This window comes from Nocardia pseudovaccinii NBRC 100343 (assembly GCF_001613225.1).
Classification (GTDB): domain Bacteria; phylum Actinomycetota; class Actinomycetes; order Mycobacteriales; family Mycobacteriaceae; genus Nocardia; species Nocardia pseudovaccinii.
In genome coordinates, this window is the sequence record NZ_BDBY01000053.1 from 1 (window position 1) to 57671 (window position 57671).

Annotated in this window: 55 protein-coding genes (1 of these 55 running past the window's edge); 32 read left to right on the forward strand and 23 right to left on the reverse strand. The window is 66.5% G+C overall.

Annotated elements, in window-relative coordinates; genetic code table 11:
* Window positions 1-498 (reverse strand): SDR family NAD(P)-dependent oxidoreductase (locus tag NP3_RS06535; RefSeq protein WP_157124159.1); only part of this gene is annotated, 498 nt, incomplete at its 3' end.
* Complete coding sequence (locus NP3_RS06540) at window positions 495-1442, reverse strand: patatin-like phospholipase family protein (RefSeq protein ID WP_063038867.1); 948 nt, start codon at window positions 1440-1442, stop codon at window positions 495-497. The genes NP3_RS06540 and NP3_RS06535, both read right to left, overlap by 4 nt.
* A 69-nt stretch (window positions 1443-1511) precedes the next feature.
* On the opposite strand from NP3_RS06540, the gene NP3_RS06545 reads away from it, so the two are divergent.
* Entirely contained in the window at window positions 1512-2141 is a 630-nt protein-coding gene (locus NP3_RS06545; protein WP_063038782.1) for a TetR/AcrR family transcriptional regulator, read from the forward strand.
* Here NP3_RS06545 and NP3_RS06550 read toward each other — a convergent pair.
* Window positions 2131-2676: a histidine phosphatase family protein gene (locus NP3_RS06550; RefSeq protein ID WP_063038784.1), complete on the reverse strand. Its 546-nt coding sequence runs from the start codon at window positions 2674-2676 to the stop codon at window positions 2131-2133. The genes NP3_RS06545 and NP3_RS06550 overlap by 11 nt on opposite strands.
* 137 nt (window positions 2677-2813) lie before the next feature.
* Between NP3_RS06550 and NP3_RS06555 the strand changes: the two genes are divergently transcribed.
* From NP3_RS06555 to NP3_RS06595, 9 genes are all read left to right on the forward strand, one after another.
* On the forward strand, window positions 2814-7637 hold the full coding sequence (locus NP3_RS06555; RefSeq protein ID WP_063038870.1) for an ATP-dependent helicase: 4824 nt from the start codon (window positions 2814-2816) through the stop codon (window positions 7635-7637).
* A 404-nt stretch (window positions 7638-8041) separates the two neighbouring features.
* Window positions 8042-8848 (forward strand): DNA-formamidopyrimidine glycosylase family protein, encoded by an 807-nt coding sequence (locus tag NP3_RS06560; protein ID WP_063038786.1) that lies wholly within the window; start codon window positions 8042-8044, stop codon window positions 8846-8848.
* A gap of 328 nt (window positions 8849-9176) precedes the next feature.
* Window positions 9177-9743 carry a TetR/AcrR family transcriptional regulator gene (locus NP3_RS06565; protein WP_063038788.1) on the forward strand — a complete coding sequence of 189 codons (567 nt, stop codon included), beginning with the start codon at window positions 9177-9179 and terminating at the stop codon, window positions 9741-9743.
* A complete protein-coding gene (locus NP3_RS06570; RefSeq protein ID WP_063038790.1) occupies window positions 9743-10576 on the forward strand; it encodes an MBL fold metallo-hydrolase in 834 nt (277 codons plus the stop codon). Before NP3_RS06565 ends, NP3_RS06570 begins: the two co-directional genes overlap by 1 nt.
* A gap of 66 nt (window positions 10577-10642) precedes the next feature.
* Complete coding sequence (locus NP3_RS06575; protein ID WP_157124160.1) at window positions 10643-12007, forward strand: hydroxysqualene dehydroxylase; 1365 nt, start codon at window positions 10643-10645, stop codon at window positions 12005-12007.
* Between the two features lie 62 nt (window positions 12008-12069).
* The gene (locus NP3_RS06580; protein WP_157124163.1) at window positions 12070-12651 is read left to right on the forward strand and encodes a TetR/AcrR family transcriptional regulator; all 582 of its coding nucleotides are present in this window, start codon (window positions 12070-12072) and stop codon (window positions 12649-12651) included.
* A 92-nt stretch (window positions 12652-12743) separates the two neighbouring features.
* Window positions 12744-12962 (forward strand): hypothetical protein, encoded by a 219-nt coding sequence (locus tag NP3_RS06585; protein ID WP_063038794.1) that lies wholly within the window; start codon window positions 12744-12746, stop codon window positions 12960-12962.
* A gap of 54 nt (window positions 12963-13016) precedes the next feature.
* Window positions 13017-13691 carry a response regulator transcription factor gene (locus NP3_RS06590; RefSeq protein ID WP_063038797.1) on the forward strand — a complete coding sequence of 225 codons (675 nt, stop codon included), beginning with the start codon at window positions 13017-13019 and terminating at the stop codon, window positions 13689-13691.
* Window positions 13688-14956, forward strand: a complete 1269-nt coding sequence (locus tag NP3_RS06595) for a sensor histidine kinase (RefSeq protein WP_063038799.1) — start codon at window positions 13688-13690, stop codon at window positions 14954-14956. Before NP3_RS06590 ends, NP3_RS06595 begins: the two co-directional genes overlap by 4 nt.
* A 3-nt stretch (window positions 14957-14959) precedes the next feature.
* Here NP3_RS06595 and NP3_RS06600 read toward each other — a convergent pair whose 3' ends face one another.
* The gene (locus NP3_RS06600; protein ID WP_063038802.1) at window positions 14960-16693 is read right to left on the reverse strand and encodes a glycerol-3-phosphate dehydrogenase/oxidase; all 1734 of its coding nucleotides are present in this window, start codon (window positions 16691-16693) and stop codon (window positions 14960-14962) included.
* A 289-nt stretch (window positions 16694-16982) separates the two neighbouring features.
* On the opposite strand from NP3_RS06600, the gene glpK reads away from it, so the two are divergent.
* Window positions 16983-18482, forward strand: coding sequence for a glycerol kinase GlpK (gene glpK, locus NP3_RS06605; protein WP_063038804.1), 1500 nt, complete (start codon window positions 16983-16985; stop codon window positions 18480-18482).
* Window positions 18483-18485: 3 nt separating this feature from the next.
* Here glpK and NP3_RS06610 read toward each other — a convergent pair whose 3' ends face one another.
* The 4 genes from NP3_RS06610 to NP3_RS06625 all read right to left on the reverse strand — a co-directional run bounded on the left by NP3_RS06610 (window position 18486) and on the right by NP3_RS06625 (window position 23574).
* Window positions 18486-19661, reverse strand: a complete 1176-nt coding sequence (locus tag NP3_RS06610; RefSeq protein ID WP_063038806.1) for an aminotransferase-like domain-containing protein — start codon at window positions 19659-19661, stop codon at window positions 18486-18488.
* 81 nt (window positions 19662-19742) lie between these two features.
* Complete coding sequence (locus NP3_RS06615) at window positions 19743-20807, reverse strand: DUF8176 domain-containing protein (protein WP_063038807.1); 1065 nt, start codon at window positions 20805-20807, stop codon at window positions 19743-19745.
* 73 nt (window positions 20808-20880) lie between these two features.
* Window positions 20881-21867 carry a hypothetical protein gene (locus NP3_RS06620; protein WP_245720841.1) on the reverse strand — a complete coding sequence of 329 codons (987 nt, stop codon included), beginning with the start codon at window positions 21865-21867 and terminating at the stop codon, window positions 20881-20883.
* Window positions 21868-22170: 303 nt separating this feature from the next.
* Complete coding sequence (locus tag NP3_RS06625) at window positions 22171-23574, reverse strand: NAD(P)H-quinone dehydrogenase (protein WP_063038809.1); 1404 nt, start codon at window positions 23572-23574, stop codon at window positions 22171-22173.
* A gap of 125 nt (window positions 23575-23699) precedes the next feature.
* Here NP3_RS06625 and NP3_RS06630 point away from each other — a divergent pair, with 125 nt between their 5' ends.
* The gene (locus NP3_RS06630) at window positions 23700-24179 is read left to right on the forward strand and encodes a gamma-glutamylcyclotransferase family protein (RefSeq protein WP_063038811.1); all 480 of its coding nucleotides are present in this window, start codon (window positions 23700-23702) and stop codon (window positions 24177-24179) included.
* 55 nt (window positions 24180-24234) lie between these two features.
* Here the strand turns inward: NP3_RS06630 and NP3_RS06635 are convergent, their stop codons facing one another.
* From NP3_RS06635 to NP3_RS06645, 3 genes are all read right to left on the reverse strand, one after another.
* Window positions 24235-25434 carry a M20 family metallopeptidase gene (locus NP3_RS06635; protein ID WP_063038876.1) on the reverse strand — a complete coding sequence of 400 codons (1200 nt, stop codon included), beginning with the start codon at window positions 25432-25434 and terminating at the stop codon, window positions 24235-24237.
* Between the two features lie 59 nt (window positions 25435-25493).
* Window positions 25494-26723 (reverse strand): M20 family metallopeptidase, encoded by a 1230-nt coding sequence (locus tag NP3_RS06640; RefSeq protein ID WP_063038813.1) that lies wholly within the window; start codon window positions 26721-26723, stop codon window positions 25494-25496.
* Window positions 26724-26816: 93 nt separating this feature from the next.
* Complete coding sequence (locus NP3_RS06645; RefSeq protein ID WP_063038816.1) at window positions 26817-27521, reverse strand: enoyl-CoA hydratase-related protein; 705 nt, start codon at window positions 27519-27521, stop codon at window positions 26817-26819.
* Window positions 27522-28024: 503 nt separating this feature from the next.
* On the opposite strand from NP3_RS06645, the gene NP3_RS06650 reads away from it, so the two are divergent.
* A complete protein-coding gene (locus NP3_RS06650; protein WP_063038818.1) occupies window positions 28025-28804 on the forward strand; it encodes a purine-nucleoside phosphorylase in 780 nt (259 codons plus the stop codon).
* Complete coding sequence (locus NP3_RS06655) at window positions 28805-30304, forward strand: phospho-sugar mutase (RefSeq protein WP_063038820.1); 1500 nt, start codon at window positions 28805-28807, stop codon at window positions 30302-30304.
* Window positions 30305-30633: 329 nt separating this feature from the next.
* On the opposite strand, the gene upp is transcribed toward NP3_RS06655, so the two are convergent.
* A complete protein-coding gene (gene upp, locus NP3_RS06660; RefSeq protein WP_063038822.1) occupies window positions 30634-31257 on the reverse strand; it encodes a uracil phosphoribosyltransferase in 624 nt (207 codons plus the stop codon).
* Between the two features lie 153 nt (window positions 31258-31410).
* On the opposite strand from upp, the gene NP3_RS06665 reads away from it, so the two are divergent.
* The 5 genes from NP3_RS06665 to NP3_RS06685 are packed head-to-tail and all read left to right on the forward strand — an operon-like array spanning window position 31411 to window position 34858.
* A complete protein-coding gene (locus NP3_RS06665) occupies window positions 31411-31719 on the forward strand; it encodes a hypothetical protein (protein ID WP_373864733.1) in 309 nt (102 codons plus the stop codon).
* Between the two features lie 4 nt (window positions 31720-31723).
* Window positions 31724-32848 carry a C40 family peptidase gene (locus tag NP3_RS06670; protein WP_063038878.1) on the forward strand — a complete coding sequence of 375 codons (1125 nt, stop codon included), beginning with the start codon at window positions 31724-31726 and terminating at the stop codon, window positions 32846-32848.
* A gap of 20 nt (window positions 32849-32868) precedes the next feature.
* Entirely contained in the window at window positions 32869-33219 is a 351-nt protein-coding gene (locus tag NP3_RS06675) for a hypothetical protein (protein WP_040686879.1), read from the forward strand.
* A complete protein-coding gene (locus NP3_RS06680) occupies window positions 33216-33563 on the forward strand; it encodes a YbaB/EbfC family nucleoid-associated protein (RefSeq protein ID WP_063038826.1) in 348 nt (115 codons plus the stop codon). Before NP3_RS06675 ends, NP3_RS06680 begins: the two co-directional genes overlap by 4 nt.
* Before the next feature lie 26 nt (window positions 33564-33589).
* Window positions 33590-34858 (forward strand): SatS C-terminal domain-containing protein, encoded by a 1269-nt coding sequence (locus NP3_RS06685; protein ID WP_063038828.1) that lies wholly within the window; start codon window positions 33590-33592, stop codon window positions 34856-34858.
* A gap of 2 nt (window positions 34859-34860) precedes the next feature.
* On the opposite strand, the gene NP3_RS06690 is transcribed toward NP3_RS06685, so the two are convergent.
* Window positions 34861-35958, reverse strand: coding sequence for an adenosine deaminase (locus NP3_RS06690; protein WP_063038880.1), 1098 nt, complete (start codon window positions 35956-35958; stop codon window positions 34861-34863).
* Between the two features lie 267 nt (window positions 35959-36225).
* The gene (locus tag NP3_RS06695; protein ID WP_063038882.1) at window positions 36226-37512 is read right to left on the reverse strand and encodes a thymidine phosphorylase; all 1287 of its coding nucleotides are present in this window, start codon (window positions 37510-37512) and stop codon (window positions 36226-36228) included.
* A 371-nt stretch (window positions 37513-37883) separates the two neighbouring features.
* On the opposite strand from NP3_RS06695, the gene NP3_RS06705 reads away from it, so the two are divergent.
* Window positions 37884-38126, forward strand: coding sequence for a hypothetical protein (locus NP3_RS06705; RefSeq protein ID WP_157124161.1), 243 nt, complete (start codon window positions 37884-37886; stop codon window positions 38124-38126).
* Window positions 38127-38403: 277 nt separating this feature from the next.
* Here the strand turns inward: NP3_RS06705 and NP3_RS06710 are convergent, their stop codons facing one another.
* Window positions 38404-38799: a cytidine deaminase gene (locus NP3_RS06710; RefSeq protein ID WP_169814453.1), complete on the reverse strand. Its 396-nt coding sequence runs from the start codon at window positions 38797-38799 to the stop codon at window positions 38404-38406.
* Window positions 38800-38992: 193 nt separating this feature from the next.
* On the opposite strand from NP3_RS06710, the gene NP3_RS06715 reads away from it, so the two are divergent.
* The 7 genes from NP3_RS06715 to NP3_RS06745 all read left to right on the forward strand — a co-directional run bounded on the left by NP3_RS06715 (window position 38993) and on the right by NP3_RS06745 (window position 45528).
* Complete coding sequence (locus NP3_RS06715; protein ID WP_174566176.1) at window positions 38993-39496, forward strand: RipA family octameric membrane protein; 504 nt, start codon at window positions 38993-38995, stop codon at window positions 39494-39496.
* A gap of 7 nt (window positions 39497-39503) precedes the next feature.
* Window positions 39504-40934: a hypothetical protein gene (locus tag NP3_RS06720; RefSeq protein ID WP_063038834.1), complete on the forward strand. Its 1431-nt coding sequence runs from the start codon at window positions 39504-39506 to the stop codon at window positions 40932-40934.
* A gap of 521 nt (window positions 40935-41455) precedes the next feature.
* Complete coding sequence (gene sdhC / locus NP3_RS06725; protein WP_084508279.1) at window positions 41456-41854, forward strand: succinate dehydrogenase, cytochrome b556 subunit; 399 nt, start codon at window positions 41456-41458, stop codon at window positions 41852-41854.
* A gap of 84 nt (window positions 41855-41938) precedes the next feature.
* Window positions 41939-42370: a succinate dehydrogenase hydrophobic membrane anchor subunit gene (locus tag NP3_RS06730; RefSeq protein ID WP_040686830.1), complete on the forward strand. Its 432-nt coding sequence runs from the start codon at window positions 41939-41941 to the stop codon at window positions 42368-42370.
* Window positions 42371-42478: 108 nt separating this feature from the next.
* Window positions 42479-44230 (forward strand): succinate dehydrogenase flavoprotein subunit, encoded by a 1752-nt coding sequence (sdhA, locus tag NP3_RS06735; RefSeq protein WP_063038888.1) that lies wholly within the window; start codon window positions 42479-42481, stop codon window positions 44228-44230.
* A complete protein-coding gene (locus NP3_RS06740) occupies window positions 44230-45000 on the forward strand; it encodes a succinate dehydrogenase iron-sulfur subunit (RefSeq protein ID WP_063038838.1) in 771 nt (256 codons plus the stop codon). The genes sdhA and NP3_RS06740 overlap by 1 nt, the downstream gene beginning before the upstream one ends.
* A 195-nt stretch (window positions 45001-45195) precedes the next feature.
* Window positions 45196-45528 carry a GNAT family N-acetyltransferase gene (locus NP3_RS06745; protein WP_063038840.1) on the forward strand — a complete coding sequence of 111 codons (333 nt, stop codon included), beginning with the start codon at window positions 45196-45198 and terminating at the stop codon, window positions 45526-45528.
* Between the two features lie 5 nt (window positions 45529-45533).
* Here the strand turns inward: NP3_RS06745 and NP3_RS06750 are convergent, their stop codons facing one another.
* Window positions 45534-46217 carry a JAB domain-containing protein gene (locus tag NP3_RS06750; protein WP_063824701.1) on the reverse strand — a complete coding sequence of 228 codons (684 nt, stop codon included), beginning with the start codon at window positions 46215-46217 and terminating at the stop codon, window positions 45534-45536.
* A 133-nt stretch (window positions 46218-46350) separates the two neighbouring features.
* On the opposite strand from NP3_RS06750, the gene NP3_RS06755 reads away from it, so the two are divergent.
* Complete coding sequence (locus NP3_RS06755; RefSeq protein ID WP_063038842.1) at window positions 46351-47868, forward strand: alpha/beta hydrolase; 1518 nt, start codon at window positions 46351-46353, stop codon at window positions 47866-47868.
* A 6-nt stretch (window positions 47869-47874) separates the two neighbouring features.
* Here the strand turns inward: NP3_RS06755 and NP3_RS06760 are convergent, their stop codons facing one another.
* Window positions 47875-48078 carry a type II toxin-antitoxin system VapB family antitoxin gene (locus NP3_RS06760; RefSeq protein WP_063038892.1) on the reverse strand — a complete coding sequence of 68 codons (204 nt, stop codon included), beginning with the start codon at window positions 48076-48078 and terminating at the stop codon, window positions 47875-47877.
* A gap of 118 nt (window positions 48079-48196) precedes the next feature.
* Between NP3_RS06760 and NP3_RS06765 the strand changes: the two genes are divergently transcribed.
* The 3 genes from NP3_RS06765 to NP3_RS06775 all read left to right on the forward strand — a co-directional run bounded on the left by NP3_RS06765 (window position 48197) and on the right by NP3_RS06775 (window position 50581).
* Entirely contained in the window at window positions 48197-48757 is a 561-nt protein-coding gene (locus NP3_RS06765; RefSeq protein ID WP_063038844.1) for a DUF4396 domain-containing protein, read from the forward strand.
* A 127-nt stretch (window positions 48758-48884) separates the two neighbouring features.
* Window positions 48885-49778: a phenylalanine 4-monooxygenase gene (locus tag NP3_RS06770; RefSeq protein ID WP_063038846.1), complete on the forward strand. Its 894-nt coding sequence runs from the start codon at window positions 48885-48887 to the stop codon at window positions 49776-49778.
* 131 nt (window positions 49779-49909) lie between these two features.
* Window positions 49910-50581 (forward strand): ester cyclase, encoded by a 672-nt coding sequence (locus NP3_RS06775; RefSeq protein WP_063038848.1) that lies wholly within the window; start codon window positions 49910-49912, stop codon window positions 50579-50581.
* A gap of 22 nt (window positions 50582-50603) precedes the next feature.
* On the opposite strand, the gene NP3_RS06780 is transcribed toward NP3_RS06775, so the two are convergent.
* Window positions 50604-51209: an acyl-CoA-like ligand-binding transcription factor gene (locus NP3_RS06780; RefSeq protein ID WP_063038850.1), complete on the reverse strand. Its 606-nt coding sequence runs from the start codon at window positions 51207-51209 to the stop codon at window positions 50604-50606.
* Window positions 51199-52743 (reverse strand): MFS transporter, encoded by a 1545-nt coding sequence (locus NP3_RS06785; RefSeq protein ID WP_063038852.1) that lies wholly within the window; start codon window positions 52741-52743, stop codon window positions 51199-51201. The genes NP3_RS06780 and NP3_RS06785 overlap by 11 nt, the downstream gene beginning before the upstream one ends.
* A gap of 127 nt (window positions 52744-52870) precedes the next feature.
* Between NP3_RS06785 and NP3_RS06790 the strand changes: the two genes are divergently transcribed.
* The gene (locus NP3_RS06790) at window positions 52871-54160 is read left to right on the forward strand and encodes a D-alanyl-D-alanine carboxypeptidase family protein (protein WP_063038854.1); all 1290 of its coding nucleotides are present in this window, start codon (window positions 52871-52873) and stop codon (window positions 54158-54160) included.
* Between the two features lie 66 nt (window positions 54161-54226).
* Here the strand turns inward: NP3_RS06790 and NP3_RS06795 are convergent, their stop codons facing one another.
* The 4 genes from NP3_RS06795 to NP3_RS47680 all read right to left on the reverse strand — a co-directional run.
* Window positions 54227-55267 (reverse strand): SEC-C metal-binding domain-containing protein, encoded by a 1041-nt coding sequence (locus NP3_RS06795; RefSeq protein ID WP_063038856.1) that lies wholly within the window; start codon window positions 55265-55267, stop codon window positions 54227-54229.
* A gap of 61 nt (window positions 55268-55328) precedes the next feature.
* Window positions 55329-56765, reverse strand: a complete 1437-nt coding sequence (locus NP3_RS06800) for an ATP-binding protein (RefSeq protein ID WP_218024818.1) — start codon at window positions 56763-56765, stop codon at window positions 55329-55331.
* Window positions 56766-56941: 176 nt separating this feature from the next.
* A complete protein-coding gene (locus tag NP3_RS06805; protein WP_063038858.1) occupies window positions 56942-57652 on the reverse strand; it encodes an ESX secretion-associated protein EspG in 711 nt (236 codons plus the stop codon).
* Window positions 57649-57671, reverse strand: the 3' portion of a protein-coding gene (locus NP3_RS47680; protein ID WP_063038860.1) for a hypothetical protein. The gene runs 1318 nt beyond the window's last position; the window shows 23 of its 1341 coding nt (coding positions 1319-1341); its start codon lies beyond the right edge, outside the window; its stop codon occupies window positions 57649-57651. The genes NP3_RS06805 and NP3_RS47680 overlap by 4 nt, the downstream gene beginning before the upstream one ends.

The following is a 57671-nucleotide window of genomic DNA, read 5'->3' on the forward strand; positions in this document are numbered from 1 at the left end:
GGACAGGCCCACGGCGGCGAATTTGCTCGCGTTGTAGACGGCGAGGCCCGCGACCGGGATCTTGCCCGCGAGCGAGGCGACATTGACGACGTGGCCGCGGCGGCGCTCGATCATGCCGGGCACGACGGCGCGCATACCGTGGATTAGGCCCCAGACGTTGATATCGAAGGTGGCGTGGCCGACCGCGTCGGGCTCGTCGAGGAACGCGCCCGCGGGCATGACGCCCGCATTGTTGACGAGAACATCCACCGCACCGAAGTCGGCGACGACCTTGTCCCACTGATCGCGAGCACGGACGTCGAGCTCATAGGCGCGCGCACCGATCGCCGCAGCGGCGGATTCGGCTGCGGCAGTATCGACATCGGCGATAGCGATTTCAGCGCCCTCGGCCGCGAACAGTTCCGCGGTCGACTGTCCGATGCCGCGGCCCGCACCGGTGATCAGCACCCGCGCGCCCTCGAGGTCGATATCCGGATAACCGTGACCGAGAATATTCATGCGAAGACTCCTTGTTCCAGCGCCCGGCGGGTGCTGCGCAGACTGTGTTCGAAGGTTTCGAGACGGCGGCGACCGTCCATGAAATTCGGGCCCATCACCGCGAGATCGGCTGCGGTGGCGCCGATCACGAGGACGCGTGTGCCTGCCGCACGCAACACCCCGACCTCGGCGGCGAGCTGGGCACTCATGCGATTGCGCAGCTGCCGCTCCAGGAAATGACCGGGACCGGTCGCGGGGACCTCTTCGACGGAGGCCATCGGCGCGAGCACCAGCACCTCGTCGAGTTTTTGTGCGGCAAGCAGATCCACCGATGCGGTCGAGCCCGCACCGCCATCGATGAAGCGGCGTCCGGCAATGGAAACGGGTGGGAACCAGCCGGGTACGGCCCACGACGCGCGCAGCGCCGCACCCAGGGTCGCCGACGGTGCGCCGGGCGCGCCGAACGGAACCCGTTCTCCCGTCGCATAGTCCATGCTGACCAGCCAGGTCGCGGGATGAGACACCCAGGACCGGCCGGGATTCAGCCGATCGGCCAGATGTTGCAGCCAGCTCGCATCACCACCGCCGATCGGCAGTAGACCGCTGCCCGCGGTGAGCAACCGCTGTCCGGTCGCGGGCGCACGCAGACTCAAAGCCAACTCACCCAGCCGCGGCCTGGGCAGCGGCGGGAACCGTCCGGGTTCGGAACGCATATGCGCCAGCAGAATCGGATTCGTCGAGGTGCCTCGCTGCACGGCGACGAGCTCGTCCACGCCGATACCGCTGCCGAGCAGGGTGACCGTCTCGGCACCGGCCGACGTGCCGAGCAGGACGTCAGCTTCGCGCGGATCCCAATCCAGCACCTCGCGGGTGGCGGCCAGCGCGGCGACGATCCAGGCGAACCCGAGCGTGCCGCCGCAGCCGATGGCCAGGCCGCGCCGTTGCGACCGGTTTTTGTTACCCATGGTTTCAAACACTAGCAGAATTCAAATACCATTGGTATTCGAAATCCAAGGGTACGTAGAATCCGCGGTATGGCACGTCTGACCCGGTCCGAAAGTCAGGCCCGTACCAGGGCCGACCTGATCGCGACCGCACGCGATCTCTTCCTGACCGAGGGCTATGCGAAAACCAGTCTGGAGCGGGTCGCCGAGGAGGCGGGCTACTCGAAGGGCGCGGTCTACTCGAACTTCCGCACCAAGAAGGAGCTCTGCTTGGAGGTGCTCGGGCTGATCCACGCGACGAAGTTCGGCGAGGTGGCCGATCTGATGGCGGCGGGCGAGACGCTCGACGATCAGCTGGCGCGCTTCCATGAATGGGCCGAGCACACCATCGGCGATGTCGGCTGGACCATGCTCGAATTCGAATTCGCCACGGTCGCCCGCGACGATCCGGAACTGCAGGCCGCGCTGGTCTCCAGCCTCGCCATGATGCGCGGCGCCGTCGCGGCGCAGGTGCAGACGCTTTCGGACACGATCGGAATCCCGCTACCGATGCCAGCGGAGAATGCCGCGACGGCAATCCTGAGCATGGGCATCGGACTCGGCATGCAGCGGGCCGTCGATCCGTCGATTCCGGTGCGGCTGATCACCGATGCGGTACGACTGCTCGTGACGATGGGCGATGGACCGCTGCGCGCGATGAGCCCGGATCTCACGCCGTGAAGTGCAACGTCCATTCGCCGCGGTAATGCAGCCGGGTGACGCTGCCCGGCGGAATGTCGATCCGCCAGAACGATTTCGGCGGCGCGTCCAGGGTCACCAGCAGCGCCGCGCGGATCACCGCCGGATGGGTAACAGCGATGGTGGACATGCCCTCGGAGGCGATTTCGGCCATCCAGTATCTGGTCCGCTCGACCACATCGGTCACGGATTCGCCTCCGTGACCGCGGAACTGCGGGTCGGTCAGCCAGGCATACAGCTCATCCTGCGGCACCGACATCAGTTCGCCGCCGCGCCACGCGCCGGCATCCAGATCGCGCAGCCGGGCGTCCTCCTCGCCCGGAAGTCCCATCAGCGCAGCCGTTTCCACGGTGCGGCGTTCGGGTCCGGTGAGCACGCGCGCCGCGGTCAGGCGGCCATACGCCGCGATTGCTCGGCGACCGGCCTCGGTCAGCGATTCGTCTACTGGAAAACGTGCCTTTCGCATCGCCTCGGTCATGCCATGGCTGACCAGGTCGAGTCTGAGCACCTTTTGCACGGATGGAAGCGTACGGTGCGGCGCTGGCGGCCGTACTTCGATTGCCACCCCTTCGCTCGGGCCGCGAGCCATTTGCCCGACTCGAGGTAATCCGGGCGCCGCTCCCGGTTGTCGGTGCCCGGGTGCACACTGATGCCATGGCCCAGTTCTCCACCGCGACCCAGGAGTGGTTCGACGGCGCATTTCCCGCGCCCACGGCCGCGCAACTGGGCGCCTGGCAGGCCATTGCCGCAGGTGAGCACACCTTGGTCGTCGCGCCGACCGGTTCGGGTAAGACGCTGTCGGCCTTTCTGTGGGCCATCGATCAACTCGCCACCCGGCCGAAGCCGGAGGGCAAGGTGGGCACCTCGGTGCTCTATGTGTCGCCGTTGAAGGCATTGGCGGTGGACGTCGAACGGAATTTGCGCGCGCCGCTGGTCGGGGTCACCCAGACCGCGAAGCGGCTCGGCCTGGACCCGCCCACGATCACCGTCGGCGTTCGGTCCGGAGATACCAGTCCGGCGGACCGGCGATCGATGCAGCGGACACCGCCCGACATTCTGATCACCACGCCCGAATCACTGTTCCTGATGCTCACCTCCGCGGCCAGGGAGACGCTGAGCGATGTCGGCACGGTGATCGTGGACGAGGTGCACGCCATCGCGGGCGGTAAGCGCGGCGCGCATCTGGCGCTGTCGCTGGCCCGGATGGATCAACTGATAACAGCGTCGCGTAGCGACTCGATGAGGGGTGGCGGTCGAGCGACGGGTGGGCCCGCGCGGCCCGCGCAGCGGATCGGGCTCTCGGCGACGGTGCGACCGCCCGAGGAGGTCGGGCGGTTCCTGGTCGGAAATGCGCCGATCACCATCGTTTCGCCGCCCGCTCCCAAGACCTTCGATCTGTCCGTGCGTGTGCCGATCGCGGACATGACCGAACCGGGCGATTCCGATCAGCCCGGGTCGATCTGGCCGCATGTGGACGAGGCGATCGTGGATCTGGTGCTGGACCACCGGTCTTCGATCGTCTTCGCGAATTCGCGGAGGTTGGCCGAGCGGCTGACCGCGCGGCTCAATGAGGCCTATGCCGCGCGGCTGGGCGAGGCCGTCGAGACCGAACACAAGCCGCCCGCCCAACTCGGCGCGTCCACCGAAGTGATCCACGGCGCGGATCCGCTGCTGGCCCGGGCACACCACGGTTCGGTGAGCAAGGAGCAGCGGGCGCTGATCGAGGACGATCTCAAGAGCGGACGGCTGCGCTGCGTTGTCGCCACCAGCAGTCTCGAACTCGGAATCGATATGGGCGCGGTCGATTTGGTGGTGCAGGTGGAGGCGCCGCCGTCGGTGGCGAGCGGGTTGCAGCGGGTCGGGCGGGCCGGGCACCAGGTCGGTGAGATCTCGCGCGGGGTGCTGTTCCCGAAGCATCGCACCGATGTCATCCACTGCGCGGTCGCCTCGCAGCGGATGACGGCGGGGCAGATCGAGGCACTGCAAGTTCCCGCTCATCCCTTGGACATCCTGGCCCAGCAGACCGTCGCGGCCTGTGCGCTCGAACCCATCGATGTCGACGCCTGGTTCGAAACCGTGCGCGGCACCGGCAATTACGCCTCGCTGCCCAGGTCGGCGTATGAATCGGTGCTCGATCTGCTCGCCGGTCGGTATCCATCGGACGAGTTCGCCGAATTGCGGCCCCGGCTCGTGTGGGACCGCGACGCGGGCACGCTCACCGGTCGGCCAGGTGCGCAGCGGCTGGCGGTGACCTCAGGTGGCGCGATCCCGGATCGCGGCCTGTTCGCGGTCTACATGGTCGGTGAAAAGGCCTCGCGGGTGGGCGAACTCGATGAGGAGATGGTGTACGAATCGCGCGTCGGCGATGTATTCGCCCTCGGCGCGACCAGCTGGCGCATCGAGGAGATCACCTTCGACCGGGTGCTGGTCACACCCGCGTTCGGGCAGCCGGGGCGGTTGCCGTTCTGGCATGGTGACGGACTCGGACGTCCCGCCGAACTCGGCGCGGCGCTCGGGGAATTCATTCGCAAGGCCGGTGTGCACGCACCGAAGGGTGCGGATCCCGGCTCCGATGGAAAGAAGAGCTCCTCAGCGGATCCAGCAGTCGACGCACTCCTGCGTGGCGCGGGCCTCGACGACAATGCCACCACGAATCTGGTGACGCTGCTCGATGAACAACGCACTGCCACCGGACAATTGCCCACCGACAAGACCCTGATCGTCGAGCGCTTCCGCGACGAGCTCGGCGATTGGCGGTTGGTGCTGCATTCGCCGTACGGCCTGCCGGTGCACGCACCGTGGGCATTGGCGATCGGTGCGCGGCTGCGGGAGCGGTTCGGGGTGGACGTCGCGCCGAATGCTTCCGACGACGGAATAGTCGTACGACTGCCCGATACCACCGACGATCCGCCCGGTGCAGAGCTTTTCGTATTCGAGCCCGACGAGATCGACGACATCGTCACCGAGCAGGTCGGCGGATCAGCGCTGTTCGCATCGCGATTCCGGGAGTGCGCGGCGCGGGCGCTGCTGCTGCCTCGACGCGATCCGGGTAAGCGTGCGCCGTTGTGGCAGCAGCGGCAGCGGTCGGCGCAGTTGCTCGATGTGGCGCGGAAGTTTCCGGACTTTCCGATCCTGTTGGAGACGGTGCGCGAATGCCTGCGTGACGTTTACGATCTGCCGTCGCTGCGCGATCTGCTCGGACGGGTGGCGCGTCGCCAGGTGCGACTGGTCGAGGTCGAGACCGCTACGCCGTCACCATTCGCCAACTCCCTGCTGTTCGATTACATCGGACAGTTCATGTACGACGGGGACAGTCCGCTGGCCGAACGCCGGGCCGCCGCACTGTCGCTCGATTCGAGTCTGCTCGCCGAACTGCTCGGGCGGGTGGAGCTGCGGGAGCTGTTGGACGCCACCGTTATCGAGCAGACCGAGCGAGAATTGCAGCGGCTCACACCCGAACGGTTGGCGCGGGACGCGGAGGGGCTGGCCGATCTGTTGCGGTTGCTCGGACCGCTTACTGCCGAGGAAGCCGCGCAACGCTGCGTCGGCGTTCAACTCGACGATGCGGAGCCCACCGGTGATCCGGCGGAATGGTTCGCAGGCTTGGTGCGGTCCAAGCGCGCACTCGAGGTCACGTTCGCCGGACGGACCTGGTGGGTCGCGGTGGAAGATGCCGCGCGCCTGCGCGACGCGCTCGGCGTACCGCTCCCGATCGGCACCCCCGCCGCATTCATCGAACCGGTCGCCGATCCGCTCGGAGACCTGGTCGGGCGCTATGCCCGCACACACGGACCGTTCAGCACCGAGGCCGTGGCCGCTCGTTTCGGACTCGGCACCGCGGTCGCCGCGACGGCACTGCATCGGCTGGTCGCGGAAAAGCGCGTGGTGGAGGGCGAATTCACACCCGCGGCCAGCGGCTCGGAGTGGTGCGACAGTCAGGTGCTGCGCCGATTGCGCCGCCGGTCGCTCGCGGCCGCCCGGCACGAGGTGGAACCGGTCGCGACCGCTGCCTTCGGCCGGTTCCTGCCGTCCTGGCAGCACATCGGCACCGGCGAATTGCGCGGGGTCGACGGGGTCGCGGCGGTGGTGGAACAGCTTGCGGGAGTGCCGATTCCCGCTTCCGCGTGGGAGTCGCTGGTTCTGCCCGCGCGGGTGCGCGACTACTCCCCCGCCATGTTGGACGAGTTGATGGCCACCGGTGAGGTCATCTGGTCCGGGCACGGCGCAATCACCGCGAAGGACGGCTGGATTGCCCTGCACCTGGCCGATCAGGCCTCGTTCACCCTGACGCCCGCCGACGAGATCGAACTGTCCGAGGTGCATCTGCGCCTGCTCAACGGGTTGGGGGCATCGATATCCCCGTGGACGCCCATCGATTCCGAGCCCGGCGCCGGATCAGGTCAGGTCGTATCGCTGGACGATGATGCAGCACAGGATGATTCAGCGCTGCCGGGCAATTCGGCGACACGAGGCACCTCGGTGACCGCCAACGGCTCAGCGGGCCGAGACGGGTCGCCGCTGCGACTCCCCCCGGTCCTGCACGGCGGCGGCGCGTACTTCTTCCGGCAACTCTCCGACGCCACGGGACTCCTCGACGACACCGAAGTCGCGAATGCATTGTGGGAGCTCGTGTGGGCAGGCGTGGTCTCGGGTGACACCTTCGCCCCCGTTCGCGCCCTGCTCTCGGGGACCGCACGGACGACCACCGCCCATCGCACACCACGGCGCGCACCGCGCGGACGCGCCTACCTCCCACGACCGAATATGCCCACCCGATCCGGACCGCCCGCCGTCGCGGGCCGCTGGTCGCTGCTGCCGCAGCGAGTAGCGGACAACACGGTGCGCGCCCACGCAACGGCGGACACCCTGCTGGAACGGTACGGCGTGCTGACCCGCGGTTCGGTCCAGAACGAGGGCGTACCGGGCGGATTCGCGCTCATGTACCGCGTGCTCACCGAATTCGAGGATCGCGGCCGTTGCCGCCGCGGCTATTTCATCGATTCGCTGGGCGGCGCGCAGTTCTCCACCACCGATGTGGTGGACCGGCTGCGCTCCTTCGACACTGAGCGCACCCGCCCCGGCACCGGTCGACAACGCCGGAGCACCGCATTCGCCTTGGCGGCAAGCGATCCCGCAAACCCCTACGGTGCGGCACTGCCCTGGCCGAAGGGACCGTCCGAGGGCGCGGGTCACCGTCCCGGCCGCAAGGCCGGCGCCATCGTCGTGCTCGTCGACGGCGAACTCGCGCTGTATCTGGAGCGCGGCGGCAAAACCCTGCTCACCTTCACCGAGGACCCGAACGTCCGCCAGGCCGCGGCCACCGCCCTGGCCGATCTGGTCCGCGACCGCCGCGTCGACTCACTCGTGATCGACCGAGTCGACGGAGAAACGGTGCACGGCAACACCTTCGCCGGTTTCCTCACCGAGGCCGGATTCTCCGCGACCCCAAGAGGCCTCCGACTGCGGAGCAAGCCGTGAACGGCGACACCATCCCGGCAGCCGCCGCAACGGCCACTCACACGCCGCAAAGCGAGGCCGGATTCCCGGTAACCCCACCGCGCCTGCGACTACGGAGCAAGCCGTGACCCGAGCCGCGCACGACGACACCATCCTGGCAGCCGCCGCAACGGCCACTCACACGCCGCAAAGCGAGGCCGGATTCCCGATAACCCCACCGCGCCTGCGACTACGGAGCAAGCCGGTCCCCGACGAACCAGCGCACGGCGACCCCACTCCGGCAGTCGCCTCGCCGGGCCTGCGCACACTGAAGAACGAGAACTGCACGGCAACCACTCGCACCCTGAAAAGCGGGAATTGCATGGGAAAGCGCGGATTCACCCTACGAAGAGTGAGTCCGGCCCGGATCAACCTATGGTCGAGCCATGCCTGAAGGCGACACCGTATTCCTGACCGCGGCCAGACTGCGGCTCGCGTTGGAAGGAAAGACGCTGATCCGCAGCGATTTCCGGGTGCCGCGCTATGCCACGGTCGATCTGGTCGGGCAGCGGGTCGAGGGGGTCGCCAGTTATGGCAAGCATCTGTTCGTCCGAACCGACGAGGTCAGCGTCCACACGCATTTGAAGATGGAGGGCGAATGGCGGACCTACTGCGCCGGTGAACGGTGGACGCGGCCGCCGGTGACCGCCCGGCTGGTGCTCGGCACCGATGACACCGAGGCAGTGGGCTTTTCGCTCGGCACCGTCGAGGTGCTGCGCCGCGCGGACGAGCACACCGCCACCGACCATCTCGGACCGGACCTGCTCGGCGCGAACTGGGACGTGACCGAGGCGGTGCGACGACTGGCACGGCATCCGGCGCAACCGATCGGCCTCGCCCTACTCGACCAGCGCAACCTGGCCGGTATCGGCAATATCTTCCGCAGCGAAGTCTGCTTCCTGCGCCGCGTCCACCCCGCAACACCGGTCGGCGACGTCCCCGACCTGCTCGCCCTCATACACGAGGCGCATCGCGTACTCACCAAGGCCGCCACCGAACCGCCGTGGCGGCCACTTGCCTACGGCCGCGCCCGCCGTCCGTGTCAGCGCTGCGGCACCCGCATGGTCGTCCATCTTCTCGGCGAGACCGAACCCCAACCCGGCCGAACGGCCCGAAACCCCCAGTCCGACCGCATCACCCAGCGCGAACGCGGCATCTACTTCTGCCCACGCTGCCAACCCGAACCCGCCTGACCGCACCGAAGGCAGTCATTTGCCATTCAGTTGCTAACACTTGCCCAGTTCTGCACGACTCACTTCTGGGAGCACGGACAAGCAACTAGAGAGCTGGCAAGAGTGATAGCACTGGACACAGGGACGCGACGGCTGATCGCGATTGCCAGTCGACTACTCGCCGCCCTCCTTGCCCTCACTGCCACCGCGGTCTTCAGTTATCTACTCCTGCAAGTCCTTTCCCCGATCGACGATTCGACCATCCCGAATCCACCGCCACCGACCTCGAGTATCCACCAGTTTCCCGAACTAACTAGACCGGTCGTCATAGTTCACGTACCGTGAAGACGTGGCACCTCGCACCGACTCCCGCCAACGCTTCATCGACGCCGCGGCGGACCTCTTCCACACCCAGGGCTATCACGCCACCGGCCTGAATCAACTCGTCAGCGCGGGCGGCGCGCCCAAGGGCTCGCTCTACTTCCACTTCCCCGGCGGCAAGGAGCAACTCGCCGCCGAGGCCCTCACCCAATCGAGCAGGCAACTGCGCGACCAGCTCGACGCAATCCTCGCCGACGGCGGCGATATCGCCACCGTCTTCGACGTCCTCACCGCACTGCTCGTCGACTCCGATTTCGAACGCGGCTGCCCGATCGCGACCATCGCACTCGACGCGGGGCGCGAAAGCGAAACGATCAGGCAGGCCTGCGTCACCGGTTTCGAATCCTGGCGCGAGTCGATCGAAAAGTACCTGAGGGACAAGGGAATCGACCAGGAGCGCGCCACCGAACTTTCGACTGTCGCCCTCGCCACGATCGAGGGGGCCCTGATGCTCGCCAAGACCAAACGTGATGTCGCGCCGCTGCGCGCGGTCGCCGCCCACCTGCGTACCACCTTCGAACGGGAACTCTCCTGATGCGCGTGCACCACCTCAATTGCGGCACCATGCGCCCACTCGGCGGCCGACTCCTGGACGGCACCGGCAGCATCTTCCGCCGCGCCGAAATGGTCTGCCACTGTTTACTCCTCGAACTCGACTCCGGACTCGTCCTGGTGGAGACCGGAGTCGGCGAACAGGCGGTGCACCGCCCCGAGGAATGGCTCGGCCGCCGCTTCCTCCGGCTCACCAATCCGGTACTCGATCTCGCACAGACCGCGGTGCGCCAGATCGAAGCGCTGGGTTACCGGCGCGAGGACGTCCGCGACATCGTGCTCACCCATCTCGATCTCGACCATGCGGGCGGCCTCGCCGACTTCCCGGACGCGCGCGTGCACGTATACGCGGAGGAACTGCGTGCCCTGCAAGGCGAGCACACACGCGAAGAACGCTTGCGCTACAAGGAACCTCAGTTCCGGCACGGTCCGCGCTGGGAGTCGTACGCGGATACCGGTGACAGCTGGTTCGGTTTCGACGCGGTGCGCGAATTGACCGGTCTGCCATCGGAAATCCTGATCATCCCGCTCGCCGGGCATACCCGCGGCCATGCGGGCGTCGCCGTCGACACCGGGAACGGCTGGCTGCTATCCGCGGGCGACGCCTACTTCCATCCCGGTGTTCTCGACCCGGTTCATCCGCGACAACCGCTTGGAACAGCCATGTTCGAGAAGAATGTGCAGACACTTCCCGCCGCCCGCATCGAGAATCAGCAGCGGTTGCGCGAACTGATGCGCGACCACGGCGACGAGGTCACGGTGTTCTCCGCGCACAGTTCGATCGAATTCCATGCCATGGAGCAGATCGGCGCATAGCCAAAACCCTTGACGGCCCGAGCAATTCCGATTAACTTGCAGAATGTAAGTTAATCCAGGGAGTGCATCGTGAACGATCCGCGGCGGTATGTGGTCATCGGGGGCGGACTGGCCGGGCTCGCGTCCGCGGTCTGGTTGGCCGAGGCAGGTAAGCAGGTGACCCTGCTGGAACGCCGCGGTCGACTCGGCGGCCGGACGCACGCGATGAAAGTCGAAGCGGCCGATGACCTTCCCGATAACGGCCAGCATGTGATCGCCAGCGGTTACGACCACCTGTTCCGCTATCTGACCAGCGTCGGCACCCGCCAGTACGTCGCCTTCCCACAGGGCGGCACACTGCGCTGGCCGGGTGGACGCAGCACCCCCGTAGTGACGAAGGGCTGGGGCGCCTGGCGCACCCTCTTCGGCGCACATCCCGACGCGAGCCTGCTCGATCGGCTGCGCGCGGCCCGCGCCACGGCGCGCCTGGGCTGGCAGAGCCTGCACCAGCCCGACTACCTTGCCGACCTCACCACCGAGCAGTGGTTCAACCGGGTCGGCATGCCAGCTCCGGCACGAGAAGCGTTGTGGGACTGGCTCGCTCTCGGTCTCGCGGCCGAACCGGTGCAGCAGGAATCGGCGAAGATCCTCGCCGATTTGCTTGCTACCGGCATCCGTCTCGGGATGAAACATCGTCGGGCGGTCACCATCGGCTACCCGACCACCGACCTCGATACGCTCTATATCACGGGGGCCCAAAGGGTTTTCGAGAAATACGGCGTCGAGGTCCGGCACCGCGCGGTGGCCCGTCGCATCAATATCGACAATGGCGCGGTGACCGGGGTAACGCTCGCCGACGGCTCGATCGTCCCGGCCGATGCCGTCGTCTGCGCGGTACCGAATTCGAATATCGGCGGGCTGCTCGACGATCTGCCCGAATATTCCGAAATCTATGCCGCCGCGGATAAATTGGGCGTTACACCGATCGTCAGCACCAACCTTTACCTGGACCGCCCGCTCGGCACCGAGGCCGAATTCGAGGCGCTGATCGGCGGCACCGGCGTCATCGACGAGGTCTTCGACCGGCAGCGGATGACCGGGCGCAGCACCGATCAGGCCTGGCTGTACTGCCTGACCACCAGCGGCGCGTACGAGCAGATCCACAAGACCAACGAGCAGATCATCGACGAACAGATGCGCCTGCTGCGCCGCTACTACCCGGCCGCCGAAAACGCCGAAGTCGTTCAGGGACACGTGGTTCGGATGCCGAAGGCGACCTTCTCCCAGGTGCTCGGCACGCACGGGCTGCGCCCGGATCAGCGCACCTCGGTGCCGACGCTGGTGCTGGCGGGCGACTGGACCGCGACCGACTGGTCGGCCACCATGGAGAGCGCGGTGCAGAGCGCTGCCAAGGCGGTGGACCTGCTACTTGCGCTACCGTCTTTGCCGTGACCACGGAGCGCTCGATGTCCGAGCACCCCACCGCGAAACCATGCCCCACGCCCAAGCGCCGCATGTCCGCGGCCGACCGGCGCGCACAGCTACTCGATGTTGCGCGCGATATCGTCGCCGTCGACGGCTTCGGCGCGGTGAGTATCGATCGAGTCGCGCGTGAGGGCGAGGTCGCACGGGCATTGGTGTATCAGCAGTTCACCGATCTGTCCGGATTGATGACCGCGCTGGTGGATCGCGAATCGGCCATCGCACTGGCCGGTATCGGCACTCTCGACTGGTCCGACACCGATGACGATGCGGATCGGATCGGCCGCGGCATTCTCGCCTATCTGCATGCCGCGCCGACCAGTTGGCGGATCATCCTCAGCCCACCCGACGGCGGACCGCCGGATCTGCGCGACCGGCTCGAACTCGGCCGGGCCTACGCGCGGGTGATCGGGGCGCGGCATCTGTCACGCCATGCCGGGGTCACCGTCGACCCGGATGGCGCGACCGAGCGAATCATGCTCGCGGCATTGGAGGAACTGGCCCGGCTGCATCTGGCCGATACGCAGCAGTACCCGGATGAGCTGGTACTGCGCTACATTCGGTCGATCCTGGCCTGGGCCACCTATGTCGAGACCCCGAAAAAGGAGCACTGAACAGCGGTTTCAGCGTCATCACGAAATTCTCACGGACACATTGGTTTTCTTGTCGCAACGCGGGAACAGCCCGCGCAGAAGAGAGGAAAACCATGAAGTTCCGCACCGCGATCGCCGCCGGAATGTTCGCCCTCGGTGCTGTCGCCGCGGCCGGTGCCGCGTCGGCCGCGCCCACCCCGATGCACACCCCGTTCATCGGCAACTACGCGACCTACGACGCCTGCGCCGCCGACGGCAACTCCCCGAAAACCGGCGGCACCCAGTGGGAGTGCCGCGAGGTCGCCGACGGCTGGGATCTGTACACCTACTGAGCACTCGGACACCAGTATGCGCACCAGGTGTGAAATACCTTATTCTCTGACCTCGTGCGAGTGCTGGTGATCGAGGACGACGAAGGTCTCGGCATGGAAGTCGCCGCGGGACTGCGCTCGGCCGGTTTCGCGGTGGACCTTGCCCCCAACCTCGCGGATGCCGATTTCAAGATCTCCGTCAACGGCTACGACGTGCTCGTCGTGGATCGGGGCCTGCCCGACGGCGACGGTCTGCAACTGGTCGCCGCGCACCGCGCGCGGGGTCAGCGGGTTCCGGTCCTGATGCTCACCGCCCGCGACGCATTGGCCGATCGCATAGCCGGATTCGAGCACGGTGCCGACGACTACCTGGTCAAACCGTTCGCGCTGCCGGAACTCGCCGCACGGGTGCGTGCGCTGTCGCGGCGGCGCGAACATCCGGCGCCGGCCCGGATCGTGCTCGGCGACATCGATATCGACCTGCCGCGTCGCCGGGTGCAGCGCGCGGGCATTCTGCGCTCGCTGACTCCGAAGGAATTCGCCGTACTCGAACTGCTCGCCACGCGCGCGGGCAGCGTCGTATCGCGTTCGGAACTCATCGAATGCTGCTGGGACGAAATGGCCGAGCCCGCATCGAATGTCGTCGACGCCGTCATAGCCCAGCTGCGGCGCAAACTCGGCGCACCGCCGGTGATCGAGACCGTGCGCGGCACCGGTTTCATGATCGGAGGTGACCCATTCGCACCTTGATCTCCACGGCGGATGCCCGCCCGGCCGTGGCCCGCCTGCGCCGCACCCGCTGGCTGCTCACCGCACTGATCACCGCCATCACCGCGACCTGTCTGATCATTCTCGGCATCGTCGCGGCGACCATCGATACCCGCTCGCGGGAGGCCGCGGTCGACGATTCCCTCGATCGGGTGGTGAGCGGACTGTTCCGCGCCGTCAACCTGCCCGAGGGCGAGCAAACCATCGATGTGAGCCAGCTCGAGAACGATGCCCTGGCCAACGGCGAAGTCGCGGTGGTGGTGCTCAGCGCGCCTGGGAATGGCAGGTGGCAGGAGAATTTCGCGCATCTGCGCTCCTGGCTGCCCAAGGACGACGGCGTCGCGGGACTCGCCGATGACGCCGACCTGGCCGGGGAGACCGTCTTCCGCGACGGATACGACGGTGCGGGCCGCCCGGTCCGTATCGCGGCGACACCCATCACCTGGGAGGAGTCCGAGACCAAGGCGGTGGTCATCGCGGGCACGAATCCCGGTGCGTTCGACCGTGATCGGGCGCTGCTGATCTGGGGGCTCGTCGTCGGCGGCCTCACGCTGGTCGCGTTGTCCGCGATGGCCGGACATCTGCTCTCGGGCCGGAGCATGCGGCAGGCCATTGTGCTGCTCGAAGAGCAGGAGCGGTTTCTGGGGGATGCCGCACACGAATTGCGTACGCCGCTCACGACTCTCGGTTTGGTCACCGCGCCGCGCCGCCGCAATCCGCACGAGGTCGAGCGGGCGTTGGTCGATGCCAGGGCATTGGGCAGCCGGATGGAGCGGATCGTCTCGGGACTATTGGCGCGTGCGCGAATGCAGGCGGGCGTTACCACCATGGAAAAAGTGCAGCTGCTGCTCGATCAGCTCACCGAATCGGTGGTCGAGGAGTTCCCGCAGGACAATATCGTGCTGCAGGCGAATCCCAGCGTGGTGACCGGTGATCCGCATCTGCTGGGCCTTGCGGTGCGCAATCTCATCGAGAATGCGATCACGCACGGGGCGGTCAATCGCGGTGCGCCCGTGGAGGTGCATGTGGCCGATGGCCGGGTCAGCGTGCGTGACCATGGGGCTGGTTTGACGCCGCAGTTGTCGAGCAGTCCGTTCGCGCGCGGAGTGAGCGGTGGGCGTGGCAGCGGAATCGGACTGGCGCTGGTGGCGTGGATCGCCGAATTGCACGGCGGCACAGCGACAATGGAACCGGCTGCGGGTGGCGGCACGATCGCCTCGATTGTGCTGCCGCCGCCTGGCGTCTAGTTCTCACCTGTCCAACGGGACCGGTTCCAGGATCTCCGCGCGCGGTTCGGGGGCGGCGATGCGCAGGGCATCGGCGGAAGGGTCGTCCGGCTGGGTCTGGGAGCGAATCTCCGCCTCCACGCGCGCTTGGTAAGTACTTATCTCCCAGTCGATTTCGTCATCGTCCCAGCCGAGTATCGGCGCGACCAGATGGGCCACCTGCTCGGCGCAGTTCGCGCCGCGGTGCGAGTATTCGATGGAGATCCTGGTCCGGCGGGCCAGAATGTCGTCCAGATGCAGCGCGCCCTCCGCCGCGGCCGCGTAGACGGCTTCCACCTGCAGATACGACGGTGCGTCCATAATCGGTTGCAGCAGTTCGGGTTTGCCGTCGGCCATGGCCATGACCTCGTCGATGAGCGAACCGTAGCGATCGAGCAGATGCTTGATCCGATACGGATGCACGCCATAGGCCTCGGCGAGTTGCACTGTCTGATTGATCAGCGCGAAATAGCCGTCGGCGCCGAGCAGCGGAACCTTCTCGGTGATGGACGGTGAGACGCGCGCCGGAATATCCTGTGCCGCTTCGTCGACCGCGTCATAGGCCATCACGCGGTAGGTGGTGTATTTGCCACCCGCGATGCCGACAAGCCCCGGTGCGACCCTGGCGACGGCGTGTTCCCGCGAAAGCTTGGAAGTCGAATCGCTTTCTCCCGCGAGCAAAGGCCGCAGACCCGCGTAGACACCGTCGATATCGGCGGGCGTGAGCGGGGTGACCAGCACCTGGTTGACCCGATCCAGCAGATAATCGATATCGGCCTTGGTCGCCGCCGGATGGGCGAGATCCAGATTCCAATCGGTATCGGTGGTGCCGATGATCCAGTGCGCGCCCCACGGGATGACGAACAGCACCGAGCTCGCGGTGCGCAGGATGATCGCGGCATCGCTGACTATGCGGTCGCGCGGCACCACGATGTGCACACCCTTGGACGCACGCACGTGGAAGCGGCCGCGATTGTGCGAAAGCGCCTGGACCTCGTCGGTCCACACACCGGTCGCATTGATCACCACGTGGGCGCGGATTTCGCCGGCGCGACCGTCCTCGCTGTCGCGCACCTTCACCCCGACGACCCGGTCCGCCTCGCGCAGAAAGCCGACGACCTGGGTGGAGGTGCGGATCACCGCGCCGTAGTGCGCGGCGGTACGGGCGACGGTCATGGTGTGGCGGGCATCGTCGACGACGGTGTCGTAGTAACTGACGCCGCCGATCAGTGCACCGGGGCGCAAACCCGGCGCCAGTCGCAGTGCGCCCGCCCGGGATAGATGATGTTGGCCGGGAACGGATTTCGCGCCGCCCATGGTGTCGTAGAGCACCAGTCCGGCGGCCACGTAGGGGCGTTCCCAGCCACGACGGGTCAGCGGGTAGAGGAAGCGCAGCGGCTTCACCAGATGCGGTGCGAGCCTGGCGAGTGCGAGTTCGCGTTCCCGCAGCGCCTCGCGCACCAGCCCGAATTCCAGTTGCTCCAGGTAGCGCAGTCCGCCGTGGAACATCTTCGAGGACCGGCTGGAGGTGCCGGAGGCGAGATCGCGCGCCTCGACCAGCGCGACCTTCAGACCGCGCGTGGCCGCGTCGAGCGCTATACCCGAGCCGACCACGCCGCCCCCGACGACGACCACGTCGAAGTGATCCTTACCGAAGCGCTCCCATGCCGTCGCGCGTTGCTCGGGTCCGAGGAACTGCGATTCCGGTTGCTTGGTCATGCGCGACTCCTCCAGCCGACCCCGGCGCCGGGGTTCAGACGACGTTGTGGTCCTTCGGGCACACGATCGAGCTGCTCAGTCGGGGGGGCGGTCTTCTGTTGTACAGGCTAAAGGAATCGGCGACGATCCCGTGTCGGGGCCGAAGCCGTGTCGCCCGCGGCCGATAGTCGGCACTACTCGCCGGTAGCCGACCCCAACACTAGTCCGAGAACCCGCTGGTCGCGATGTGATGCGCGGCGCGCTCCGTCGTTTTCGCCGCTCGCCACGTCCGTTTTAGTAGCCTGCACGAATGCGTCGCTATGTGGCCGCCATTGATCAGGGCACGACCTCGAGTCGGTGCATCATCTTCGACCGGCAGGGCCGTGTCGTCGGTGTCGCGCAGCGCGAGCACGAACAGATCTTCCCGCGGCCGGGCTGGGTCGAGCACGATCCGGAAACCATTTGGCGCAATACCGAATTCGTCCTCGGCGAGGTGCTGCGGAGCACCGGTATCGCCGCCGATGAGATCAATGCGGTCGGCGTCACCAATCAGCGCGAAACGACGGTGGTGTGGGATCGGGCCAGCGGCAAGCCGATTCACCACGCGATCGTCTGGCAGGACACCCGCACCGACCGTCTGGTCACCGAACTGGGCGGCGAATACGGCGCGACGCGCTACCAGGACCGCACCGGTCTGCCGCTGTCCACCTACTTCGCCGGTCCGAAACTGCGCTGGATTCTGGACAATGTCGAGGGTGCGCGAGCCAGGGCCGAGGCCGGGGAGCTGTGTTTCGGCACCATCGACAGCTGGGTGCTGTGGAAGCTCACCGGTTTGCACATCACCGATGTGACCAATGCGTCGCGCACCATGCTGATGGATCTACGTACGCTGCAATGGGATTCGCAGATCTGCGCGGAATTCGGGGTACCGCGGTCGATGCTGCCCGAGATCCGCAGCTCCTCGGAGATCTACGCGGAGATCGGCTCCGGTCCATTGGCGGGCATACCCGTCGCGGGCATCCTCGGCGACCAGCAGGCGGCGACCTTCGGCCAAGCCTGCCTGTCCCCTGGCGAAGCCAAGAACACATATGGCACAGGCAATTTCATGCTGCTCAATACCGGAACGACCCCGGTATTCAGCAAACACGGCCTGCTCACCACGGTCTGCTACCAGCTCGGCGGCGAGGCGCCGGTCTACGCATTGGAAGGATCCATCGCGGTGACCGGCTCACTGGTGCAATGGTTCCGGGACAATCTCGGCATCATTTCCGCCGCCGACGAGATCGAACCGCTGGCGCGCAGCGTCGAGGACAATGGCGGCGCGTACATCGTCCCCGCGTTCTCCGGCCTCTTCGCGCCGCGCTGGCGCCCGGATGCCCGCGGCGTCATCACCGGCCTGACCCGCTTCGTCAACAAGGCGCATCTGGCACGAGCGGTATTGGAGTCCACCGCATTCCAAACGCGCGAGGTCATGGACGCGATGCGCGCCGATGCCGAATCCCAGCAGTTGCGGTTGGAACTGACCACCCTCAAGGTCGACGGCGGCATGGTCGGCAACGACCTGCTCATGCAGTTCCAGTCCGACATCCTCGATGTGCCGGTGGTCCGCCCGGTCGTCAACGAAACCACCGCGCTGGGCGCGGCTTATGCGGCCGGGCTCGCCGTGGGCCTGTGGGAGAGCACCGACGATATCCGCGCCAACTGGGCCGCGGACAAGACCTGGCAACCCGCGATGTCGGCCACGGATCGCGAAACCCACCTCGCCGCCTGGAACAAGGCCGTGGAGCGGACCTACAACTGGGTGGATTGACGACTATTCGGCCGCGCGAGCCAGCCGGTCGATCGCCTCCGCCAACGTCGCCGCGTCCGAAGTGGTAAAGCACATGCGCATGGAGTGGCTGTAGTCGGTATCGACGGCGAACGCCGAACCGGGCACGAAGGCGACGCCGTGCTCTAGGCCTCGTGGCAGCAGCCGATCGGTATCGGTGCCGTCGGTGAAATCGGCCCACACGAACATGCCACCGGCGGCATCGGTGCAGGTGACGCGGTCGCCGAAGCGAGTGCGCACGGCGTGCACAAGCGCCTTGGCGCGGTCGCCGTATGCGCTGCGGACGGTGTCGACGTGGCCGGTCAGCCAGGTTTCGTCACTGAGCAGGTCGGCGGCCATCTGGTGTGTCAGCGCCGAACCGCATAGGTCCGCGCCCTGTTTCAGCAATTCGACCGCGCGACAGATCCGCTCCTGCGCCACCATCCAGCCGACCCGCAGCGCGGGCGCGAGGATCTTCGAGGCACTGGACAGCCGAATCACGTTGCGGGAGTAGGTTGCCACGGGATCGGGCGAGGGCCGGTCGAACCAGAGCTCACCGTACGGATCGTCCTCGATCACCCAGAAGCCGTAGGTATCGGCGAGTTCGGCCAATTCACGACGCCGCGGCGGACTCATCGTGACGCCACCCGGATTGTGGAAATTGCTCACCGTGTGCACGGCCGTCGGCCGCTCACCGCGTGCCAGCAGTTCGTTCAGAACATCCAGCCGCATGCCCTCGGAATCCAAGGGCACCGCCACGATTCGCGCACCGGCGGCCCGGAACACTTGCAGCGCACCGACATACGCCGGATCCTCGACGACCACGAGCGCGCCCGGATCCAGCAGCACCTCGGCCAGCAGCGAAAGCGCCTGCTGCGAACCATGAGTCACGAACACCTCGCCGAGCCCGACCGCGCGGCCGAGTTTCACCGACTCCCGCTGGCGCAGCACATCGCGCAGCGGAGGCCATCCGCGCGACCCGGTGTACTGCAACACCGCGGCACCGCTCAGCGCCGCATCGGCCGCTGCGACGAGCCGCTCCCGGGGCATCAACTCCGCATCCGGCAAACCGCCCGCGAGGCTGATCACCTCTGCGCGCGTGGTCAGCTCGAGCAGGTCACGAATCGCCGAACTCTTCAGTCCGCCCAGTTTGGTCGCGAGCGGTGGATTGATCGGCGACATGGAAACCTCCCAGGGGACGCGAAACCCCACTGTCCCACACCGCTACCAAATTGTGAAATATTCATCCCATGATCTGAGAGCTCAGGCGCGCTCCCGGATGGCGAAGATCACGGTCTTGCCGTCCCGGACCACCGTGATGATGGTCTGCCGGTAGACATTGGTCGTGCCGTCGGGGCGATGTTCGGTCAGGTCCACCTCGAACGTGTCCGCCGCCGACTCGGCAATCCGCAGGCAATGCGTGGTGCCGACCGGAATCTGGTCATTGATGGCCTGCTGGATGACCTCGGCCGTCGACACATTCTCGGCATCCGGCGCGACGAATCTGCGCGCCCGCTCACCATTGCGGCCGACGTAGAACTCGTACTGGAAGCCGAGGATCGCACCGGGGCCGGTCGAGGTGTCGCCCTGCCCGTTGCCGCGGGTCACCTTGCCGTCTTTACTCGCGGGGCAGCTCAGCGCGGCGGAAGTGCTCGGCGGTGCGGGCGGCGCCGCCTTCGGACTGCCGTTGCCGTCGCGGCTGACCGCGACGAAGGTCACCACCAGCGCCAAGACCACCACGATCGCGGCGAGCACACCGAGCGCTATCCATCGACCACGCGAACTGTGCCGGGTCGGGGTCGCGGTGATGGTGTCCGAGATCAGCTTCGGCGCAAGGCGTTTGGCGATCGGATCGTCGGCCCAGGACAGACCCGACGGCTCGGACGGCGGCTTCGGTACCCCGCCGGATTCGGTCGGGCTGTTCCACCAGGTATCGCGCTGGCCTGCCGCGGGGGTTGTATGCCGGACGGTGGCCTCGTTGGGATCCGGTTCCACCGGCGGCTCGGGACGGCGCGTCGGCGGCTCCGGTCGCCGGGTCGGCGGTGGCGGTGCATCGCCGAACACCGTGGTATCCGGCGCGCGGTACTGCGGGGGTGGCGGCGGCACCGTGGGCGGTTCGTCGGCGGGACGCCAGATCAGCTCGGGGTGATCGGTGCCGGGCTCGGGCACCGACCACTGCGGTCGAACCTGTTCACCCGTCGGTGGCCCGAATTCGCCGACCGGCGGCCCGAATTCGGAGACCGGCGGGCCGAAATCGTCCAACGGGGGTCCGAATTCCGACCCGGTCCGGTCGGATTCGCTGTCCCTGCCATCACCCTCGGAGCCCACACCAAATCCTTTCCCCAGGACACACGTGTGGGGCGGTCGAGAACGACCGCCCCACCCGTCGAATCAGCTCGTGTCAGTACTGGAGTGACCCACCCCACTGGGTGGTGACCCCGGCAACGTTGACCGTCTGCGGAGCCAGTTCGCCTGGCGGCACCGGCAGTTTAACTTGCGCGGCGGCCTCGAGGGCAGCCGCGCCGCCCGGCTGTTCCCGAATCCAGTGCTCGACAGCGGCCTTGGCCATATTGGCCTGGGTGGTGTCGAGGATGACCTCGGTCTTGTTGTCGGCCAGACCCTCACCACCGGTGTAGGAGGTGACCTTGACGGTGTTGGCGCCGATGTACTCGACCGACACACCAGCCTCGCCCTGACCGGTCGGGGTGCGGTACCCGATGGTGCCGACGTAGCCCGCGGCATTGTTGAAGTGGTGGGTGTTGGCCACGTACCCGGGCGCCAGCGAGCCACCGTCGATGTTGGCGCCGATCTCCTGGTGCGGCCCGTCCATCTCGACGACGGGCGCGGCAGGCGCCTGCTGGAAGCGCGGAGCCTCCCAGCGCGGCTGCTGCACCAGCGTGTCGGTATCCGGCTGCTGCGGAGTCCGGGCGCTCGGACCGCTCGGGGTGTTCACACCCGGCGCGGTGGTACCGGGCTGCGCGGGCTTCGGAGCCTCCGCACCGGGGGCCGTCTCCGGCACCACGGCGGGGATCGCGGGGCCGGTCTGCCCCGGAACCGGCAGCGGCGCGACGCGCGGGGTGGTGACACCCGGCTGGGTCGGCGTCGACAGCTTCGGATCCCTTGGCTGATTCGGCATGACCTGGTTCGGATCCGGCGTGGTGACACCCGGCTGGCTCGGCGTCGGCGACGGCTTGGTGTCCGGCTTACCCGGATCCGGCTTGGTGGTCTCCGGCTGGCCCTGATCCGTCGGAGCGGTGCTGCCCGGATCGGCGGGCGCGGGCGCCGGCGTGGTCGGTGTACTCGGCTGATCCGGAACTGCCCCCGCCGGCGCCGCGAAGAGCGTGGCCACGGCCGCCGCGGTGGCCAGTGGCAACGATGTGCTCGCCATCGCTCGCTGCGCCCGACTCGGCTTACGATGTTTCACTTTTCGCAATCCCTTTCCCGTGTGCGACCGAGTGGGTCGCACGCAGTTATCCCTGGTGAGACGCTTGGTCCACGAATGAGGACCGCCGAACGACCAAGCGGCCGTTCGCCGTTCCCGCTGGAAAGGATCGATCCCCCCACACAGAACCCTCGCGATCGCCCGCCGATCGCATCTCTGCGGGAAGTGAACCACATGCGCGCCTTACTGGCAACGCGATGAAAAACCCCACAAGACAGTAGGTCTCGGGGCGGCCGGGTTCAGTGGCGGTTAGTCGAGGTCGTCGTGACGCATCAGCAGCCGGGCCGCCTCGGTGACCGAGCCGGTGAGCGACGGGTACACCGAGAAGGTCTGGGCGAGATCGTTGACGGTCAGATTGTTCTGGACCGCCAGCGCGATCGGCAGGATGAGCTCCGAGGCGATCGGGGCGACGACCACACCGCCGATGACCACACCGGTCGCGGGCCGACAGAAGATCTTGACGAAACCCCTGCGCAGACCCGACATCTTGGCACGCGGGTTGGTATTCAGCGGCAGCATGACCGTGCGCGCGGGCACCTCGCCGTTATCGATGGCCGTCTGGCTCACGCCGACGGTCGCGATCTCCGGACGGGTGAATACGGCCGAGGCGACCGTCTTCAGCCGGATCGGGCTGACGCCCTCACCCAGCGCGTGATACATCGCGATGCGGCCCTGCATGGCGGCCACCGAGGCCAGCGGCAGCAGGCCGGTGCAGTCGCCCGCCGCATAGATACCGGGCACCGAAGTGCGCGACACCCGGTCCACCCGCAGGTAGCCACCGCGGTCGAGTTCGATGCCGACCCGTTCCAGGCCGAGGTCGTCGGTATTGGGGATCGAGCCGACGGTCATCAGCGCATGCGTGCCCGTGACGGTGCGGCCGTCCGAGAGCTTGACCACGATCCCCTCGGCGGTGCGCTCCACCGCATCGGCGCGCGCGTGCTTGACCAGTTCGACACCGCGTTCGGCGAGCGCGTCCTCGAGCACGAGCGCGGCATCCGCGTCCTCACCGGGCAGCACCCGGTCGCGGCTCGAGACCAATTTCACCCGCACACCCATTTCGGTATATGCGGAGACGAATTCGGCGCCGGTCACACCCGAGCCGACCACGACCAGGGTCTCCGGGAGTTCTTCCAGGTCGTAGAGCTGACGCCAGTTCAGGATGCGCTCGCCGTCGGGCTCGGCGCCGGGCAACACGCGCGGGCTCGCACCGGTGGCGATCAACACCACTTCGGCCTCGACGGCCTCCTCGGTGCCATCGGCCAGCAGCGCGCGCACCCGGTGCGCGGCCATGCCAGTGGCCGGATCGCTGAGCTGTCCGCGTCCGGCCAGCACCGTTACGCCCGCGGCCTGCACCTTGGATCGGATGTCGGAGGACTGGGCCAGCGCCAGCGCCTTCACACGCGCGTTCACTTCGCCCAATTCGATCTGGGCCTGGCTCGGATCGAGGGTAATGCCCAGGTCACGGGCGCGACGCAGATCGGTGCGCACGCCCGTCGAGGCAATGAAAGTCTTCGACGGCACGCAGTCCCAGAGGACGCACGCCCCGCCGATGCCGTCGCTATCGATCAGGGTGACCGTGGCCCCATGTTGGGCCGCCACCAATGCCGCTTCATAACCGGCCGGTCCGCCACCGATGATCGCTATGCGAGTCATGGATACCTCCGCTGGAGCTGTTCGACCGGGATCTCCGGTGCCGGTAAACAACGTTAGCTGGCGAACACACGGTCATCTCGCCGGGATAGAGACGATGCGCGCAGGTTATTGGATACCCTTGCGTCGTGCCGATCTACGCCGCCTACGGGTCCAACATGGACTCGTCCCAGATGCTCGAGCGCTGTCCGCACTCCCCCATGTACGGGACGGGCTGGTTGGAGGGCTGGCGCCTCACCTTCAGCGGTGACGACATCGGCTGGGAGGGCCCGCTGGCCACCGTCGTCGAGGAGCCCGACTCGCGGGTGTTCGTGGTGCTCTACGACGTCTCCCCCGAAGACGAAGAGCGCCTCGACCGCTGGGAGGGTTCCGATTTCGGTATCCACCGCAAGATCCGGCTGCGCGTGACGCCGAGTGCGGGCAGCGGTTCCGAACCCATCCTGGCCTGGCTGTACGTACTCGATGCGTACGAAGGCGGGCTACCTTCGGCGCGCTATATCGGCGTGATGGCCGATGCGGCCGAAAAGGCAGGCGCGCCAGCGGAATACGTGCACGCGCTGCGCACTCGCAACAGCAAGAACGTCGGTCCCGGATTCTTCGGTAGCTGAACAAACACGGAAGCGGCCGACCCCTTTTTCGAGGTCGGCCGCTTCCTTGGCCTCGTCAGCTCGCGTTCAACACGATATTGCTGAGTACCCGGACACCGACGGCCAGCGCGCGCTCGTCGAGATCGAAGGTCGGCTGGTGCAGATCCAGCTGCTCGCCGTGCCCGGACCAAACGCCGAGGCGGGCCATCGCGCCCGGCACCTCCTCCTGGTACCAGGAGAAATCCTCACCGCCACCGGACTGCAAGGTGTCGGCGAGCGCGTCCGGGCCGAGCATGCGGATCGCGTCCTCGAACATCCTGGTCGAGTGCTCGTCATTGACCACCGGCGGTACGCCGCGACGGTAGTTCAACTGGTAGCGCACCCCGGTCGGAGCGAGCAGGCCGTCCACGATCTCGCGCACCATCGGCTCCAGCAGCGACCAGGTCGCGTGATCGCCGGTGCGGACGGTGCCGGTGAGCATGCCGGTCTGCGGTATCGCATTGGGCGCCTTGCCCGCGCTGACCGCACCCCAGACCATCACCGTGCTGGTGCGCGGGTCGATGCGGCGGCTGAGCAGACCGGGCAGGCCGGTGATCACGGTGCCGATGGCGTAGACCAGGTCGCTGGTCAGATGCGGGCGCGAGGTGTGCCCACCCGGCGAATCGAGGACCAATTCGATGGTGTCGGCCGCCGAGGTGATCGCACCGACCCGGATGCCGACCCGGCCGACCTCGAGGCGCGGATCGCAATGCAGTGCGAAGATCCGGTCGACGCCCTCCATCGCCCCGGCGGCGACCATATCTATGGCGCCGCCCGGCATCACCTCTTCGGCGGGCTGGAAGACGAACCGCACGCCGACCGGCAGTTCCTGATCGGCCAGCGCGAGCGCGGTGCCGAGCAGGATCGTGGTGTGCGCGTCGTGCCCACAGGCATGCGAGACGCCGGGCACGGTCGAGGCGAAGCTGAGTCCGGTGAATTCCTGCAGCGGGAGCGCGTCCATATCGGCGCGCAGGCCGATGCGCGGTGCGTCCACCGGACCGATGTCACAGAGCACTCCGGTGCCGTTGGGCATCTTCTGCGGCGTCAATCCCGCCTTGGTCAGCCAGGCCGAGACGAACTCGGTGGTGGCGAATTCGGTGCGGGAGAGCTCCGGGTTCGCGTGGATGTGCCGACGCCACTGGACGAGATCGACCGTGTGCTCGGCCAGCCAGGAATCGACCGCATCCGGGCCGACTTCCGCGATATCCGATTGCGCGGCGCTCCCCTGGCCCCCCATGGTCGCGCGCGTCACCGTCCCGGAGCGTGTCGCGTGCGCCGCGGAACGGCCGGTAATGCTCACCGAATGTCCTCCTGTCGTTGAACGAGCCGTTGCAACAACCTGTCCCTATGTACTTGATCGCGGGCTACGGCGATAGCGGTACGCGCGAGCGCGATCGCACCGTCGGTTACCGCACGATCGGCCGAAGCGTTGACGCTCGCCGCGGCGAAGCCGGGCTGATGCGTCACCGCCCCACCGGCATCTATGCCGATGACCGGATGTATGCCCGGTATGACGTTGGTGACGTTGCCCATATCCGTACTCCCGAGCGGTCGCTGCGCCTCGAGTTCCGGTGCGATCGGCACCCGGCCCAAGTCCACGATCTGCTCGCGATAGGCAAACAGTAATCCCGAATCGGGCGTCAGCTCGGTATATGTCGGCGCAACCGTCCGGATTTCGTGAGTGCAGCCGGTCGCCAGCGCACCCGCCTCGAAACAAGCCGACGCTCGTCGCATCAGATCGTCGAGGGATGCGGAGTCGACTGCGCGTAGGTAATACAGCAGTTCCGCACGTCCGGGAACGATGTTGGGGGCTACGCCACCGTCGCTGACTATACCGTGCAGTTGCTGTCCGGGTCGGAGATGTTGACGCAGCAATCCGAGAGCAACCTGCGCGACGGTCACCGCGTCGCCCGCATTCCGGCCCAGTTCCGGGGCGGCGCTGGCATGCGCCTCGTGGCCGTGGAAGACCACCGACAGATCCGCCAGCGCCAGCGAGCGCGCGTCGACGATATCGATGGGGCCGGGGTGCACCATCAACGCCATGGCGACACCGTCGAAGACGCCGCGCTCGAGCATCAGCACCTTGCCGCCGCCGCTCTCCTCGGCGGGTGTTCCGAAGACGACGACGGTGATGCCGAGCGCGTCGGCCACCTCGGCGAGGCCGAGCCCGGCGCCGACCGCGGCAGCCGCGATGATGTTGTGCCCGCAGGCGTGCCCGATCTCGGGCAGTGCGTCGTATTCGGCGCAGATACCCACCGTGAGCTCGCCGGATCCGTAGGTCGCCCGGAATGCGGTCGGCAGGTCGGCGATGCCGGTCTCGACGGCGAAACCGCGCTCGGCCAGCGGCGCGATGGTCTTGGCGACGCTGCGGGATTCCTCGAACGCCAGCTCCGGTTCGGCGTGGATCGAATGCGATAGCGCGACCAGTTCGGGCGCTGCGGCCAGGATCGCGGCCTCCGCCGCCGCACCCGGGTGCGCGTGGTGGTCCGTGCGTGATTCGGGGTGCCCGCTGCGCGGTGGTGGCATGGCACACAGTCTGGCACTGCGCCGACGATCGGGCGCACCCTGCGCCACGAGGCGATGCCGCCGTGCGGCGCAAGGTTTGTGATCAGCGTGCGGTTATCCCGGGGCGAACGCCAGATTCTCCGGGGTGGTGGGGGTCGCGAGCCCGGCCAGCGCCTTGGCGTGCAGCGACCGCTTGATCACCGGCAGATTGGGCTTGCGATTTGCCGCGAGGGCGCCCGCACGCTCGATCGCGGACTTCAGCAACACATCAGCATCCGCCTTTGCGTCGACAATTCCCGCGGAAATGGCCTCGTCGGCGGCGAAGCGATGACCGGCGGTCATGGCCTGGACGCAGACCTGATTGGTGAGGCGCTCGGTGAGCAGCGCGTTCATGCCGACCGTGAACGGCATGCCGAGGTGCACCTCGGGCAGGCACCAGAAGCCGCGGTCGGCGCGCATCACCCGGAAATCGTGCGAGGTGGCGAGCATGGCGCCCGCGCCGAAGGCGTGACCGTTGACGGCTGCGACCGTGGGCAGCGGGAAGGTCAGCAGGCGGGTGTAGATGCTGTGCACGCGATCGAGGTAGCCGTGCATCTTGTCCAGGTTGCCGAACAGCCAGTCGGTATCGAGCCCATTGCTGTAGAACTTCCCACTCGCCGTAGTCACCAGCGCCGCCGGTCCCTCGGACGCCTCGACCTGGTCCAACAGCCCGTGGAACGCATCGATCCAATCCGGATGGAAACGGTTCTCACTATCCGTCTGCCCCTCGCTCCCGAGATAGACGACGAACACATCCCCTTCACGCTCCAGATACGGCATGCGTGCAGCGTAACGGCTACACAGTGGAATACCTACCCACGGGTAGCTAACATTCGGCGGGTAGATCAAGATCAGGTGGCACTGGTGGCGGGGGGTTCTCGGGCGATACCGCCATGAATTCCACCTGATCTTGAAATGGGCCGTCGTCGATGGCCACGCTGAGTGTGAGTTGGTTCGGTTGCGATGGGGGCTGTGGTTGGGCACGGACTTCTTGGCGGTGGCGTCGGGATGGTTTGTCGCCCCTGGTTTGCCGGGAACGATGCTGAGCACGTCGTCTGCCGTACCCGGCTGACCTCCCGCAGCCAGGTGGGCAGAACGGCGGCTTCCAGCGTGGTGGGCTGGCTGTGGTTGCGTCTCGAGATTTGTCGAAAGTCTTACGAGCGTCAGTCGCGCCCGCACTGCTGGCGACTGCTCGCGGGTTGCTCGGGAGGGTCGGCCGCGAGAGACCTGGGGGCCGCGAATACGCGGCGCCGCGGGCGCGGCAAATCAGATACGGTGACGGCATGCTTGCCGAACAGGCCGCGAGGGCGATTGCCGAACGTACGGGAGTGGAACGGCACCGGGTTGCGGTGGTGCTGGGATCGGGCTGGCAGGAGGCGGCCGCGGAGATCGGGACGCCGTCGGCATCGGTGCCGATGCCGGAGCTGCCGGGATTCGGGACGCCGAGTGCGCAAGGGCATGTCGGGATGGTGCATTCGGTCACCGTCGACAACACGCCCGTACTGCTGCTGATGGGGCGTCAGCATCTGTACGAGGGCTATCAGCCGAGCGATGTCGTGCATCCGGTGAGCGCGGCGATCGCGGCGGGCGTGGAGACCGTGGTGCTCACCAATGCCGCGGGCGGGATCCGGGACGGACTGCGCGTCGGTGAGCCGGTGCTGATCAGCGACCATCTCAATCTCACCGGCCGCACGCCGCTGGCGGGCGCGACCTTCGTCGATCTCGTGGACGCGTGGGACCCCGGATTGCGTACGCTGGCAAGGGAAATCGACCCGAGTCTGACCGAGGGCGTCTACGCGGGGCTGACCGGACCGCAGTACGAGACTCCGGCCGAGATCCGAATGCTGCGCACCATCGGCGCGGATCTGGTCGGCATGTCGACGGTGCTCGAGGTGATCGCGGCACGTGCGCTCGGCGCCCGAGTGCTCGGTATCTCGCTGGTCACCAATCTCGCCGCGGGCGTCACGGGTGCGCACCTCTCGCATGCCGAGGTACTCGCCGAAGGACATGCGGCCGCACCGCGTCTCGGCAAATTGCTGCGCGGCGTACTGGAACGGCTGTAGATGCTGCGCTTCGGCACCGCCGGGCTCCGCGGGCCGCTGCAGGACGGGCCCGACGGCATGAACGTGGACACGGTGAGCCGGACGACCGCCGGACTCGTGGACTGGTTGCGCGGTCGCTGCCTCGGCGGCGGCGCGGTGGTCGTCGGGCGCGACGCCAGGCACGGCTCCGCCGAATTCGCCATCGCCACCGCGGAAATCTTTGCCGCCGCGGGCTTTCCGGTGACGCTGCTGCCGCGGCCGCTGCCCACCCCTGTCGTCGCGTACGCAGTGCGTGAGCTGGGAGCCGTCGCCGGAGTACAGATCACCGCATCGCACAATCCGGCGACGGACAACGGCTACAAGGTGTACCTGGATGGCGGTTCGCAGCTGATCGCACCGGCCGACACCGAGATCGAGCGCTGCATCGAGGCCGTCACCGAGCCGATCCCCCGCACACCGGTCTCACCGGCCGCCGATGACCTGGTGCGCCGCTATATCGATCGGGTGGCCCAACTGCCGGAGTTGATCGGCGGTCCCGGCGAGCGCTCCGATGTCCGGATCGTGTTGACACCGCTGCACGGGGTCGGCGGCGATACGGCGGTGGCTGCCCTCACCGCGGCGGGATTCAAGCATGTGCACGTCGTCGGTGCGCAATTCGCGCCCGATGCCGACTTTCCCACCGTCGCCTTCCCGAATCCCGAAGAGCCCGGTGCCACCGACCTTCTGCTCGCCACCGCCACCCGGATCGGCGCGGACCTCGCCATCGCCCTCGACCCGGACGCCGATCGCTGCGCCATCGGAATTCCGGACGACGGCGGCTGGCGCATGCTGCGCGGCGACGAAACCGGTGTGCTGCTCGGCGATTACGTGCTGCGGACCGCGCCCCCGGATTCATTGGTGGCGACCACCATCGTGTCGTCACGACTGCTCTCGAAGCTCGCCGTCGCCCGCGGCGCGCGGTACTCGGAAACGCTGACCGGCTTCAAATGGCTGGCCCGCGCGGGCGACGGTCTGGTCTACGCCTACGAGGAGGCCATCGGTCACTGCGCGGACCCGGCCGCGGTCCGCGACAAGGACGGCATCTCCGCGGCGGTACTGGCCGCCGATCTCGTCGCCCGGCTGAAGGCCGCGGACCGCACCCTCGCCGACGAACTCGACGACTACGCGGTCGAATTCGGCCTGCACGCCACCGACCAGGTCTCGCTGCGCCTACCCGACCCGGCCGCCGCCGCTGACCTGGTGAACCGCCTGCGCGCCGCCCCGCCCGGCGAAATCGCGGGCGAGCCGGTCGAATACACCGATCTGCTCCAGGTGCGCGGCCGAATGCGCACCGACGCACTGATTTTCGAGGGCGCCAGTTCCCGCATCGTGGTCCGGCCGTCGGGCACGGAGCCGAAACTCAAGTGCTATCTGGAGGTGGTCGAGCCGGTCGCCGACCGGAACACGCTCGCCGCTGCGCGAACCTCGGGTGAGCGGCGGCTTGCCGAGTTGCGGGCATACTGCGGGCAGCTCGCGAAATAGCTCATGGGGTGGCGGGACTGCTACCGGATTGTGTCGGCTGGGCTGCGGTGGGTCCTGTTGTCCTGCAGTGACTTCTCAAGTCCGCTGGCCCAAGATTGTTTTGCCTTCCCGTGGTTTTCCCGGCCGTGCCGGGCACGTCGTGTGCCGTACCCCGCTTACCTCCCGCCGTCAGGCGGGCAGCCTGTGACTTCCAGCCCGGTCGACCGGCTGCGTTCTCGAGAGTTTGTCGCGGGTAGTCGAATGGTGGTTGTGGGTGGGGTTTTCGGCAACCATTCGACTACCCTCGGTGGGGAAGAACTGCCATTCGACGACGCTCGATGGGGCGCGGGTCAGCGGGGGCCGAATTGGCGGTCGCCCGCGTCGCCGAGGCCGGGGACGATGTAGGCGTCGGAGTTGAGGCCCGAGTCGACGACCGCGGTGACCAGGCGCACGGGGAGGCCCGAAGCGGCAAGGGCGGCAATGCCTTCGGGGGCGGCCACCACACAGACCGCGGTGATGTCGGTGGCGCCGCGGGCGGTGAGCAGTTGCAGGGTGTGGCGCATCGAACCGCCGGTGGCCAGCATCGGGTCGAGTACGAAGACCGGCATCTCGGACAGGTCGGCGGGCAGTGATTCCATGTAAGGCACCGGCTGATGGGTGGTTTCGTCGCGGGCGATGCCGACGAAGCCGACCCTGGCGTCCGGAATGAGTTCGGCGGCCGCGTCGACCATGCCGAGTCCGGCGCGCAGCACCGGAACCAGCAGCGGCGGCTGCGCCAATCGCGTTCCCTCGGTGTCGGATACCGGTGTGGTGATCGGGAAATGGATCACCGGCGCGTCGCGCAGCGCCTCGTAGATCAGGATTCCGGTGAGATCACGCAGTGCGGCGCGGAAGGCCGGATTGGCCGTGCCCGCATCGCGCATCGTGGTCAGCAGGGCGGCGGCGAGTGGATGGTCCACGGTGTGCGTGCGCATGTTGGAACGATAAGGTCGAAGACGAGTTCGGCGGCAAACCTCCACCCGAATTTTTTTCGAACGGCTGGAACCGATCGGTAAGGCAGCGCGTCGAACTAGGTGGATGACGTACTCTGCCTGGGAACAACAGATGGGGGAAGCACTATGCGAAAGATGTCGGCCGACACCGAGGGCATCACTGCCTACGGCGCGACGGCCGCGACCATGTCAGGTGATCTCGCCGCCGCCGGAGTGAGCGCCGCGGCCGCCGATCCCACTCTCCTCGGCCCCATAATGGGTTTGATCGGCGGCGATTTCATGGCCGCCTACGCCGCGGCCCATGCCGGGCATGTCGCATCGATCGGTCAGTTGTCGGCGGTGCTCGCGAGCATGGGCGGTGCGGCAGCGTCTTCGGCCGTCGTGCTCGAGGAAACCGACCTGAACAATGCCGCCGGGCTGAATGCCACCGGACTGGACGGGTGACGCCGTGATCGATGTCAGCGCCCTGGTCCAGCCCCTGCTCGACCTGCTCTCCAGCTTCGGCACCGGCGTCCTGCCCACCGGCGGGCCCGCCGACGCACTGACCTCCACCTCGACCGCCGTCGACCAGGTGCACGCGGTCGGCCGCAACAGCATCAATCAGGTGAACAACGCATGGGACGGTGCGGCAGCCGATGCCGTCACCGCGAAGGCGCTGCGGGTGCAGACCTCGGCCGCCAGCATTTCCGACCGCGGCAACGACATGGCTACCGTCGTGAATCAGGCTGCCGCCCAGGTCGAAACAGGCCAGAAGGAGCTCAACGGGATCGTCCAATCGTTCGTGAACCAGGCCACCGGTCTCGGTCCGGCGCTGGCCACCCCCGAGGGACTGACGGTGCTCGTCGGCTCCGCGATCGACCACATCGGTCAGGGGCTGAACGTGGTCGGCCGCGTACGCAACGAACTCGACACCCAGACCGCGTCGATGAACGAGCTGACTCCCGCGCCGTCGACGCCGACGCTGTCCAATGTCGCAAGCACGGTCGGCACCGCCACCCAGGGCGCCTCGCAATTGTCATCGACGGTGAGCAGCGTCGCGAGCGGCGCCGGCGGCATGCTCAGCAGCCTGATGAGCACCGCGAGCAAAGCCAGCACGACGACCGCGAGCACGTCGTCCGGTTCCAAACCGAGTAGCAGCACCACGACCGGGACCGGGCAGTCGTCGACCTCTGGTAAGGGCGTGAAGATCACCCTGCCGGACGGCAGTGTGGTGGAAGCCCCGAACGAGAAGGCGGCGACGGCGGTCAAGGCGGCCATCGGCGCGGTCGGCACGCCATATGTGTGGGGTGGCAATACGCCCGGCTCCGGACTGGACTGCAGTGGTCTCACCAAGTACGCGTACGGCGAGGCCGGTGTCGACCTGCCCCGGCTGGCGCAGGAACAGGGCAACGGCCATATGCAGGTCTCGCCGGGCGATCTGATGCCGGGCGATCTGGCAGTGTGGGATGGCCACGTCGCGATGGTGGTCGGCAACGGGCAGTTCGTCGAGGCCGGTAATCCGGTCCAGATCAGCTCGGTTCGGACCGACAACATGGGTATGAACTTCTATGGCTTCTACCGGCCGACCTCATAAGTGAGCGGAGCGAACGAATAATGTCCCAGCCCCAGACCCCACCGATACCCAATGTCACGGTGGCGTCGAGCACCAACCGATCGGGCACCATCTCGGTCCGGGCCACCGACCAGGGCATGCCGATCGAGATCAAGTTCGAACGCAGCGAATACCGTTACGGCGCACAGACTCTGGCCGACGAGATCCTGCGACTGACCAAGCGCTCCACCGTCGCCGCCCGAGCCCGCCGCCGCGAGCTGCTCGCCGAGGCGGGTATGCCCGCCGACATCCTGGACAAGCTCGGCCTGCCGACGCGCCAGGCCGCGGTGGACGAACTGGACCGGATCGATGACGCGGACACGGGACCGACGAGCTGGATGAGGCCGGTATGAGCGCTGAGATGGACGCGTTGGTCGCCAACGCGACGGCGAAACTGGAAGCGCTCGAGGCCGCGCTGTACGGCCTTCAGCAGGTGCACGGCCGGTTCCGGACCGAGGACGGCACGGTCAGCGTCGAGGTGAACAGCGACGGCGCCCTGGCCGCGCTGAGCCTGTCGGAGTCGGTCACCTCACTGCCGCCCGCCGAGGTCGGCCAGCTGATCGTATGGGCCTGTCGCCAGGCCGCCGAGGACGCCGGAACGCAGCGATCGAAGGTCGTTGCGACACTGAACGAGTCGTTCGTGGTACCGCCGGAGGGTGCCCCGGGAAGCGTTGGGGGCGGGCCGGATAGTCACTGACTCGGAAGGTCGATAGGCTTCCGCACATGGCTTCTGGAGACATCGTCCCGATCGAGCTCGGCCTGACCGACGGCGATCTCGTCACCCTGTGGGCACCGCGCTGGCGCGACGGTGATGACGAGTGGGAGGCGTTCCTCGGACATGAGGACTCGCTGTACGGTTTCGAGACCGTCGCGGAGCTGGCCGCATTCATCCGGACCAACTCCGATAACGATCTCGTGGACCATCCGGCGTGGAAGGTCGTGGCCGGGCTGTCGGCGGTCGAACTGGAGCCGGAGGAGAACTTCACCTTCGATCTGGTCGGGGTGCCGGAGCTGGTCGCGAGCGATCCCGATGTCGACACCATCGCCGAGCTCGACGACACGCTCAGCATGGTGCGCAACATCGGTGAGGTGTGCGAGCTGGAGACGGTGACCAAGTTCTTCGGCTCCCATCCGGTGGTCGGCGCGCTGGCCAGCGGCGTGAGCGCCTTCGTCGGGCGCGACGGCGAGGAGCTGTGGGATCAGATCGGCGCCGCCATCGCCAAGGGCTGGGACGATGTCCTCGACGCCATCGACTCCGTGGTGCAGACCCCCGAGGTCGATGCCGAGGCGGTCGCGGTCGCGGAGGCCGAGCTGCTCGCCGCGGAGGAGAACGTCGTCGACGCCGATGACGCGGCCGACAGCGAGGAGGACGAGGAGTTCGAATCCGTCGACCTCGATGCGGACGACGAGGACGAGGAAGAAGACGAAGAGGAGGAAGACGAGTCGTTCTGGCACGAGGTCGGCATCGACCCGGTCAAGATCGTCACCTCCGACGGCACCTACTTCACGCTGCGCTGCTACCTCGACGACGAGCCGATCTTCCTCGGCAAGGACGGCTCGATCACCGTATTCGGCTCCGAGCGTGCGCTGGCCCGCTACCTGGCCGATGACCACGAGCACGAGCTGGCGCGGGTGAGCACCTACACCGATGTGCAGACCGCCGCCGTCGACGGTTCGCTCGAGGTCGAGGTGACCGACGAGAACGTCTACGTACTGCCCGGTCTCGCCGACGATCTGGGTGAGGGCCCGGAGGCCGTCGATATCGAACAGCTCGATCTGGCGGTCGAATTGTTCACCGACGCAGCCGATTACGCCGACGACGACACGGTCGAGCAGGCGCTGGCGCAGTCCACCCCGCTCGGCTGGTACGTCTCCTACCTGCTGAACCCGGACCCGACCCGCCTGGCCCCGAACCCGCCGTTCACCGCGGAGGCCCAGAGCTGGCGGGACCTGGAGCGCAACTTCGAGTCCAGGCTCACGCAGGAGAAGTAGGGCTAGCCGAGCAGGACGGCGTAACCCGGCTTGATGATGTCGTCGATGATGCGCAGCCGCTCGGGGAATGGGATGAACGCGGACTTCATCGCGTTGATGGTGAAGCGTTCGAGGTCGCTCCAGCCGTAGCCGAAGGTGTCGACCAGCTTGAGCATTTCCTGGCTCATGCTGGTGTCGCTCATCAGGCGGTTGTCGGTGTTGACGGTGACGCGGAAGCGCAGCCGCGCCAGCAGGTCGAACGGATGCTTGTCGAGTGAGGGGACCGCGCCGGTCTGCACATTCGACGAGGGACAGAGCTCGAGCGGAATTCGCGTATCCCGCACGTAGTTCGCGACCAGTCCGAGTTGCGCGTCCTCGATCGCGCCGGGAACGGTGATGTCGTCGGTGATCCGCACACCGTGGCCGAGCCGATCGCAGCCGCAGAACGCCAGCGCCTCGTGGATGGACGGCAGCCCGAACGCCTCACCCGCGTGAATGGTGAAATGCGCGCTGTTGGCTCGCATGTATTCGAAGGCATCCAGGTGACGGCTGGGCGGGAAGCCCGCTTCCGCGCCCGCGATATCGAAGCCGCCGACGCCACGGTCGCGCCACCGCACCGCGAGTTCGGCGATCTCGCGCGAACGCGCCGCATGCCGCATGGCGGTGAGCAGGCAGATCACCACGATTGGGCGACCGGCCTCGGCCGCGGCCGCCGCGCCCTCGCGGAATCCGGCGAGGGTGTGTTCGACCACCTCGTCCAGGGTCAGGCCGCGCTCGAGATGCTGTTCGGGAGCGAAGCGCACTTCGGCATAGACCACGCTGTCGGCGGCGAGGTCTTCCGCACATTCCCGAGCCACGCGGCGCAGGCCCTCGGGGGTCTGCATTACCGCGACGGTGTGCGCGAAGGTTTCCAGATAGAGCTCGAGCGAGCCGCTGTCGGCCGCATCGCGGAACCACGCCGCCAGTTCGGTCTCATTGTCGGCGGGTAGGTCGTCGTAACCGCAATCGGCGGCGAGCTCCAAAACCGTCGCGGGCCGCAGACCACCGTCGAGATGATCGTGCAGCAGCGCCTTGGGAGCTTGGCGGATCGAGGCAAGGGTCAAAGGCATCGGTCCTGTCATGACCACACGTTAGCCGCACGGACCCGTTCATGCGGCTGTGATTGCGCTCTCCGCCACCCCCGCCCGAGACATAACCCGCAATGTCCCTGCTCGAGCAGTCTTCGAGTACCGGAAAGCCCCTTTAACCAGCCAAGAATTAACGTAGCGGTCGGTTTCCTGCCTGCTTGCCGCAAACTTTTCTCCCCAACTCGGTGCGCTCGACTCGCATTCGGACTCGAACGTGTCGCAGACGAAATCGTGTGTCAGGCGAAAACGGGTGCGACGGTGTCAGGGGGCGATGCGATCCAGGATCAAGGGGGCTTGCTGCGGGGGCGCGGTTCCGATGGTGAAGGAGTTTTCGAGGGCGGCGAAGGCCCCGGGGAAGGCTTGCGGGGTGTCGGTGTGCAGGGTCAGCAGGGGTTGGCCTGTGGTTACGGAATCGCCTGGCTTGGTGTGCATTTCGATGCCCGCGCCGAATTGGACGGGGTCGCCCTGGCGGGCTCGCCCCGCGCCGAGTCGCCAGGTGGCAATGCCGACGGCCATCGCATCGAGGCGGGTGAGCACACCGTCTCGTTCGGCCCGAACGATTTCGGTGTGCTTCGCGCGCGGCAGGGGCGCGTCCGGATCGCCGCCTTGGGCCTGAACCATGGCGCGCCAATGGTCCATCGCGCGACCGTCGGCGAGGGCGTCGGCCGGGTCGATATCGAGTCCGGCCTGGGCGACCATCTCGCGGGCGAGGGTGAGCGTCAACTCGACGATGTCGGCGGGGCCACCGCCCGCGAGCACCTCCACCGATTCGGCGACCTCGAGCGCATTGCCCGCGGTGCGTCCGAGCGGAGTGTCCATCGCGGTCAGCAATGCCACCGTCCGCACCCCGGCATCGGTGCCGAGTTCGACCATGGCCGTTGCCAATTCACGCGCGCCGTCCAGGGTTTTCAGGAAGGCTCCGGAGCCGACCTTCACATCGAGTACGAGCGCGGCGGTCCCTTCGGCGATCTTCTTGCTCATGATCGAGCTGGCGATCAGCGGGATGGATTCAACGGTCCCGGTGACATCGCGCAACGCGTACAGCCGCTTATCGGCGGGGGCGAGGTCGGCACCCGCCGCGCACACCACCGCGCCGATGCCGGGATCGGACAGGATCTCCCGCATCCGCGCTACCGGCACATCGGCCCGCCATCCCGGGATCGCCTCCAGCTTGTCCAGCGTCCCGCCGGTATGCCCCAACCCGCGCCCGGAAAGCTGCGGCACAGCGGCCCCACACGCCGCGACCAACGGAGCCAGCGGCAACGTGATCTTGTCCCCCACCCCGCCGGTCGAATGCTTGTCCACCGTCGGCCGCGGCAGATCGGTGAAGTCCATCCGACGGCCCGACGCGATCATGGCATTCGTCCACCGCGCGGTCTCCCGACGCGTCATCCCCCGCCACACGATGGCCATCGCCAACGCCGCCATCTGCTCGTCGGCCACCGTCCCCTTGGTGAATCCATCCACCACCCAATCGATCTGCGCATCCGACAGCTCCCCGCCGTCCCGCTTGGCCGTAATGATCGAAACCGCGTCCACTGCCGTCACACCGGCAAGTCTGGCACGGGACACGCTCGGCCCCTGGAACTTGTCGGTGCCCTCCGATAGCCTCAGCGCACCGTCGAGTCGACATTGGGGGAGCAATGACGCACGCACACCTGGACCGCCGCGTGACGGACCTCGAGGCCCGAATCCGCTAGGCCGAGGACGGCTTCGGCGAATCCCAGCTGAAGCTCACGCGACGATTCACCGCAATCGAAATCGTCCTGAAACGAAGCTTCTGCCGCATCCTCGAACGCCTCGGCGTCCCCACCGACGAAATCTCGCAGATCACGGTGACGACCGAAGCCGAGATCGACGCCGTCCTCGAAGAAGGGTGCTGAGGGGCGACCATGACATCCGCACATGTGGATCGCCGAATGACGAAGCTCGAAGCACGAGTCACCGACATCGAGGAAGGCTACGGCGAATCCCAGCTCGGACTGACGAGACGAGTCACGGGACTCGAGATCTGGGCCAGACGTGTCACCGCACACGCAAACGGCGTGGGGCAGAACGTGAAGCTCATCGCCGAACAACTCGGGATCAGTCCGGCCGACACACCAGCGATCAGCATGCCTACCGACGACGAGGTCGACGCCGTCCCCGAACAAGGCTGCTGAGGGTGACCATGACATCCGCACACATCGACTGCCGCTTGGCACCGCTCGAATCTCGGGTCGCCGATATCGAAGACAGCCACGGCGACACGCTCTACGGTCTGTCCAGAGACGTTCGGGGGTTGAAGATCTTCACACGTCGGCTCGCGGCGCAGACGAGCACAATCGGAGCGGGCATCGCACTGATGACGGCGCGGATGGGGCTACCACCGATTCAGCTCATCGACGTCGAGATGCCGACGGAAGCCGAAATCGACGCATTGTTCGAAGGACGAGCGACCTACGTCTGCCCGGCGTCCAGATCATCGGGTCCGAAGGCGTCGGGGAGCAGGGTTCGAAGCGGCACGGGTCCGGTCTTGTGGTCCACCAGAAGATCGGCGCCGCCGTGTTCGTAGAGCAGCTGTCGGCAACGCCCGCAGGGCATCAGGATTTCGCCCCGGGAATCGGTGACCGACAGGGCGAGCAACCGGCCACCACCGCCCGCGAACAGGTTCCCGATCAATACGCATTCGGCGCACAGGCCTAATCCATAGGAAACATTCTCCACATTGCACCCGACGACCACTCGGCCGTCGACCAGCCCGGCCGCCCCGACCGGGAATCGAGAATACGGCGCGTAGGCGCGCTGCATGACCTCATATGCGCTGGTCCGTAATAGTTTCCAGTCGATATCCACGTGTTCGCTACCTTCCGTGGTCGAGGGTCGGTTTCGGTATGGCGGGCGGCTCGGCTGGTCGAATTCTCCCGTCCCGGCGCGTTGTCGCCCGGCTCGGCCCACGCCTGATCGTGGACCTGGTCAGATCCCGGTGCGCGGCAACAGATTTCGGATATCATCGAATTACCTTCGGCCCCTTCGGAAGGTGGAGTCGATGTCCGGTCCGATCAGCGACGGCCTGTGGAATTCGCACGTCACGCCGGAAAGCTATGCGGGCCGGTACCAGGACGCGGTGCTCGAACAGTACAAGCTGTATGTCGAGATGGCCGACCGGATCAGCGCCCGCCGCAGCCTGACCAACAGCTTCTTCCTCACCCTCAACACCAGCGCCTTCACGATCATCGGCGTAATGCTGCAACTCCATCCGAGCCGCGCGGTGTGGACGCTGGTGTGCCCGACGGTCGCGCTGGTCGTGCAGTGCGGAGCCTGGTACTACCTGCTGCGTTCTTACCGTCAGCTCAATGCGGCCAAATATCAGGTCGTCGGCGCACTGGAGGAGCGATTGCCCGCGTCACCGTATTGGCGTGCGGAGTGGACCGCACTCGGTCAGGGCCGGAACCGGCGTCTCTACCGGCCGCTCACCCACCTCGAGCAGTGGGTGCCGGTGATATTCGCGCTCACCTACGTGATCACCTATGTGGTCGCCGTCCTGAAGTGATGTCGGCATGACCGCGCAGGATCTTCGACAACGTGTGCGCGCGACGGAATCCAAGGCACTGTGGTCCGGGCTCGGCAACACCGCACTTGCGCTGCCGTGGGCCGCGGCGATCATCGGATTGATCTTCTTCGCACCGGAACCGCTGCACCGCGGTATTCCCGATGTGTCCCTGTCGCAGTGGCATCAGCTCGTGCTGTTTCCAGCGGTCGCCTGCGGGTTCGGGTTGTGGGAGCGCGGCTACGAAGGGGCGCGCGACTGGCATGCCTGGTACAGCGCACATCGGGTGCGCCGCAAGGTCGACCGCCATCCCGACCGCGCCGCACTTTTGGTGCCGCCGCTCGAGGCGCATCTGAACGAGTTGCGGGCGATTCGAGGCCACCGCCAGGTGGCGCTCCGGCGGGTGTGGTGGATCGTGATTCCGATCGGCCTGATCATTGCGGTGCTGGTGTTCGGCGTGCAGACCGAGGACCCCGATGGCACGCTGCGCGATGCTCCGGAGGCCGTGGTGCCGGTGATCGCCGCACTCGTGGCGATATCGCTCGCCATCATCGCGTTCGCACTACCACGCTGGCGACGCTGGTACGCGGCGTATACCGCCGAAAAGTGGTCGAATAGCCCGGCATACGCCGCGGCGCTAAGTCACCTCGGTCCCGACCCCCGCTACGTTCGCGCGTCCGAGATTCCTCCGCTGCGAGTGCGGTTCGTGCAACCGAAGTCGGTCGATTACCGATTGACCGTGGTGTCGGCCGCGCGCAACGTGTTCAAATCGTCGCCGCTGGAGATCGCCTATCTCCGACTGTTCGAGAACCAGGCCAGAATCCGCAATTTCCTGCACGGCGCGTGGCGCGAATTCGGCTATGTCTACATTCTGCGTAGCTCGGGTTCGGTCAGCCCGGCGGAGGTTGCCCGAGCGCGGGCCGACAACGCGATACGCACCATGTTCGCCGCATCGCCGCGCACCTTCCGTATCGCGCTCGCCGGATTCGGATCCGAGCCGCTGCCGCCGGGTAAGCACCGGCTGACCGGGATCACCAATATGCCCGAACGCGTGCACGATCCGGCCGGTAGCTATCCCGTCCGCGCACTGCTGTGCCACGGCAGTTTCTGGAAGAGCGCGGTCGACCTGCTGTTGGCCAGAGTCGACTTGGTGGCGGTCGATCTGTCGGGATATGTCCCGGCCAACACCGGAACACAGTTCGAACTGCAGCGGGTGATCGACCGCTTTCCGATCAATCGCGCGGTGCTGCTCTGCGATGCGGGCAGCGACCGCGCGTTCATCGAGGCTCAGGTGCGCTATCACTGGTCGCAGATGGCTTCGGGCTCACCCAACGCGGGGGCCACCGAACGCACGATCCTGGTCGCCGTCACGGGCGCGGGGCGTCCTGCGGACCGCGAACTCATGACGCGGTTGCTGGAACGACGCCGATGGACGTCATAGCGAAATTCAGCTGTCACCGACCGGAATCTGCGATAGTTTTCTGTTACCGATGAGTAGGTTATCGCCTGTCGAATGAGACATTTTCCACATTGCCGACGCTCACAATTCGGCCCGTCGAGCTGAGAGCCCCGACGCCGACCGGAAATCGCGAGTTCGATACATAGGCAACACACATAACTCGAATTGCCTTGTCGCGCAAGATCTTTCAGCCGCTATTCGATATCGGCAGGCCGTCCGGAGACCAGCCACGCTTGCCCGCGCAGGGGCCACGGCGCAACCCTTTACACATCAAGAAAGGTAAACCTAACTCGCTCGACTGTAGCGCAACGCACGGCCTGCCGAATTAGTTCCGCGATTGCGAGGGGATTAGAGTCCAGAACAGATCGGTTCAGGTTCCCGGCGGCGGGCCCCGCGCGAGCTATTTGGAGCAGCAAAGCGCAGCCACCTGGGCATTTACATCCACGTCGCCTGCCTCGGACTTGCAACCGGGTCCATCAACGACGTTGGAGGCACCGCACTCTATGACCACGATAGAAGCTCCGGCACAGCCGAAGCGGAAGACGCTGTACCGAGGCGACCCCGGAATGTGGTCGTGGGCGCTGCACCGGATCACCGGTGTCACCATCTTCTTCTTCCTCTTCGTGCACGTCTTGGACACCGCACTCGTTCGGGTCAACCCCGATACCTACGACCACGCCATCGAGATCTACAAGAACCCCATCGTCGCGCTGATGGAGATGGGCCTTGTCGTCTGCGTGCTGTTCCACGCGCTCAACGGCGTACGCGTGATCCTGGTCGACTTCTGGGGCAAGGGCCCGAAGTACCAGAAGACGATGCTCTGGGTGATTCTCGCCATCTGGTTCCTGCTGGTGGTTCCGGCCGTCGGCCGCCAGTTCTTCTACCTGTTCACGGAGCACTGATCCCATGAGTGAGCGAAGCGAACGAATGATGAACACAGCCGCCACTGCGGTCATGCCGGAGCCGAGCGTCAGCGAGGCACAGGCATGAGCGCACCCGTTCTCGGTAAGTCGTACGACCGGCCCGCGAGCCTGGACCTCCCTCGCTCGCCACGTGCCCGCTCCAACAACAACTTCGAGAAGTACGCGTGGCTGTTCATGCGCTTCTCCGGCCTGCTGCTGATCGTGCTGGTCCTCGGCCACATGACGATCATGCTGCTGCTCGACGGCGGCGTGAAGCGGCTGAACTTCGCCTTCGTGGCCGGCCGCTGGTCCAGCCCGTTCTGGCAGTTCTGGGATCTGAGCATGCTCTGGCTGGCCCAGCTGCACGGCGGCAACGGCCTGCGCACGGTGATCGCGGACTACTCGCGCAAGGACTCGACCCGGTTCTGGCTGAACACCCTGCTGGCCATTTCGATGATTCTGATCGTGGGCGTCGGCACCTACGTCATCTTCACCTTCGACCCCAACATCAGTTAGGAACAGGCGAACTCCCATGCGTGAGCGCAGCGAACGAATCATCGACACAGCGTGTTTCACACATGCCGGAGCCGAGCGCAGCGAGGTGGAGGCATGAGTGAATCCCGGATTCAGGAGCACCGCTACGACGTCGTCATCGTCGGTGCCGGTGGCGCCGGTATGCGCGCGGCGATCGAGGCCGGTCCCCGGGCCCGCACCGCCGTTCTGACGAAGCTCTACCCGACCCGCAGCCACACCGGTGCTGCACAGGGTGGCATGTGCGCCGCGCTGGCCAATGTCGAAGAAGACAACTGGGAATGGCACACCTTCGACACCGTCAAGGGTGGTGACTACCTGGTCGACCAGGACGCCGCGGAGATCATGGCCAAGGAGGCCATCGACGCGGTGATGGACCTGGAGAAGATGGGTCTGCCGTTCAACCGCACGCCCGAGGGCAAGATCGACCAGCGGCGCTTCGGTGGTCACACCCGTGATCACGGCAAGGCCCCGGTCCGCCGCGCGTGCTACGCCGCCGACCGCACCGGCCACATGATCCTGCAGACGCTGTACCAGAACTGCGTCAAGCACGACGTGGAGTTCTTCAACGAGTTCTATGTGCTCGACCTGGTCATGTCCGAGTCCGAGCGCGGTCCGGTCGCGACCGGTGTGGTCGCCTACGAGCTGGCCACCGGCGAACTGCACGTCTTCCACGCGAAGTCGATCATCTTCGCCACCGGCGGTTCCGGCCGGATGTACAAGACCACCTCGAACGCGCACACGCTGACCGGTGACGGTATGGCGATCGTGTTCCGCAAGGGTCTGCCGCTGGAGGATATGGAGTTCCACCAGTTCCACCCGACAGGCCTGGCAGGCCTGGGCATTCTGATCTCGGAGGCCGTCCGCGGTGAGGGCGGCATCCTGCGCAACGCCAGCGGTGAGCGCTTCATGGAGCGCTACGCCCCCACCATCAAGGACCTCGCGCCGCGTGACATCGTCGCCCGCTCGATGGTGCTCGAGGTGCTCGAGGGCCGCGGCGCCGGACCGAACAAGGACTACGTCTACATCGACGTGACCCACCTCGGCGAGGACGTGCTCGAGGAAAAGCTGCCCGACATCACCGAATTCGCGCGCACCTACCTGGGTGTGGACCCGGTGAAGGAACTGGTGCCGGTCATGCCGACCTGTCACTACGTGATGGGTGGCATCCCGACCCGGATCCGCGGCGAGGTGCTGCGCAACAACACCGATGTGGTGCCCGGCCTGTACGCCGCCGGTGAGTGCGCGTGCGTCTCGGTGCACGGCTCCAACCGTCTCGGCACCAACTCGCTGCTCGACATCAATGTCTTCGGCCGCCGCTCCGGCATCGCCGCCGCGGAGTACGCCCAGCGCACCGAATTCGTCGAGATGCCGGAGAACCCGGCGCAGATGGTGCAGGACTGGCTGGCCATGCTGCTGTCGGATCACGGCAACGAGCGCGTCGCGGATATCCGCACCGAATTGCAGTACACGATGGATATGAACGCCGCGGTGTTCCGCACCGAGGACACCCTCAAGCAGGCGCTCACCGATATCCACGCGCTCAAGGACCGCTACACCCGAATCACGGTGCAGGACAAGGGCAAGCGCTACAACAGCGACCTGCTCGAGGCCGTCGAGCTGGGCTTCCTGCTGGAGTTGGCCGAGGTCACCGTGGTGGGCGCGCTCAACCGCAAGGAATCGCGCGGCGGCCACGCCCGCGAGGACTACCCGGACCGCGACGACGTGAACTTCATGCGGCACACGATGGCCTACAAGGAGGGCGCGGAGCTCATCTCCGATATCCGCCTCGACTTCAAGCCGGTGGTGCAGACCCGCTACGAGCCGATGGAGCGTAAGTACTGATGACTGCCGCACTCGAAACACCCCCGCAGAAGGCCGCACCGGTGCCCGAGGGCTCGGTCATGGTCGACGTCAAGGTCGCCCGGTTCAACCCGGAGGACGACAAGGGCGCGCACTGGGAGACCTTCCAGGTGCCGGTCCTGCCGACCGACCGCTTCCTGAATGTGCTCATCTACATCAAGTCCTACCTGGACGGCACGCTCACCTTCCGGCGCTCCTGCGCGCACGGTGTCTGTGGTTCGGACGCCATGCGGATCAACGGCGTGAACCGGCTGGCCTGCAAGGTGCTGATGAAGGACATGCTGCCCAAGAGCGGCAAGTCCCTCACCATCACCGTCGAGCCCATCCGCGGCCTGCCCGTGGAGAAGGACCTCGTGGTCAACATGGAGCCGTTCTTCGACGCGTTCCGTGCCGTGAAGCCCTACCTGATCACCTCGGGTAACGAGCCGACCCGCGAACGCATCCAGAGCCAGGCCGACCGCGCCCGGTTCGACGACACCACCAAGTGCATCCTGTGCGCCTGCTGCACCACCTCCTGCCCCGTGTACTGGAGCGACGGCAGCTACTTCGGCCCGGCCGCGATCGTGAACGCGCACCGCTTCATCTTCGACAGCCGCGACGAAGGCGCCCGCGAACGCCTCGACATCCTCAACGACGTCGAAGGTGTCTGGCGCTGCCGCACCACCTTCAACTGCACCGACGCTTGCCCCCGCGGCATCGAGGTCACCAAGGCCATCCAGGAAGTCAAGCGCGCACTGCTGTTCGCCCGCTGACCCCAGGACCAACCTCACCGGACCGAAAAACGAAGGCCGCCTACATCTTCGGATGCAGGCGGCTTTCGCCATTCGTGCGCTCATCGGCCGTGCCCACCAAAGGCCGTTCGCTCATATCGAACACATCTGCATCCAGTCACCAGCTGCCTTTGTCGTCTGCGCAATAAACGGCGGTACGGATGCGTTCCAGGGGGCATGAGTGAAGAGAAAGTAGAGGTAGTCGGCGTCCCCGCGCGCAATGCGTACGAGATCCGGCTCGATGGCACGACCGTCGGTGAGGAGCTGTATTTCGATGACGGTTTACACCGTGTCTTCTATGCGACAGAAGTCGATCCGGCTTTCGGCGGAAGGGGATTGGGCAGCATTCTGATCCACGACGCGCTCGCGGACACGGTGGCGAGCGGCCGCCGGATCGTGCCGGTGTGCCCGTTCGTGGTGCGGTGGGTCACCAGGCACGACGATTTCGCGGCGAGTGTCGACGAGCCGACACCCGCACTGCTGCATCGCATTCCGGCACTGCCCCGCTGACGGCATCACCCACCGGACCGGTGCAGCGGTGCGGCACTGGCCCACCCGTCCCCCGCGATCACCACGTGGTCCAGGAAGCGCAGGCCGACGGTGCGGGCGGATTCGATAAGCAGCGTGGTCGCGCGGCGATCGTCGAAGCTGGGGACCGGGTCGCCGGAGGGGTGATTGTGCACGACCGCGAAGGCGCGACCGTCGTGGCGCAGCACGGTATTCAGGATTTCACGGACCGGGACGGCAACCTGATCGATTGCCCCCTCGGCGACGAATACCTTGTGCCGCAAGCGATTCTGCGCATCGCACACCAGCACCAGCAGCCGTTCGACGCGGGCGCCCGCGAACAGCGGCAGCGCTACCCGGACGACGTCGGCGGCGCCGTCCAGGCGCGGGGCGGTCTCCGGACTGTTGCGCGCCCTGGTGCCGAGGTGGAAGGCGGCGATGATGGCCGCCGCCTTGGCCTCCCCCACACCCGCGCGCCGCGACAATTCCTCCGGCCGCGCGGCTGCCAGACCAGCGATGCCGCCGTGCTCGGCGATCAGCTCGGCGGCCATATCCAATGCGCTTTCACCGCGGCGACCTTGGCGCAGCAGCACGGCGAGCAATTCGCTGTCGCTGAGCGCGTGCGGGCCGAGCGCGAGCAGCCGTTCGCGTGGACGTTGGCCCAATGGCATTTTGGCGATGGGTACCGACATCAATCCCCCTCGAATGCGATGCGACCTCCGCATCATGCCAGCACCCACCGACACTGATGCGATGGCGACCATGGTCTGCGCACCGCGACCGGGTCGGGCAGACTGAATGCGCAGGTCCAACCATGGGGGTCGAATGTTCAACTGGCGCAGGCGGAGTGCGCGTCACATCGGGCTCGCCGCAGTCTTTCTCGCGGCCGCCTGCGGTGCGCAGGCCCAGACCGTGCAGGGCCCGCACCTCGACAACACCCCGGGCATCGGCAAGTACTACCACCAAACGCTGGTATGGGGTCCGTGCGACGGTTTCGAGAACGGCGCGAACCGCACCGGACTCGAATGCGCCCGCGTGACCGTTCCGATCGATTACGCCGAGCCAGATGGCAAAACCGCACGCCTCGCGATCTCGCGGTTGCGTGCACGCGGACAGAAGGTCGCCTCGATCCTCACCAATCCGGGCGGCCCCGGCGGTATCGGACTGACGCTGCCCGCCGACCTCGCGCACACACCGCTGGCGGAACGCTTCGATGTGATCGGCATCGATCTGCGCGGACTCGGCGCGTCGACGCCGAAGCTCGTTTGCAGTACGCCCGAGGAGCTGGCTGCCGAACGTGCCGGTCTGGCAGGGGAATACCTGCCCTTCTGGATGTCGCAGGCCGAACACGACAGCATGGATCTGGCCGCGAAATGCGTGCAGCGCACCGGATCAGCGTTGCTGTCACATGTCGGAACTTCCGAGTCAGCCGCCGACCTCGACATCGTCCGAGCGGCACTCGGTGAGGAGAAGCTGACCTACTTCGGCGTTTCCTACGGCACCCGACTCGGCTCGACCTATGCCGAGATGTTCCCGGATCGGGTGCGTGCCATGGTCCTGGACGGCGCGGCCGATCCGGCCACCAATATCGCCGATCCGGTGATCGTCTATGCCGGTATGCAACGGGCTTTCGACGCGTACGCCGCCGACTGCGTGCAAGCGCCGGACTGTCCGATCGGCACCGATCCGGCCAAGGCGTCCGAGCGCATGGCGGCATTGCTGCGTCCGCTAGCCGACCGCCCCGCCACCACGAACGACGGTCGCGGCCTCGGCTATTCGGATGCCACGACCGGGGTGATCTCGACCATGTACACCTCGAAAGCCTGGCCGGTGCTGACCCGCGGCCTCACCGAACTGACCAGGGGCCACGGCGATGTCCTGCTCACCCTGGCCGACAACTATCTCGCGCCCGAGTCGGTGGACACCGGTTACAAGACCGCCGTGAGCTGCCTCGACGACCGGCGGATCACCGATCGAGCGAGCGCGCTCGAACTGGACCGGCGGGTCCGCGCCGCCGCCCCGGCGTTCGACACCGGCCGCGCGGCCGATTGGGTTCCGTTCGACGCCTGCACCTTCTGGCCCGTCCCACCGACCAGCCGCCCGCATACCCCGACGGTGACCGGCCTGCCGAAGTTGGTGGTCGTCTCATCCACCGGTGATCCGGTCACGCCGTACCAGGGCGCGACGAATCTCGCCCGCGCGCTGGGCGCCACGTTGGTCACTTATGAAGGCATCCAACATGGTTCGTTCCTGGACGGCGTCGAATGCGTCGACGAACCGGTCCTGAAGTACCTGATCGGGCTGACTCCGCCCCGGGAAGGTCTGCGCTGCCCGACGCGGTGAGTCCGATCAGCCGTCGGCAACCGCGATCTCGGGTCCGGGCAGGGGGGACAGCACACCGGCAGCCAATCGCTGCAATTGGTGAAGTTGCCGCTCGTGCACAACGATTCGGCGCAGCGCCTCGTTGATGGTGGCGCTGCTCGTCGACGTGCCCATGATGGCGGCCGCGGCGGCGAGCAGTTTCTGGTCGAGATCGATCCGCACGGATTTCATGCGCCCTCCTTCGTACATTCGCCATATTGCTTTATCCGGTCCGCTCATGTCTGGCAAATCGGGCACAACGTCGGAATTCGCATTTGACTAACTACCCTACGGGGGTATAGTTCCCGACATGGAGCACGAGCACGGAACGCCCATCGAACACCACGAACATGCCGGGCATACAGCACATTCCGCGCATGCGGCAGCCGCCGGGCACACTCAGCACGCAAACACCGAGCATCACGCTCCCGCATCCTGGCGAATGGCCGCCCAGGCCACCCTGCACTGCCTCACCGGCTGCGCGATCGGCGAAATCCTCGGCATGGTGATCGGCACGGCACTCGGCTGGAACAACACCGCGACCATGGTGCTGGCGATCGCGCTCGCCTTCCTTTTCGGATACGCGCTGACCATGCGCGGCGTACTGAAGGCAGGTCTGCCGCTGGCCGCCGCGATAGCCACCGCGCTGGCCGCCGATACGGTATCGATCACGGTCATGGAAATCGTCGACAATGCCGTCATCCTCGCCGTGCCCGGCGCCATGGACGCACACCTGGATACGGTCATGTTCTGGGCGACGCTCGCCTTCTCCCTGGTGGTGGCCTTCATCCTCACCACCCCGGTCAACAAGTGGATGATCGGCCGCGGCAAGGGCCATGCGGTGGTGCACGAATTGCACGGTCACCACTGATCACCTCGCCGACGCCGACGCCGGTCCGCTGCCGGTAATAACGCGAAGAAGCCCGCCCAGCTATACAGTTTGACCAGCTGGGCGGGCTTTTGTTGTCGCGAAGACCCCGCGGTGCTTGCATCGACGTATGTTCACCGAAGCTCAGCTGTACTCGCCGGTGACCCGATCCGGCGATGGCGATGTCATGGTGCACTTGAGCGACGAGCACCCCGGCGTGCATGATCCCGATTACCGCGCCCGCCGCAATGCGATCGCCGCGCTGGCGCTGGATTACGCACCGGGTAAATCCTTGCCACAGATCGACTACACCGATGAGGAACAACAGGTGTGGCGGATCGTGTCGGCCGAACTCGCACGCAAACACCAGAAGTACGCCGCCACCGAGGTGCTCGCGGCCGCGGCCCGGCTCGATTTGCCGAGCGATCACATTCCGCAGCTCGACGAGGTCTCCGCGGCACTGGTCCCGCTGACCGGATTCCGCTATGTGCCTGCCGCCGGTCTGGTGCCGCTGCGCGAGTTCTTCGGTTCCTTCGCCGACCGCACCTTCCACTCCACCCAGTACATCCGGCACCATTCGGCCCCGCTGTATACCCCGGAACCCGATGCCATCCACGAGATCATTGGGCACGCCAATCAGATAGCCAGCCTGCGCTTCGCCGCCATCTACGAGGCGGTCGGCGCGGCCGTCGCCCGGCTGACCACCGAGACGGCGCTCAAGTTTCTCGCCGATGTCTTCTGGTTCTCCATGGAGTTCGGCGTGGTCCGGGAGAACGGCGAAATCCGTTGCTATGGAGCTGGATTGCTGTCCTCCTACGGCGAGATCGAGGAGTTCCAGCACGCCGAGCTGCGACCGCTGGATGTGGCGACGATGGGCACCGCCGTTTACGACATCACGCACTACCAACCGATTCTGTATTGCGCACAGTCGATTTCGGAGATCGAGGATGTGATCGGCGGCTTCTTCGCCAGCATGGACGACGATTCGCCGCACCGCGTACTGCACACTGCTGGTAGAATGTGACACATCATCGTTTAAAACTCGAAAGTTGCTGGGAGACATAGGGTTCGGCAAATTCGAACCTGCCGCGACAACCGACCGACCGGCTGTTAGCCTGCCTCGCGTCCGATCTCTTCGAAGGGGCGCGAGCCGAGATGACTGCTGATACAACAGATTCCACAACCGAGACGCCGCTGTGGCTGCAGGGCCGGGACGCGGTGGTCGCCGCGACGCCGACCGAGGATTGGCGCAACGGCGCGCCCGATTACCACCTGACCAGGCAAACCGTGCCGCGCGAGCGCACCACCGAGCACGCCGCGGGCTCGCTCGAGGCCGTCGTCGAAGACCTGGTGCGGGTCTTCGAAATGGAGGTCTCGCACAAGAAGGACCCGGCGACCTGGGTTTCGCTGGTGGCCGAGCACTACCGGGGCCGGGTCAACGGCGGGCCGTGGCAGGACGCCGAGGAATTCGCCAGGATCGGCAGCTACAACATCCTGATCGGCGACAACCCGTACTACGAGGTCGAGCAGGAGACCTTCGAGTCCTCCCATGAGATCTTCCACACCGCCTTCCCGAACGGCTTCTTCTGGGAGGTGCTCGAGGTGCTGGCCGGACCGCCCGCGGTCACCTTCCGCTGGCGGCACTGGGGCCGCTACGACGGCGAATACAAGGGCAACCAGCCCACCGGCGCATTGATCGAGATGTTCGGCGTGACGATCGCCAGGGTCAGCGACGACCTGCGCATTCTCGAACTCGAGCACTTCTACGACAACAACAAATTGCTCGGCCCATTGGCACACGGGTGCCCGGTTACCAAGTCCGGCTAGGATTTTCGGCCGCTCGGCAGCACTACTGCTTGCCGAGCGGTAGCCCCGCCTCCAGGAAATCCAGTGCGCGATTGAGGTTCTCGGCATTCAGCGGGTTGAACCTCGCGATGCCGAGCGCGACTCCCGCGATGGCACCCGCGGTCACGCGTATCTCGAAATCGTCCGCATCCCGGCCCATCTGGTCGGCGAGCAAACCCGCCATCAGGTCGATGCCGCGTTGCAGTTCCAATCCGATGGCCGCGCGTAGCTCGGGCACGTGATACAGCAGCGCCTGACGTTCCTGTTCGAATGCCAGCTCGGCTGCGGGCAGATTCGCGAACACCCCCGCGATCGCATTGCGGAACGCCGTCATCGGCGGGATGTCGTGGGGCTGGGCCCGTATCGCATCGATCATCAGTGGATCGAGATCGTCGGCGAGCACCAACTGTTCTTTGGTCGGGAAATAGCGGAAGAAGGTGCTCGGTGATACCTCGGCCGCCGCGGCGATCTGCTCGATGGTGGTCTCGGTATAGCCCTGCTCACGGAACAGCCGGAACGCTTCTTCGCGAATCGTCCGGCGGGTCCGTTCCTTCTTCCGCTCGCGCAGGCTCTGCGCGACCGTCCCGTCCGCGGGTAGCTCAACCGACATGAGTCGATTCTGGCCCATCGACCGGCACCAGCGCGTCCGGTATCGCCTCCTCATGTTGTGGTGCGGCCGTGGACCGCCCCGGCAGCACCCGCAGTGCGAGCGGCACCGCCACCGCGCAGAGAGCCGCACACACCCACAGCATCGCGCTCATGCCGCCGACGAACGCGGACTGCACCTGCTCCAGCATCGCCGCATTGCCCGTCGACTTCGCAACCGCCACACCGGCATTCACGCTGTCGCGAATCGGATCGACATTCAATGCGCCGAGATCGCCGCGGTACACGGTAGCCAGGACGGTGCCGAGCACCGCCACCGCGATGGTGCCCGCCGCCTGACGCAACGCCTGCACCAGTGCCGAGCCGACGCCCGCACGAGCCACCTCGAGATTGTCCAGTGCGACCGCCATGCCAGCTGGCAGCCCGAGGCCCATGCCCGCGCCGGTCAACCCGACCCATACGGCCACGAACCAGTACGAGGTCCCCACTTCGGTCAGCCCGCCCAAGCCCATGCCGACCGCGAGCACCGTCAGGCCGAGTCCCACCATCAGCGCCGGTCCCAGTTTCGGCTGCAAGCGATCACCCAACCGCGATCCGATCAGCAGTCCGCCGATCAACGGCAGCAGGCGCACGCCGCTGCCCAGCGCATCCGCGCCGAGGACCGCCTGGAAGTACTGCGGCACGGTGAAGAATAGGCCGAACAAGCCGAACGTGATGATCACGGTGAACGCCGCGCCCCAGCGGAAGCCGGGGCTGCCGAACAGGCCCAGATCGACCAGCGGGAAGCTCGCCCGCCGCTGCCACGCGATGAATGCCGCGACGGCCGCGACTCCGCCGAGCAGCGCACCCCAGCCGAGCCCATTGCCCCAACCCTTGTCACCGAGCCGGATGAATCCATAGGTGACGCCGACCATGCCGAGAATCGACAGTGCGACGCCCGGCAGATCCATCGGCCGCTGATCCGGGTTCCGCGACTCCGGCACCAGGACCGCGATGGCAAGCACACCGAGCACCACCATCGGGACATTGATCAGGAATACCGAACCCCACCAGAAGTTATCGATCAGCCAGCCGCCGAGGATCGGACCGAGCGGCAGGCCGAGTGCGGTCGAGGTGACCCAGATGTTCATGGCCTTGGCCCGCTGCGCCGAATCCGGGAACAGCACCGGCAGCACCGCCATCGACAACGGGATCATGACCGCCGCCGCGATGCCGAGCACCACGCGGGCCGCGATGAGTTGACCGGCGGTGGTGGCGAAGGCGCAGGCCAGCGATGCCGCTCCGAACAGCACCAGCGCGCCGAGCAGCAGCTTTTTGCGGCCGTAGCGGTCGCCGAGCGCACCCGCGGGCAGCATCACGGCCGCCAGCGCCAGTGTGTACGCGGTGCTGAACCACTGCAGCGCGCCGGTGTTCGCATTCAGGTCGACGGCGAGGGTGGGCAGCGCCACGGTCAGCACGGTCATATCCAGGCCGATGGTCAGCATTGCCAAGGCCAGCGCCCCCAGCGCCAACCAGCGGCGAGTCGAGTCTGTCTGCATAGCCCCTCCAGAAAATGATAGTTACAACTATTTGATAGTAGCTCCCATTTAGTAGTTCCTGTCAATACTTGGCGCATCCGTGTCTCATTACGGCCCACCGCGCGGCCGGTCAGTAGGCTCGCAGCCGATGAGCACCCGGGATCTTCGCCTCCTCGTCGCACTCTGCCTCGGTTCCGCACTGGCCATTACGGCCGTGACCTGGGGCCCTGCCGCGACCGTTTCGCATGCGACGCCGACGACCACCACCACGACGACGCCGTTCAGCACCCCGAATACCGACAGCTGCCCGCAGAAGACGAAGCCGCCCAACCCGATCGACGAATCCGAGGTCCCCGAACCCGGACAGCCGTCGCCGACCCCGCTGGCCGTGCCGACTCCACCGGTCGGCGGCTCACGCCTGGGTGAATGCGGCGTCGTCATCCCGCGCGGCGCACCGCCGGTGCCGCAAGAAATTTCCGCCACGGCCTGGCAGATTTCGGACCTCGATACCGGTGAGGTGCTCGCCGCCAAGGACCCGCACGGGCGCTACCGGCCCGCCAGCACGATCAAGGTGCTGCTCGCGACCGTCGCGCTGCGCAGCCTCGACCTGAACAAGACCGTCACCGGAACCCAGGACGACGCGAATGCCGACGGCACCCGCGTCGGCATCGGCCCCGGCGGCCGCTACACCAACCGACAGCTCATGCAGGCGCTGATCATGGCGTCGGGCAACGATGCCGCGCACGCCATCGCCACCCAGCTCGGCGGCGACGCCGCAACGGTACAGAAGATGAACGATCTGGCGAAGTCGTTGTATGCCTTGGATACTCGCACCGCCAGCCCGTCCGGCCTGGACGGCCCCGGGATGAGCACCTCGGCCTACGACCTGTCGGTGCTGTTCCGCGAGGCCATGACGATTCCCTTGTTCGCCGAATTCATCCACACCGAGCAAATCGATTTCCCCGGCTACCCCAAGGACCCGAAAAACCCTGACGACAAAGACCATCCGGGTTTCCCCATCGCCAACGACAACCACCTGCTCTACGAATACGACGGTGCGCTCGGCGGCAAGACCGGTTACACCGACGACGCGAGGCAGACCTTCGTCGCCGCCGCCCAACGCGACGGCCGCAGACTCGTCGTGACGCTGCTGAAAGCCGATGTGCTGCCGATACGTCCGTGGGAACAGGCCGCGCGCCTGCTCGACTACGGTTTCGCCCTGCCGAAGAGCTCCACCGTCGGCAAGCTCCCGGAAACCAAGTCCGCATCCACGAAAGGCACTGCGGGACTTGCCTCCCCACCCCCGAAGGACACCGACGCCCAGCCCGCCGATGAATCCGACGACCACTCGGGCACCCGCACGCTATTGCTGGTAGGCGGCGTCATCCTGGTCCTCGCACTCCTGCTCGGAGCCCGCCGCATGAGTCGCCACCGATAGGCCCGCGCCGGGGACGAGGAAAAGCTGCACCCGTTGTCGAGATCCGCTACAGGACCGCGGACTTCCTCAGTCGTTAATCGGCCTGCCGCAGCATTTCTTGTATTTGCGGCCCGATCCGCACCAGCAAGGCTCGTTGCGGCCGCGCGGCCAGACGACGACGTTGCCGGTCTCAGCCAGTACCGCGGCGTATTCGGCCCGTGTCTGTGCCAAAGCCGGGTCCGCGCTGATGGACTCGGCATAGTCGATGAGGCCCGCGACGGTCGCCGCGGCGATACGTGCCGCCGACGGCAGACCTCGCAGCGTACGCTCCACCAGCCCCCGGTGCTCTTCGTGGGTTTCGTACTGCTCACGCAACGCTGGCCAGCGCTTCAGAGCTGCGGCGAATTCGCTTTCCGGCCAATACAACACCGAAGTCGCGGACGGGTGCGCTGTCCCGTAGTGCCCGCCGGTGCCCTGATCGAGCCACCACTGTCGGCCTTCTTCCGCCACGCGATCGATCGAATCCTCCGGCAAGCCCAGGGCGTCGCGAATGCGGCTGCGGGTCATCGCAAGTTCTTGCAGGCCGAGATACGGTTCGGAGTCCGTGTCGTCGGCCAGCGCGAGTTGCCGAGCCAGCCCGGCCTCCAGCCAGCGCATCGCCGCATCGAATTCGCGGCGCTCCTCGAACATTTCGGCTGCGGTCAGGTAGGCGACATGGTCGTCGGTTCCCTCAGCGAACACGGTTTCGAGCAGAGCCAACCCCGTCTGTTCGGCGTTGTCGGTGAGGTCGGTGCCATGATCGATCAGGAAAGTCGCGTACCAGACGCGGGCATCGCCGACAACCGTCCCGCCGTCGGCGACCGCCGCTCGATGCAGCCGCAGCGCTCGCTCCGGATTGTCGGCCATGACCCAATGGTCGGCCGCTTCGGTCAGATACTGCGCCCGCTCAGCCGGGTTGTCAGCCGCCTCTTGTTCGAGCTGGCGCGCGGCCTCCTCCGGGGACTCACAGAAATCGGCGAAGCGATCGGCAAACTCGTCCCGCAGCCGATCCCGTTCCGCGAGCAGCCGCGCCTGCTCGGCAAGCAGGGCCGCGTACTCCGCCCGCTCGGCATCCGCCTGTCCCACCACCGCAGACTCCTCTCGAATCGTGATTTCTCATCGCTGTCACATGATGCGTCCGGTGCGACTGTCAGGATGGGTCACGACAGTAGATTGTCGGTTTGCCACGACCACCTTCTTGCTTTACGAGTCCGGCCGCGCGAAGTGCACGCAGTGCCTTGCGGATGTTCGGGGCCGACAGCGCCAGAGTCGTCTCGAGTTCGTGGACGGTGCACGGACCGACTGCCAGCGCGTCGTAGATCTTCTGCTCGGTCGCATTGAGTTTCGGCGACTGCACAGGTTCCCGAGCGGAGTGATACAGCACGGCTGTGAATCGAATTCCGGCGTCGACGTAGTGGGCGGGCGGCAGTGCCGCCTGTTCGAGCGACTCGGCGACCATGGGCAGACCGGTCGCCAACGCCTCGATTACTCGGGCACCGGTATCCGGGGAACGAACATGCTGACAGATGGCAACCAGCCGTGCGTTACGCGCCGAGGTCACCGCATCACGACCCAGCCGCTCGACCGTAATACCATACAGGCCACCCGGATTGGTGATGACCAATCGGTCCCGCCGCAGGCGGACCTCGATGGCCATCCCCATCGACCAGTGGTCCAGATCCCGATGAACCAACGCGTTGCCGATCAACTCGCGAAACGCGACGAGTGGATACTCCGTCCGATCGTGAACGGTTCCGTCGGCAGCTGTCACGATCGACGTACCGAAGGTGCGTCGGGCCCAAGCCAGCGCTTCATCGAGCATTCGAGGTATGGGCCCCGTGATCGTTGTTTGATTGCGCGCACGGACTTGTGGCGGATCACCCGGCTGCGGTTCAGCCGATGCCTGAATCACGAACCGCGGAAACCATTGCTGTGGATGGACACCCATCGCCAGGATCCCGGCCACCGTCGGGCAGCGATCCGCGGCGAGGACGCCCGCGCGCAACAACAACTCCGTGTCGTCGGCGAACCGCCCGAGCCCGCGCGGATCACGCTCCCGCACTGAGCGCAAGAATTCTCGAACAAGATCGGAGTCCAGATCGGACCATGCCGCGCCCTCCACTGGTTCTCGGTCGAACGGCGGTGGACATCTCGACGCCAGAAACGCCTGCTCCTCCAGTTCCGACATCGCGAAGTCGCCGTCGTAGCTGCGAAGGTAAGCGATCCCGGTTGCGGCGACCCGACACGGCTTCGCCGCACGATCGCATTCGTGGACACGAACGACGACAACGGGTTCGCCATCGACCATGCCATCCTCGACGAGTATCCGGATCGGCGGCGTGAACGAACGTGCCTTTGTCCCCAACCCCTGCTTCAAGCCATGCACATCCCCCAGCGGCACGGGCCGGAACCCGGTCCGCTCATCGAGCCCGAGAATGATGGTGCCGCCACCCGGCAGGTTCGCAAGCGCACTCAACGTGCTGGTCAGCGACTGCGGCAGCCCACCGGCCGCAGACTTGACCTCGACATCGACACGATCGCCACCGGCAGCACGGATCTGTGCGATCAGCTCACTCACATCGACCATGTGGGTAATGTAACCCCATGCAGTTACATTTTCGAGCAAATTAGTTACATTTGCTGTGTACTGCCCCAGCGTGCAATCAGTCACTACGTGAAAGCGTTGCTCGAGTTGCCAGATTTTGGTCATCCAGCTATCCGGTAGTCGAACGCGGGGCAACCGCCGACACGCGAGCGACGGGATCAGGGGATGGTTTGTGCCAGGCGGGTGATTTCGCGGCGGATTGTGGGCTGGTCGCAGGGGGTTATGTGGAATTCGTTGTATTGGTGGCGGTAGTGGTAGCGGCCGTCGCCTTCGATGTCGAACCAGTTCAGGTATTCGGGTGGGGCGGGATGGGAATCGCGTAGGCCGCGAAGGAATTCCACGGTTCCGGAACCGGAGCGCGGGGCGCGTAGCAGGCGGTAGATACGGTCGGACGGTGTTTCTTTGATGCCGGTCCAGGACTCGAGGTTGTCGACCAGGCGTTGGGCATCCTCGGCCACGGCCGGATGACGTCCGGGTGGCACGTCGCCGAGCACTGCTGTGAATACGGCGGGCACGATCGCGGCGGTGCCGACCTCGAGCACTACATTGCCGCCGAAATCGGGGGTAGGGCCCGGCCGTTGCACCAGGGTGACGCCGATGTCGGCGTCGATCGCGCCGAATGCGCGCAATGGGCGTCGCCGAGTTCCGGTGAGTGTCAATGCGATTCGCGGATCGGCCGCCACCCGCAAGGCAGCCGAGAGGTCGGGGTTGGCGTGCAGCGGCAGGCGGCGGTCCAATTCGCGTGTGAGCTGGTCGAATTCGTCCTCCCAGCGCACCGAGGCGATCAGGCGCAGGGGAAAGGGGTAGCGATCCGACCGCGTCTCACGCCAGATGTGCATGAACTCATCGGGCCTGAACTCGAACTTCACCCGCGCTCACCGCTCGGGT

Excerpts from the sequence above, each read along its gene's own strand:
- NP3_RS06540 (WP_063038867.1), bottom strand. The coding sequence starts at position 1,442 with ATGGGTAACAAAAACCGGTCGCAACGGCGCGGCCTGGCCATCGGCTGC.
- NP3_RS06545 (WP_063038782.1), top strand. The coding sequence starts at position 1,512 with ATGGCACGTCTGACCCGGTCCGAAAGTCAGGCCCGTACCAGGGCCGAC.
- NP3_RS06555 (WP_063038870.1), top strand. The coding sequence starts at position 2,814 with ATGGCCCAGTTCTCCACCGCGACCCAGGAGTGGTTCGACGGCGCATTT.
- NP3_RS06560 (WP_063038786.1), top strand. The coding sequence starts at position 8,042 with ATGCCTGAAGGCGACACCGTATTCCTGACCGCGGCCAGACTGCGGCTC.
- NP3_RS06570 (WP_063038790.1), top strand. The coding sequence starts at position 9,743 with ATGCGCGTGCACCACCTCAATTGCGGCACCATGCGCCCACTCGGCGGC.
- NP3_RS06580 (WP_157124163.1), top strand. The coding sequence starts at position 12,070 with ATGTCCGCGGCCGACCGGCGCGCACAGCTACTCGATGTTGCGCGCGAT.
- NP3_RS06585 (WP_063038794.1), top strand. The coding sequence starts at position 12,744 with ATGAAGTTCCGCACCGCGATCGCCGCCGGAATGTTCGCCCTCGGTGCT.
- NP3_RS06600 (WP_063038802.1), bottom strand. The coding sequence starts at position 16,693 with ATGACCAAGCAACCGGAATCGCAGTTCCTCGGACCCGAGCAACGCGCG.
- glpK (WP_063038804.1), top strand. The coding sequence starts at position 16,983 with ATGCGTCGCTATGTGGCCGCCATTGATCAGGGCACGACCTCGAGTCGG.
- NP3_RS06610 (WP_063038806.1), bottom strand. The coding sequence starts at position 19,661 with ATGTCGCCGATCAATCCACCGCTCGCGACCAAACTGGGCGGACTGAAG.
- NP3_RS06620 (WP_245720841.1), bottom strand. The coding sequence starts at position 21,867 with ATGGCGAGCACATCGTTGCCACTGGCCACCGCGGCGGCCGTGGCCACG.
- NP3_RS06625 (WP_063038809.1), bottom strand. The coding sequence starts at position 23,574 with ATGACTCGCATAGCGATCATCGGTGGCGGACCGGCCGGTTATGAAGCG.
- NP3_RS06635 (WP_063038876.1), bottom strand. The coding sequence starts at position 25,434 with ATGGGGGGCCAGGGGAGCGCCGCGCAATCGGATATCGCGGAAGTCGGC.
- NP3_RS06640 (WP_063038813.1), bottom strand. The coding sequence starts at position 26,723 with ATGCCACCACCGCGCAGCGGGCACCCCGAATCACGCACGGACCACCAC.
- NP3_RS06645 (WP_063038816.1), bottom strand. The coding sequence starts at position 27,521 with ATGCCGTATCTGGAGCGTGAAGGGGATGTGTTCGTCGTCTATCTCGGG.
- NP3_RS06650 (WP_063038818.1), top strand. The coding sequence starts at position 28,025 with ATGCTTGCCGAACAGGCCGCGAGGGCGATTGCCGAACGTACGGGAGTG.
- NP3_RS06655 (WP_063038820.1), top strand. The coding sequence starts at position 28,805 with ATGCTGCGCTTCGGCACCGCCGGGCTCCGCGGGCCGCTGCAGGACGGG.
- upp (WP_063038822.1), bottom strand. The coding sequence starts at position 31,257 with ATGCGCACGCACACCGTGGACCATCCACTCGCCGCCGCCCTGCTGACC.
- NP3_RS06665 (WP_373864733.1), top strand. The coding sequence starts at position 31,411 with ATGTCGGCCGACACCGAGGGCATCACTGCCTACGGCGCGACGGCCGCG.
- NP3_RS06675 (WP_040686879.1), top strand. The coding sequence starts at position 32,869 with ATGTCCCAGCCCCAGACCCCACCGATACCCAATGTCACGGTGGCGTCG.
- NP3_RS06680 (WP_063038826.1), top strand. The coding sequence starts at position 33,216 with ATGAGCGCTGAGATGGACGCGTTGGTCGCCAACGCGACGGCGAAACTG.
- NP3_RS06685 (WP_063038828.1), top strand. The coding sequence starts at position 33,590 with ATGGCTTCTGGAGACATCGTCCCGATCGAGCTCGGCCTGACCGACGGC.
- NP3_RS06690 (WP_063038880.1), bottom strand. The coding sequence starts at position 35,958 with ATGACAGGACCGATGCCTTTGACCCTTGCCTCGATCCGCCAAGCTCCC.
- NP3_RS06705 (WP_157124161.1), top strand. The coding sequence starts at position 37,884 with ATGACGAAGCTCGAAGCACGAGTCACCGACATCGAGGAAGGCTACGGC.
- NP3_RS06715 (WP_174566176.1), top strand. The coding sequence starts at position 38,993 with ATGTCCGGTCCGATCAGCGACGGCCTGTGGAATTCGCACGTCACGCCG.
- NP3_RS06720 (WP_063038834.1), top strand. The coding sequence starts at position 39,504 with ATGACCGCGCAGGATCTTCGACAACGTGTGCGCGCGACGGAATCCAAG.
- sdhC (WP_084508279.1), top strand. The coding sequence starts at position 41,456 with ATGACCACGATAGAAGCTCCGGCACAGCCGAAGCGGAAGACGCTGTAC.
- NP3_RS06730 (WP_040686830.1), top strand. The coding sequence starts at position 41,939 with ATGAGCGCACCCGTTCTCGGTAAGTCGTACGACCGGCCCGCGAGCCTG.
- NP3_RS06740 (WP_063038838.1), top strand. The coding sequence starts at position 44,230 with ATGACTGCCGCACTCGAAACACCCCCGCAGAAGGCCGCACCGGTGCCC.
- NP3_RS06745 (WP_063038840.1), top strand. The coding sequence starts at position 45,196 with ATGAGTGAAGAGAAAGTAGAGGTAGTCGGCGTCCCCGCGCGCAATGCG.
- NP3_RS06750 (WP_063824701.1), bottom strand. The coding sequence starts at position 46,217 with ATGTCGGTACCCATCGCCAAAATGCCATTGGGCCAACGTCCACGCGAA.
- NP3_RS06755 (WP_063038842.1), top strand. The coding sequence starts at position 46,351 with ATGTTCAACTGGCGCAGGCGGAGTGCGCGTCACATCGGGCTCGCCGCA.
- NP3_RS06760 (WP_063038892.1), bottom strand. The coding sequence starts at position 48,078 with ATGAAATCCGTGCGGATCGATCTCGACCAGAAACTGCTCGCCGCCGCG.
- NP3_RS06765 (WP_063038844.1), top strand. The coding sequence starts at position 48,197 with ATGGAGCACGAGCACGGAACGCCCATCGAACACCACGAACATGCCGGG.
- NP3_RS06770 (WP_063038846.1), top strand. The coding sequence starts at position 48,885 with ATGTTCACCGAAGCTCAGCTGTACTCGCCGGTGACCCGATCCGGCGAT.
- NP3_RS06775 (WP_063038848.1), top strand. The coding sequence starts at position 49,910 with ATGACTGCTGATACAACAGATTCCACAACCGAGACGCCGCTGTGGCTG.
- NP3_RS06780 (WP_063038850.1), bottom strand. The coding sequence starts at position 51,209 with ATGTCGGTTGAGCTACCCGCGGACGGGACGGTCGCGCAGAGCCTGCGC.
- NP3_RS06785 (WP_063038852.1), bottom strand. The coding sequence starts at position 52,743 with ATGCAGACAGACTCGACTCGCCGCTGGTTGGCGCTGGGGGCGCTGGCC.
- NP3_RS06790 (WP_063038854.1), top strand. The coding sequence starts at position 52,871 with ATGAGCACCCGGGATCTTCGCCTCCTCGTCGCACTCTGCCTCGGTTCC.
- NP3_RS06800 (WP_218024818.1), bottom strand. The coding sequence starts at position 56,765 with ATGGTCGATGTGAGTGAGCTGATCGCACAGATCCGTGCTGCCGGTGGC.